We start from the raw sequence: 57671 nt of genomic DNA on the forward strand, positions 1-57671 counted from the left end.
GTCTACCATATGGGGAGCATATCATACACAAGGGTTTGAGGCGCTTTATATCAACACATTTTGTCCTATAACTCTAAAGCTTGTAATAAAGCCGCACAAAGAATAAGTCCCCGGGGAACGGGGACTTACGAAAAGGGAGTTATGAAAAAGATTAATGTCGAAATGAATGTCGGTTTCATTTGACAGTATTTATGTTAGTTGGATTTCGTGTCCAAATTGTGTTTAAGTCGATAAGCTTCCAAAAACAAATATAAACAAACTATAAAAATATCGCCCTGAAAACACCTTATCCCAGTGCCCACACAGAGAAAGCGTTGAAATGGACTCGTGACTATCACTGCCGTAATCTATTTCCGCTTGCAAGCTTTACGGCAAGCTGCGCACACAAAAAGGGTACTACAGGCATCCTGGCTCTCTATATTGTATCTTCGTCAAACTGGGATATCGTCCATTGCCCCTTCAACAGTTCTTTCCTCTTCGGAAGCTGTTTCACCTCCGGCTTATCAAAAGCTTCTTCGAGCAATCATCACACCAATCGGCGCAAGACCTCCATATACAAATTTCATTTCAACTACTGAAAAACCATATGCCTCAATAAAATCTTCAAATTGCTCTTTATTCCATTCCCGATACATTTTAAATCCTAAAAAGGACATCAACCTTTTTATAAGTTTTCTCTGCTTTCCCTCTTTCCACAGAAAAGTCGGAGCAAGCAAAGTACCATTCGGTTTCAATACCCTGTATATTTCCTTCATTGCCTGATCTGGCCTGGGCATAATATGAAGCGCACTGGCAATGACGACACAATCAAATTCTTCATCTGCAAAAGATAATAATGTTGCGTCGGCTATTTCAAATGTAAGGTTTTCGTATTCCCCACGTTTCCTCGCTTCCAGAATCATCTGTTCGGAAAAGTCTGTTCCAATCCAACTTTTCGTGTGCTTTGAAAGGCGAAACGACAATTGTCCCGAACCACAGGCAAGTTCGAGCACATTCATTTCTTTATTCAGATAAGGACGGATGTATCCGCAAACTTTATCATAAACCCCTTTATCTTTCTTCATAAAGGCAGCATACCGCTTGGCAAATTTATCCCAAAATTTTTTATTACTTTTATCATACATCGTCAGCACTCCTTTCGTCATAAATGATCATATCAGGAATTCGTCTCTTGTTGTAAGGATAAACTCTGACATGGTGGATGGATCCCGGAAGAACTGCTCCTAGACTTTTATTAATCTATCGATGCTTCTGGGGTCAAACTGAGGTATACTGACTGACATAGAGGTCTTCTTCGTGTCGCTGGTTGTGTTTGGATGCTTAACCTTAACACGTCGGGGTACCTCTTTTCTATTATTTTCAAATTCCTACAAAAACTTTACGCTAACTTATACCGGTTTGACGGTGAGTTTTTATATCGGTCAGATGATTAGGAATAAGTATAAGTTAGTGTTTATCCTTTTACAACCAGCCCTCTATATCTGCTGATAGCCGCAAAAACTTCCTGTTTTCTTGGCATTGCAAGATTACCGGGATGACCTGTATATGGTGATATGGAATCCAATCCTGATTTTTCAATATGTCTGTACATCTGATCCAGTGACTGTTCAATTGTCTTCTTTTCATCAATCACTTTATTCTTTAAAAACCCGATCATAACGGCGATACAATTTGTCTGACTTTCATCAACAAGCTGCTCCAGCCCTGAAATATCTATATTGTTCCATCCATACAAAATAGTATATTTGCCTTTGGCTTTCAGGCGATCTTCTTTACCTGACAAAGAGAATCCTTTTTTCAAAGGAACACGATGTGTTACTTTACCAAAAACATTATCTGATAAAAATTCTCTTTTATATCCGTCGGTAGACGCTATTTCCTTTGCTCTGTCGGTGACATCCTTTGGAATATACTCATCCATCATTATAACTCTGTCGGCAACATCAAAGTAATCTCCGCAACCTCCCACTATGAGTATGGTGGAAACTCCCAAATCTTTATATAAAGGTTTTACTTTATCAATAAAAGGTGTTATAGGCTCTTTTTCTCTTGCAATCAGTTTTTGCATACGACCGTCACATATCATAAAATTGGTGGCGGAAGTATCTTCATCAATCAAGATAAGTGAAGTTCCGGATTCTAAAGCTTCCATTACATTTGCCGCCTGTGATGTGCTTCCGCTGGCATTTTCCGTAGAAAATAAATGTGTATCCTTATTTCCCGGCAGATTATTTATAAAAGCACTTATATTTACTTTTTCAACATTTCTTCCATCCTCTGCACGAATCTTGACCGCATCAAAACAGGTAATCACCATTTCACGCCCGTCACCTGAAATATGATTATATACTCCGCGTTCAAGTGCTTTCAGCAGTGTTGACTTGCCATGGTAGCCTCCGCCTACAATCAATGTAATACCTTTTTCAATTCCCATCCCTGATATATGCTTTCCGCTTGGAAGATCCATATCTGTTTTAAAACTTTTTGGACTCTGAAAAGGAATCCCGTCACGCAAAGGCTTATCTGAAACACCGCTCTCACGCGGCAAAACAGATCCGTCGGCAACAAATGCAACCAAATTTCTTCGCTTTAATTCTTCCCTTATATACTCTTGATCGATCATTAAAGAAATCTGATTTTTCAATTCATTATGATCAATATTTTCATACAGTAATGCCGCATCTACAATTTTTTCAAGAGTTTGTGAAAAAATCCGATTGGCTTCTTTTCCTAAAACACGTCTACCGGCTGCCGGAAGCCCTATCTCAAATCTTACCTCAACTCTGTTATCCTTAATCAAAACGGAAGTTCTCTCCAACATCTCCTGTCCGCATCTGTCAATTACAATCATACCGCTACCACCTGTAGCATTTATTTTCCGACTGTAAATTTCAGTTTTTTTATAAAACTCCCTTGTTAAAAAATCCGAAACGGCAATAATTTTACTTTTTGAATCAAGTAATTCATCAGGAATACCTGTTACTTTCCTGTTCATAATAATCCGCACTTTTGACGGCGGTGCATACGGGTCAACTTGTACATGGTCAATGGAAAGAATATATTTCCCGAAGTTGTACTCTCCCTTTATAGATTTATATGCACCATATCCCTGACCGTTTATTGAAAATAATAACTGCTCCAGTTCCTGTCTACTTTTCAAATGTATACCTCCATATCATGTTTCCAAACATTCTAATACTTTTTTTATAAAATCCTGCTGTTGCCTAATCATTGCAAACATATTATCAAAAACCAACTTTACCATAGGCGCAACATCATTATTCATTGCTTCACACTTTTCTTTCCAGCCTTTCATAACAGATTCATATTCAATATCAAGCCTTTTAAGTTGACTTTCCAAGGCGGTATAAATCTCACCGGATGTCAGCTTATCACATAATGATATCCCGGCATATAAAGATGACGGATAAGAAAGAGAAAACTCCGTCAACGAATCATAAATTAATGTTCTCAAATATTTTTTCCCTTTTTGAGTAATACTATAAGTTACTCTCGGTCTGTATTGTGCCTGTTCCATATCCGTTACACAGATATATCCGTTCTTTTCAAGCTTTTTTAAAGCATAATAAATAGAACCTATGAGCACTCCTCCCCATCTTTTTGCATCCATTGTTTGTAACATCTGCTTTATATCATAACCTGACATAGATTCGTTATCCAGCAGCCAAAGCACCAATAAACGTATCACAAACCCACCTCCATATTCAACATTGAATATAATACAATGAATATTTTTATATGTCAATATATGACACTTCTACCTATTAAAAAAACTATTATGAATTTTTCGGTTCTACAATAAATGTTGGGGCGAATGGAAACATCTATTCGCCCCAACATTTATTGTAGAACCTTATTTGTTATGCTATAAAAGATGCTGACATACCATGGAACACCTAAATCCGCCCAAACACAGTATTAGGGCGGGCTCCCGAAGGATCCCGCCCCAACATTTGACATAGAGCCAAAAATATAAATATATACAAGAATGCCCGCCAGGCGAGCATTCTTATTGAAAAAAGAAAGGAGATAATGAAAAAGATTGCAAGACTAATTGTTCGTCATCCGAACCCAGTCATACATGGCCAGAGCACCAACCGCAACGATGAATACAACTGCAAATCCCATCAGCATACGCTCACCCCCCTAATTCCAGTGGGCCCGATTCTGCTTGTTGAACCAAATGCCCAATCCAATCACAAGAGCCGTTACCAAACTGCCAATCATTAAGGAAATCACATATGTTTCGTTCATAGGCCTTTCTCCTATTCACTTGGTGCTTTTTAGCTGTTTCTATTATAGCATCGCTTCTTAGGCAAAAAAGCGTTTTTCTGTATTTTTAGCGCTTTGCACAGTTTCCCGGGTGAATAATTGTATAACTTTTCGATTATTTCTCTGCTGTCAGAACGGTCTGCCCGAAGACACAGACATCATTGAGAATACACGCCTCACAGCGAGGAGATCTGGCCATGCAGACCGCCCTCCCATGATCCACCAGACGATGACAGAACTGGTTGGCCTCCGCGTCCGGCAGGACCTTCCAGAGCTCTTTTTCCACCTTGGCCGGTTCCTTGATATCTGTCACCAGGCCAATTCGATTGGAGAGACGGATACAGTGGGTATCTGTCACAACTGCCGGCTTTCCGAAGACATCTCCCAGAATCAGGTTGGCTGACTTTCGGCCCACGCCGGGCAGACGGAGCAGTTCTTCCATTGTGTCAGGCACCCGGTCCTGATAGACCTCATGCAGCATCGTCATACAGGCCTTGATATCTCTGGCCTTGGAGGGCCCAAGACCACAGGGATGCACGATCTTCTCGATCGCCTCCACCGGCGCCTGGCTGATCGCCTCAATCGTCGGATAGACCGCATAGAGCCCGGGGGTCACCTGATCCACCCGCTTGTCCGTGCACTGGGCTGCAAGACGCAGACTGATCAGAAGCTGCCAGGCATCCGCGAAGGTCAAGGTCGTCCTGGTATCCGGATAGATCCTCTTTAAGCGATCAATACAGGTCAAGGCCAGTTCCCTTCTTCGATCCAGATCTCTCTTCTGGGCAGGAGTCAGTCCCTTCTTATGATCCGCTTTTTTTCTCTTCCCAAGGCCCTGGCTTTTCACCTTGGTCCCCTTTTTTATCTCTTCTCCCTGTCTCTTTGCATCCTGATCTGCTCTCATATACGCTCTCTTAACAATTGTCTCTCAATTCTTGTCTGCTTCATTTGTGTCTGCTCAGCTTCCCAAATTTCCGCTCTCCACGCTTTTTCCTGTCTGATGAACTCACTCCAATCCCAGAGTTTCATCCAGGCCCAGCATAATGTTCATATTCTGCACGGCCGCACCGGAGGCTCCCTTGCCCAGGTTGTCAAAGAGAGCCGTCACAAAAGTCTGCTCCTCTCCTCCCCCGACGATCAGCTCCAGGTGATTGGTCCCGGCCAGATGATTGGCATAGATCGTATCCGGCTTCTTCTCATAGGGGCGAACCCTCACAAAGTGCTCGTTCCTGTAGTAATCTGCCAGCCGCTGGCAGACCTCTGCGGCTGACGGTCTTCCATGCAGGAGTCGGTTTTGCAGCAAAAGAGTGGATGCCATTCCCTGCACATAGTCGTCCACCACCGGCAGAAAAACCGGATCATAGATCAAACCCGTGACTGCCTTCATCTCCGGCAGATGCTTATGCCTTAAATCCAGTCCATAGAGACCGGGAGCAGACAGACTCTCATCCCTGTTCTTCGCCTCATAGGCTTCAATCATCTTCTTGCCTCCGCCGGTATAGCCGGTCAGAGAATAACAGGTCAGAGGGTAATCCGCAGGCAGAATTCCCATACGAATCAGGGGGGCTGTCCCGGCAATCAGGCCTGTGGCATGACAGCCCGGATTTGCCAGCCTCCTTGCCCCAGCAATCTTCTCTCTCTGCTCTCTCGACAGCTCCGGAAACCCATAGACCCAGCCCGGATCCGTCCTGTGCGCGGTCGATGCGTCAATCACACGCACCCTGTCGTTTTCAATCAGAGAAACCGCTTCTCTCGCCCCCTCGTCCGGAAGGCAGAGAAAAACGATGTCGGCCGCATTTAAGAGCCTGCGCCTCTCTTCCATATCATGCCGCTTGTCCTCATCGATACGAAGCAGGTCGAGGTCCTCTCTGGCCCCGATACGATCATAGATCTGCAGGCCTGTCGTTCCGCTCTGCCCATCAATATATACCTTCGTCTTCAAGCTCGTCCCTCCTTCGATATATCAACAATGGAATATCTGCTCCGCAAAGATGCTATGACCTGAAATCAAACGAATAATACTACAGATCTGAAATCCTGCGCCCGGCAGAAATCCGTTTTTTGCCTCCTCTGAATGTACTTCACTCATTTGATCTGTCCTTTTTCTCTAACTCTATTTTTACAATCGTCTTTCCTGCCTGCGGAAAATTCGATTGTGCACGTCTTTTATTCTAGCACATTTTTCTCCCGGGCTCGACTTGCAGTTTCCTCCCGGGCCTGTGCATTTTTCTCCCGGGCTCGACTTGCAGTTATTTTCCCTTCTTTTTATACTGGATACAGGAATGACCGGGAGACTGTGCTTGGAGATACCACAGTCTCTTTCCCTGTCATTTGCCATGTCGTTGAGGGAGGACCGTATGAATCGAGATCATCTGCAGAAAGCTGTTCACATCCATCTGGACAGGGTCTGGATCACGCTCAAATGGATTATCTTCGCTGTAATCTGCGGTATCATCGCGGGGATAATCGGGTCTCTTTTTGATATCGGCATTGAGCTCGCGACAGACCTGCGGGTCAGCTACCCCTGGCTGATCTACCTCCTTCCCCTGGGCGGAGCCTGCATCTTCTTCTATTATCACCTGCTTGACGGGGACAACTCCATCGGAACCAACCTGGTCATCTCTTCCATCCAGTCCGGAGATCACATCCGAAAGCGGATGATTCCCGCCATCTTTTTCTCCTCTATCTTCTCCCACCTGCTGGGAGCTTCTGTCGGACGAGAGGGGGCGGCCCTGCAGCTGGGCGGATCCATCGGTTACAATCTCGGCAAGACCTTTCGCCTGCCCAGACACAACCAGCATGTCATGATCATGTGCGGCATGTCGGCTGTCTTCTCCGCTGTCTTCGGGACCCCGGTCGCCGCCGCCATCTTCGCCATGGAGGTCGTCTCTGTCGGCATCATGCACTATGCCGCCCTGGTCCCCTGCGTTGTCGCCTCTTTCGTGGCAAGAGGCATTGCCATTTTCTTCTTCCGCATCCCAAACGCGGGCTATCCGCTGGGAAATATCCCCGAATTTACTCTCGCCAGCGCTCTTCCTGTCCTAGGCCTGGCTGTCATCGCCGGATTCGTCTCCATTCTGGAGTGCGTCAGCTTCCGCAAGGTTGAGGTCTGGTCTGAGCGCCTCCTTGCCAACCGCTATCTTCGCGCCGTCCTTCTTGGTGCAATTCTCCTGCTTTTAACCCTCCTGGTCGGCAAGCCCACCTATAATGGCCTTGGTATTGACAGCATTGCCGCCGCCGCCGCGGGAAACGCGCCGGACCTTCTCTGGTACAGCTTTCTCCTCAAGATCCTCTTCACCGCCCTCTCCCTGGCCGCGGGCTACAAGGGCGGAGAGATCGTCCCCACCCTCTTCATCGGATCTGCCCTGGGTTACGCTTTCGGCAGTCTGGTCGGCTTTTCTCCCGCCCTGTGCTCTTCCGTTGCAGTCGGAGCCCTCTTCTGCGGGGTCACCAACTCTCCCATCACCTCAATCATCCTCTGCATTGAACTCTTCGGAATCCGCGGCCTGCCCTACTATGTCCTGGCCATCGCCATTTCCTATGCCGCCTCCAGTTACTACGGTCTCTACTCCGCCCAGAAGATCGTCTACTCCAAGTACCGGAGCAACTACATCAATACAGATGCCAAATAGAATGCTTCGGGCAGATGTCAAATTGAGTGCTTAGAGCAAGCGTCTGCCGGGCAAAAGGAAACATCAGCCCCTGATCCCTATCTTACGGGACACAGGAGCTGATGCTGATTCATCAAACCTGACTGATTCAAATTGCAATACGCCGGCTAGTCTTCCTGGGCATCCTCCTCATCTTCCTCCCATAAGTCTTCTAAGGGATGAGCAAAAATCAAATAGAGAATCGCCAGAAGGCAGAAAAAGCGAATGCTTGCAGCATATTCTGAAATGAGCATTGCTCCCTCAGAACCGGATAGATCCAATCGTATGAGATAACATATTATGATCACTAGCGGACGCGACAGGAGGCATAGTCCCATAAGAATAAAAGCAATTCTATGCTGATACTTTTTCATGTCCTTCCTCCATAGTTTATTTTGCGGTTCTGTTTCCCTCTAATTCGGATGTTAGCATGTGCGAATTTTTGTGTCAACAATATGTTTTACAGGACACAGCGGCTGAACATCTCCATCTCAATTGATTGATTTACTTGACCGTCTTCATCCACAAGTTAAGAACCGCTTCCGTCGGAAGCAGGGGCAAGAGCAGATGCATCATCGTCGCGGGAAGACCGGAGCAAGACAGGGCTAAACCCTTGCGGCTGGCCCACAGAGCATCCCTGACAACCCTCCTGGCTCTTGACGACATGGGAAAGGATCGGATCACCAGATCGGAATCCGGACTCTCTGTACTCTTTGCCCCGTCAATGAACTCGGTGTCCTTAATCCAGTAGGGACAAACCGCCGTCACTGCAATGTGCCTCGGCTCCAGTTCCTTGCGCAGGGCTCTCGCGTAGGCGTAGAGGAAGGCCTTGCTTGCAGCATAGACATTGAGCCCCGGAAGGGGCAGAAAGGCGGAGGCAGAGACAATCTCCAAGATCCGGTCCCCCTCCTCCATGAAGTCCAGGGCCAGCTGACTGACGGCGACGGCCGCCTTGCAGTTGAGGTCGATCATCCTGGCCGCCTGATGACGGTCGACACTGGCATAAGACCCGATCTTTCCGAAGCCGGCACAATTAATCAGAAGACCGATCCGCACCTGGTCCGCCGCAAGCATCATCTCAAGCGCATCCAGATTCTCCTCTTTGGTCAGATCCATGGGAACTAGGCGGCAGGCCTTCTTCAGGCTCTGCGCGACCTCCCTGAGGCGGTCTTCTCGTCTGGCCAGAAGCCAGATCTCATCGATCCTCTCCTCGGATTGATCGATCTGTCTGGCAAATTCCGCCCCCAGACCGGAAGAGGCCCCTGTGATCAGAGCAATTCTCTTTGTCCTTCTCCTCATATTTTTACCCCTCCTGTCATCTCCCTTTTCTGATCTCCATTGTACCCTGAATCAGACAGGATTCAACCAAATTGTATGGAACGATTCTCTGCCTGGCGCCAGATAACTATTTTATATTTCAGATCAGATAAATTCTCTTTGTCTCAGAACCGATGCATTCTCTTTGTCTCAGATCAGCTGCATTGCCCTGGCAAGATCCATTCCCCTCTCCGCGAGGAAGACTACCCCGCAGGCTGACAGGGCCACCAGGAGCAGACTCTTCTTCCGATAGGCCATCCAGAGGGCCACGACGAATGCGAGCAGGCCTGAGATCGGCGAAGCGGTCGCTGTCAAAATAGCGGGAAAGGTCATGGACGCAAGCGCCGCGTAGGGGACATAGTAGAGAAAGGACTTGAAGAAGGGGCTTCGAATCTCCCTGGTAAAAGCCAGAATCGGAAGCGCGCGAATGGCATAGGTGACGAGGGCCATTAGTAGAATGTAGATATAGATACTGTGTCTCATCACTTTTTCCTCCCTTTTTCTCCGCCGTTCCCTGTCGAATCAGCAGGCACTTTTTCTCTGCCCTCCTCCGCAGCGTCGGCGTCGGCTTCCTCCTGGGGCAGGGGACGGATCCAGGCAAAGAGAGCAGCGGCAAAAACAGTGACGATAATGACGCTCGTCCCGGAGGAAAGCCTGGGAAGCAGCCCGGATACCAGCCCCAGTGCACCTTCCAGAAGCTCAGGCCCGTAGGCCAGAGCGGCCGAAAGACTCATGGCCGCCAGAACAAGTCCTAAAAGCGAATGATCCTTCTCCATCGGAGGAATAATAATCGCGAGAAACATGCCGTAAATAGCCACAGATAAAGCGGAGAGAATCATGGCCGGCAGAAGCTTGCCCATGACGGCGCCTGTGGCGGTTCCCAGCACCCAGCCGGGAATCGCCACCGCCATGGCTCCCAGGTGAAAGTCCGGCCTTACGTATCCGGGTCTGGTGATCGAAATCCCAAATATTTCATCCGTCACACCGAAGGACATGAGAAGGCGCTTATACAGGGGAGCGTCCGGCTCCATCCGCTGAGCCAGGGAGAAGGACATGAGCATGTAGCGCAGGTTGATGACCAGCTGGCTCAAAAGGATTTCCAGGTAACTCCCGTCTCCCAGAATAATTCCCAGACCGGCAAACTGGCCGGCCGAGGTGACATTGGTCGCCGATATGATCACCGCGTCCATTCCCCGCATTCCATCGGCGACCGCCGTCATGCCAAAGGCAAAGGACACGGCAAAATATCCTAAAGCAATGGGGATGCCATCACGCATCCCCATTCGAAAGTTCTCTCGATTCAAGGCTTCCACCTCAGTCTTCTCCCTGACCGGGACGCAGAATATCAACGACCGCCGACAACTCCGCGCTGTCCTCCACATGCTCCAGGAGGACCTCATGGTGGAAGGAGATCCCCTGATCTCCGACGGCGGTCACCTCGGACAGAGGGCTCTGAGACAGGGTCTTTCCGATCTCGACAGAGAAATATCGGCCGACCTTCTTCTTCCGATCCCAGGTCAAAAAGACGCTCTTGGCACAGGGGACGATCAGATACTTCTGCGGCATGTCAATGCGGACAATATCCAGATCCTCTCCCACGGTCAGGGCCATTGAATCAAAGTCCTCCAGGAGGTAGGGGTAGAAGCGCTCTCCCCCCTGCAGGCGATAGCAGGACTCGTAGAAGGCATCGATAGCTTTCACCCCGCCCTCCGTAAAATGCCGGATGCTATCCTGCGGATCCTCCAAAAAAGCTTTTGCCAGAAGGCCAAGGTCAACCTGCTGACGCATGAAATAGTTGAACTGGCTCTCTGTCATGGCCTGCTGATTTGTAGATCCATCAGGCTTTGTCACCGTCACTTCGATGACGATTTCCTCTTCCTCTTGCTCCTCATCTGCCCGTGTGACCTTCCCCTCCTGTATCGGCTCTCCCTTATCTGTACGGAAGTTCATGTCCTCCTCGTCGTAGCTGCTCTCGCCCCGGGAGACAGAGAGAATCTTTTCGATCAGAATCTTCTGCAAAACGATCTTCTCTGAAAAGGGATTGACAATAATCCCGGCAATCTTTGCCTGCATAGTCAACTGGCAGGCCCCCAGGAATGGCACTTTGGTCAGAGCGTCTGACTTTGGCGCCCCATCCCCGGAGGGAAGCGAATTGACGGAGGTATACAGAGGCAGCCAGAAGGCCTTCTGCTCGTCCTGCAAAAAGACCGGGTGCGCATTCCCCTCGTCGTCCACAGTCGAAGGTGAGATCATATCGATTCCCGCAAATTGATCCAGCATGGCAAGGAAGGTCTCCCTGTCGCCGCGGTCGGAAAAAGCCCGAATGATATCCAATGTCTTATGGTCGTCAATGGCCAGAGCCTTGAGACGATCCTTAATCCGAATTGCCATTTTACACTCACTTATTCTTAAAGTATTGATCGATACCCTTCGCGGCTTCCTTGCCGGCGCCCATGGCCAGAATGACGGTAGCTGCTCCGGTCACCGCGTCTCCGCCCGCGTAAACCGCTTCCTTGGTGGTTGCCCCGAACTCACCCTCCGTCACAATACAGCCGCGACGGTTGGTCTCCAGCCCCTTGGTTGTATGGGAAATGAGGGGGTTTGGAGAGGTTCCCAGAGACATAATCACCGTGTCACAGTTGATTTCATACTCAGAGCCCGGAATTTCAACGGGACGACGGCGGCCGGACTCATCCGGCTCACCCAGTTCCATTTTGATAATCCGACATCCCTTGACCCAGCCCTTTTCATCGACCAGAATTTCCGTGGGATTCTGAAGGAGGTCAAAGATGATCCCCTCTTCCTTCGCGTGGTGCACTTCCTCCGCGCGGGCCGGAAGCTCCTCCTCAGAGCGGCGATAGACCACATGCACCTCAGCGCCCAGGCGAAGGGCCGTGCGGGCCGCGTCCATGGCCACGTTGCCGCCTCCGACCACAACAACCTTTTTCCCCCGGGAAATGGGGGTATCGTAGTCATCATCGTAGGCCTTCATCAGGTTGTTGCGAGTCAAAAACTCATTGGCCGAGAAGACCCCGTTGGCCTGCTCCCCGGGAATTCCCATGAAGCGTGGAAGACCCGCGCCGGATCCGATGAATACCGCCTCAAAGCCCTCTTCTTCCATCAGCTCGTCAATGGTAACAGAACGCCCGATGACGACATTCTCCTCGATTTTGACGCCCAGTGCCTTGACGTTCTCCACCTCGTGACGAACCACCTTGTCCTTGGGCAGACGGAATTCCGGGATCCCATAGACAAGCACGCCGCCGGCCCTGTGCAGGGCCTCAAAAATCGTGACGTCATAGCCCATCTTAGCCAGATCTCCGGCACAGGTCAGACCGGCAGGGCCCGCCCCGATCACAGCGACCTTATGCCCATTGGGCTTGGAGTGATTCTCTGGCATAATCCCCCGGGCGGCGGCAGTATCCGCGGCGTAGCGCTCTAGCTTGCCAATTGCCACAGGCTGACCCTTGATGCCCCGGACACAGACGCCCTCGCACTGGGTCTCCTGGGGACAGACGCGGCCGCAGACAGCGGGCAGGGCCGAGGACAGTGAAATCGTCCGATAAGCCGCTGCAGCGTCTCCCGCCTTGATCTCCTGGATGAAAGCAGGAATATTGATACTCACAGGGCAGCCTGCCACACAGCGGGGATTCTTGCAGTTGAGGCAGCGATTAGCCTCAAGGATCGCCTCTTCTTCTGTGTAACCCAGACATACCTCTTCAAAATTCTTAGCGCGAACCGCCGGCTCCTGCTCGGCGATCGGCACTCTTACCATCATATCCTGTGCCATTATCTGTCACCTCCGCAATTGCCGCAGCCGCCGTGATGTGTCTTGCCTTCCTTAAGGGCAAGCATGGCCCTGCCCTCTGCCGTCTTATACTGCTGCTGGCGCACCATAGCCGCATCCCAGTCTACCTTGTGGCCGTCAAACTCGGGCCCGTCCACACAGGCAAACTTAACTTCATCTCCAACCAAAATACGGCAGGCCCCGCACATACCGGTTCCGTCCACCATAATGGGGTTCATGGAAACCTCCGTGTGAATGCCGAGCTCCGCAGTCAGCTTGCAGACGAATTTCATCATGATCATAGGGCCGATGGCAACGCAGTGATCGAAGCGGTCTCCCTGATCCCAGAGGGCCTGCAGCTGATTGGTTCCCATCCCGTGAAAACCGTAGGAGCCGTCATCCGTGCAGACATAGAGGTGTTCCGCGACCTCCTTCATGTTGTCCACATAGAAGAGAAGATCCTTGTTGCGGGAGCCCATGATAACGGTTGCGGGAATCCCATGCTCCTTGAGCCACTTGACCTGGGGATAAATAGGCGCCGTTCCGACGCCGCCGCAGATAAATACGATCTTCTTCTCTCTTGTCTTGTCGAGATTCCCCTCCAGACAGAGAACCGAGGGACGACCCAGAGGACCAATGAAGTCCTCAAATGCCTCTCCTGCTTCCAGAAAGGACATGCGCTCCGTCGAAGCGCCCACTGTCTGAAAGACGATGGTGATGGTCCCCTCTTCGCGGTCATAGTCGCAGATCGTCAGGGGAATGCGCTCTCCTGTCTCGTCAATCTTGGCGATGATGAACTGGCCCGGCAGGCATTTGTGTGCCACACGGGGCGCCCTGACCACCATCTCAAAGATCTTGTCGGCAAGCTTTGCCTTACTCAGGATCTGATACATAGTTTTCCTCCCAAATGATCCCCGGGTAAAATGGGGATACCTGTGCCAACAACGGCGTGCTGCCGTCAGCCATAAGGATACCATTTCAGCCCCTCATTATCTACGGATTGCGGCTGACTTTGCCCACTTTTTCGAGGACAATATGAAAAGTGTCATAAAAAGAGAGCCCGTCATTTCTCACGAACTCTCCTGATCTTCCGTTCCTTTTATTCTTCCTGATTCGCCATCGAATGAGCTTCCTGCCCGGGGCGATCATAAGATCCGGATTAAGAAAAGTAAACCAGCTCGTCCTCAGGCCTGTCTGCCGATTTAATTGAGACGGGATAGAGAACCGGACCCTTGCCGGAATACTCTTTGGCGAACTCATACCTGATTTCCGCTGTCAAATCGATCCATGACTTGTGTTGAATCTCATAAGCCTTGTCATACTTTGCTTTCATGCCCAGAAACTGAACGTCTTCAATACAGCAGGTCATGGCAAAGCGGCCGGGCACGAAGACATTTCTCCGGTTCCTGCCCTCTCCCTCCTGGGGATTATAGACCAGGGCCGTGAAATGCACCCTCTTTCCGTCATACTTGTCGGGATGGTCCATGCAGTCCATAAACCAGAGCGCGTAGTCGGCATCGGTGATCTCCAGAGGATCGGCGTTGAGATCAAAGGGAAGAGCCTCTTCTGCCTCATCCACACTGCCGTCCGCCCGCTCATAGACCAGCTGGGCCTTGCGGTTTACGGCCTTGACCGCTGCCCGAAACTTGGTCTTTGGGGTCTTGTCGTCACAGCGGTTGAAGATCACAACATCGGCATGAAAGAGCTGTTCCATGATCATAGCCCGCATATTCAGCTGGTACATCTCAAAAGTCCCCGCGTCCACTGTCGCAAGAGACTGTACGATGATCCATCCCGCGGGCAGCCGCATCTCATAGACGGGACCTGTCTCCCAGGTTCCGTTGTACTCGATAAAAACCAGATCAGGCCGGTACTGAGCATTCAATTCCACCAACTTCTCATAGGTGAAATCTTCTTCCTTCTCAATCCAGACCAGCTCCCCGCCAATTGACGCCAGCTTTGCCTCGTCATACTCCTCATCTCCATCCTCACAGGCGATCAAAAGGAGGCGGCTTCCGTTCTCCGTGAAGTTGTTCTCAAAAAGGGTCTCTCGGATCAGGCTGGTCTTTCCGGAATCCATGAATCCGCTGAAAAAATAAACGGGAATTTCTGTCGCCATATGGGCTCTCCTCTCTCAGAACACATTTCTTTGGCCTTTTTGGCCCAGACTCTTCAGATTCTTTTCTCTGCCCAAACTGTCATCTCATGCGAGACCGATCATACGAGACCGAAGACTTCCTCCAGCTTCTCTTCCCTGACATCCGTGCCGATCACAACCAGACGTCCGGTATAATCTGGCTCACCGGTCCTGATCTCATACTCCCCGTCGACCAGGTCAAAATAGAGCCAGGTACCGTCTTCACAGGGCACAATCCCCTTGGACCGGACAATGTAGCCATAGTCCTCGGTCTTTGCAAAAGCCCTCATGGCATTTTCAATCGTCTCCCGGGCGAAGACATGCGGTGTCTCCTTTCCCCAGGTCGTAAATATATCATCCGCATGATGGTGACCGTGCCCGTGGTCATGATGGCAACAGCCGTGGCTCTCCCCATGCTCGTGATCGTGGTGACAGCCATGGCCTTCCTCATGTTCATGGTCGTGATCATGATGGCAGCAAGCATGGCCCTCTCCATGCTCGTGATCGTGGTGACAGCTATGGCCTTCCTCATGTTCATGATCGTGATCATGGTGGCAGCAAGCATGGCCCTCTCCGTGCTCGTGATCATGATGATGGTGTTCTGCCTCCTCCTGCTCATGATGCAAGGATGCCAGGGCCTGTACCTCCAGGGAATCCTTACCTTCAATCGCGGACAAAAGCACCTTGCCGGTCAGCTGATCCCAGGGTGTGGTAATTACTGTAGCCTTGGGATTATGCTCCTGAATCTGTCTGGTGCAGAACTCCAGCTGCTCGGGACTGGCCTTCTGACTGCGGGAGAGAACGATCGTCGTCGCGTGCTCAATCTGGTCAATAAAGAATTCCCCGAAGGCCTTGAGCTGCTTGGAGGCCTTGAGCGCATTGATCACGGTCACCAGGGCTCCCATCTGACAATCCATGGTCTCCGCCACTTCCATGACAGATACCATAACGTCCGACAGCTTGGCCACACCGGAGGGCTCCACGAGAATCCGGTCCGGGTGATAGGTCTCAATAACTTCTCTCAGATTCGCTGTAAAGTCGCCGACCAGCGTACAGCAAACGCAACCGCCGTTAATCTCAGACACGGTGATGCCTGTCTCCTTGAGAAAACCGGAGTCGATGCCGATCTCACCGAACTCATTCTCAACAATAACGACCTTCTCATCCTTTAAGGCGTCGCCGATCAGCTTCTTCATGAAGGTCGTCTTGCCCGCTCCCAAAAATCCGGAAATAATATCAATTTTGGTCTTAGCCATTTTTCTTCCTTTCTCAGGAAGGAGAACACGCAGCGACAAGCAGGCTGTTCGCTCTCCTCTTCGTCAGCTCTCTGCGTCCGCCTATCGCGGAGTTGGCAGATAAGTTGTGCTCCATCAAGTTAGCCACCAGAACCTCTGGTGGCTAATCTATACTTCTATCCTATCACCTCTGTCAAGTGTCTTAATCTTTACATGCGCTCCGGCGCCGCAAATCCCAGGAGGTCGATGCTCTTCTCAAGGATCCTCTTTGTCAGTGAGAGCAGGGCAATCCAGGAGGACTTTTTCTCCTCATCCTCCTCAGACAGAATTTTCGTCTCGTGATAAAAACGGTTGAAGGCATTGGAGAGCTCATAGATATAGGCGCATAACTTGTGGGGCGCCAGCTCCTCATAGGCAGTCCTGAAGTTATCTCCGAAACGGGCCGCCAGCTGCATCAGATCCTTTTCGCTGGGCGAAGCCGGAGGCAGAACGCGAAGGCCCTCCAAGGAATTCTCCTCCTCATAGCGCTTTAAAATCGACTTGATGCGCACAATGGTATAGAGAATATAAGGGCCGGTGTTACCCTCCGCGGAAGTAAAGCGGTCCAGATCGAACACATAGTCCTTGGAGGCCTGGTTCGAGAGATCCCCGTATTTTAAGGCGGCCAGACCGACGATCTCCGCCGTCCTGCCGGCCTCCTCTTTCTGCATATGACCGCCCTCCAGGATCTTCTCCAGCATTTTTGCGTTGACGTCGGCGAGCAGATTCTCAAGGCGCATGACCCCGCCGTCTCTGGTCTTAAAGGGCTTTCCATCCCTGCCGTTCATGGTTCCAAAGCCCAGGAATACCAGCCCGGTCTCCGGGGGGACAATTTTCGTCTTTCTGGCCACGCGGAAGCACTGGGTAAAATGGAGCTCCTGGCGCTTATCCACCACATAGATGATCTCATCGGGCTGATAGCGTTCCTCCCGCATAACCAGGGTGGCCAGGTCTGTCGTGTTGTAGAGCGCTGAGCCATCCGACTTCAGAATCATACAGGGAGGCATCTCCTTTGTGTCTGACTCCTCCGCCACATCGACGACCAGGGCCCCCTCGGAGAGATAGGCGAATCCATCCCTCTTCATTTTCTCTACCATAGCCGGAATATAGGGCTGAGCATCGGACTCTCCCATCCAGAGATCGAAGCTGACTGACAGCTTCTCATAGTTCTTCTTTAAATCGCTGACAGAGACACGAAGAATGTGTTCCAGAAGAGCCTGATAACCCCTTCTCCCCTGCTGCAGTTCATTGGTCGCCTGCATGGCAGCGGCGTGATAGCCCTCATCCTCCTTGGACTTGCCTGAGGCGCAGGGGTAGATCTCCTCCAACTCCGAGATGGTAAATGGCGCCTCCTCAGGGTAGGCCCCCTGATAATCCGCGTCGAAGTAGACCAGGTCCGGCTTGCGCTCACGCAGCTCCGTGATAATCAGGCCCATCTGCAGACCCCAGTCTCCCAGATGAATATCCCCCAGGACCTGATTGCCCGCGAAACGGGCAATCCGCTTGACTGCCTCGCCGATGATGGCGCTGCGCAAATGTCCCACATGCAGGGGTTTCGCCACATTTGGCCCGCCATAATCGATAATAATGCTTCTGGGATTCCTCTCCTTCTCAAGGCCCAGGCGCTCCTGATCTGCCGCCATCTGATTGGCATAGTCCGCCAGAAAGTCCCCAGAAATCCTGATGTTGAGAAAGCCCGGCTTGACGGATTCTACAGACGCAAACATCTCATCGCCAGACAGGCGGTCCGCTATTTCATCCGCGATCATAAAGGGGGCCTTGTGGTAGGTTTTAGCCCCCGCCATAGCGCCGTTGCACTGGTATTCGCACAGGTCCGGTCGGTTGGATACGGTCACCCGGCCAAGCTTGCGGTCATATCCGGCCGCCTCAAAGGCGTTCGCGACCCGCTCGCTAATCAGTTCAAGAAGTTCTTGCATAGATCATCCTCACATCCACTGGTACAGGGCCCTTTCATCAGCCCCTCATCAAACGCAAAATCAGGCACAAAGCATCATGCCTGTAATCCCACAAAATCTGTTAGATTCTAGCATAACCCGCCCCTTTTGTCACAGAGCCGGGGCCTTCCCTTACTTATCTCTGTATGCCCGAGGGCACCTATTCCCCGTCTCTGTAAGCCAAAGGCATTTATTCCTTATCTCGGCAAGTCAAGTCCACCTCTTCTTCATCTCAGCCTCACGCATTCCTGCTGAAGTCATCTGTTTTAAAGATAATATTGCGATATTTCCAGAGAAGGACTTTTAAGAGCCAGCCCAGCAGGCAGACCGAGATCAGCTCTCCCGCGCCGACGGTTAAGGCCAAAAACCAGAAAGCATCTCCCAGGCCGCCGGCATACTTTAAGACCAAAGGAATGATGATGGCATTGACGATCACCGGGGGCAGGGTCGCGAGAAAGCCCTTCTTTCGAAGCAGGTAGCTGAATACCGCCGCGATCAAAGTCGCCAGACTCCCGAATACAATATCGGCCAGTCCCGCCCCGGGGACAATGATATTGGCGATCAGGCAGCCGACAAAAAGCCCCGGAACCGCCGCCGGCGTAAAGACCGGCAGGATACAGAGGGCTTCTGAAATACGAACCTGAATGGCCCCGCTGGCCAGTCCGAAGGCGGAAATAAAGACGGTTAAAACGACATAGATCGCCGCAATCATAGCCGCCTGGACGATAAACAGGGTACTGAGTTTCTTTTTGTTCATTTGTAATCTCCTTAGTTTTGTTTTACGTGTGGATGGTTTCGAACACACGGCAGGGACTATCTGTCCCACTTATTGCTCAGTGCATCGATCTGATCGGCGAACTTGCCCAGATCCTTGTTGGCCCCTCCCTCAGACCGGCGAATGACTGCCATAAGCCTCTCTCCCGCAGCCACAAGGCGACCGAAGACAGCAGAAGACGTACGCGCCTTCCCCGGGACCTTCTCCTTCCTGACATGGCTTCCGACGGCGACCTGATCTCCTGTGATCAGGTCAAAACTGTCCCCGGAATAGGGGGCATAGCTGTCATAGCCGCATGTCTCCTTGATCGCGGCGGCAAAGGCATCCGTCACCTGATCCTCTCCGTGTACGACAAAAACCCTGGACGGAGCCTCCTTAAACCCGCCAAGCCACTCCAGAAGCATGTTCCGGTCGGCGTGGCCGGAGATGCCGGGCAGCTCGCAGATCTGAGCCCTGACCTCCACTTCCTCTCCGAAGAGCTTGATGTGTCTGGCTCCATTTAAGAGGTTGTAGCCCAGGGTTCCCGGAACCTGATAGCCGACAAAGATCACGGAGGACTCCGGCCTCCAGAGATTGTGCTTCAGATGATGGCGGATCCGGCCAGCCTCACACATACCGGACGCGGAGATGATCAACTTGGGTTTCTCATCGAAATTGATGGCCTTGGACTCCTCAGAGGAGACCGCCACCCGCAGCCCCGGGAAAGCGATGGGATTGATTCCCTTCTGCACCAGCTCCAGGGCCTCCTGGTCAAAGCACTCCGAGACAGACTTGTTGAAGACATTCGTCGCCTCCACCGCCAGAGGAGAGTCCATATAGACTTCGAAATCGGTGTAAGGGGCGGGAATCAGCCCCTCCTCCTTGATCCTTCGGATATAGTAGAGCAGCTCCTGGGTTCTTCCCACGGAGAAGGCCGGAATCACGATGTTTCCGCCCCTCTTTAAGGTGTCCAGTATCACCTGGGCAAGCGGGACCGCGAAGTCCTGAGGCTTGTCGTGAACCCGGTCCCCATAGGTGGACTCTATCAACACGTAATCCGCGTCTGTCACATGCTCCGGATTCTTGATCAGCGGCCGGTCATGATTGCCGAGGTCTCCGGAAAATACGATCTTGCGCTCTATCCCATTTTCCCTGAGCCAGATCTCGATGAAAGAAGACCCCAGCAGATGTCCAGCGTCATTGAATCTGACTTGAATCCCCTCGCTGACCTCTATCTTGCGTCCATAGGCAATTCCCTCAAAGAGCTGCAGCGTCTTTTCCGCGTCCCTGCTTGTGTACATGGGCTCTACCAGCTGTCCCCCGCTTCGCTGCGCCTTGCGGTTCTTCCACTCCGCCTCCTGCTCCTGAATATGGGCAGAATCCTTGAGCATAATATTGCAGAGCTGCCTGGTCGCCTCTGTGGAAAAGATCGTTCCCCGAAAGCCGTGTACATAGAGCAGGGGCAAAAGGCCGGAATGATCGATATGGGCATGGGTCACAAAAATATAGTCCAGGTCAGACGGATTGACCGGAATCTCCTGATTCTCATAGATATCCGCCCCCTGTTCCATACCGCAGTCCACCAGGAACTTCTTATCCCCTGCCTCCACATAGTGACAGGATCCGGTCACCTCATGCGCGGCTCCAATAAATGTAATTTTCATCCTTCCCCCTCTCTGCTCCCCTTTTCGGAAGTTCCTGTCCTCTTGTCATGCCTGGTCAGATGGATTTCCACTTCCCTCTCATCCTTTTCATAAAACCGCTCCTTTTCACCTTCCTCCCGGCCGACTTGCTCCAGGTAATCAAATGCCGGCAGATAGCAATTGGCCCGCTTCCAGACCAGGCGCCCCGGGATCTTCCTCCCCTCAAAGCGGCTCTCATCCATATTGTGAAAGAGGTCCGCCATCTTGGTTCTGCGGGCCAGGGGATTGACCGCCAGTCTCTTGATATAGTCCAGATAGGGCATGCTCTTGTCATGGGTCAAAAGTTCCACCGCGTCCGCGATTTCATCTCCAAAGATCGACCGGATGTCCTCGACGGTCGCGGAAGAATCCTCTACCGTATCGTGGAGCCAGGCAACGCATTTCTCCTTGGGGTCGCGAAGAAGCGAGGCCACTGTGCGCGGATGCTCGATATAGGGCACCCCGCATTTGTCTGTCTGTCCCGCGTGGCACTTCCTGGCATAAGCCTCTGCTGCTTTGACCAGTTCCAGATCGGTCATGCTCTCACCTCGTCCAGAATCTACGTTTGCTGCTACCATTATAGCCGAAAGAAATCCCCCTGTGTTTCTCCATCGGGAATTTTCACAGGGGGTAACCGGTTTTGATCTACCAGGAAGAACCGCCGCCGCCGCCGGAGCCGCCCCCGGAGAAACCTCCGCCGGAGCCGCCCCCAAAACTTCCGCTGCCGAAATCTCCCCAGGAGGAGGAATCGGATGCCGGAAGCGTGACAGACGCGTGATAGATATCGTGATTGACCGCGTTCATCAGGCTGGAAAAATAATAGTAGTCCCAGAAGGCATCTCCCCTGTCAGCACCCGCCAGATAGGACGGAGCAGGCATGGTAATGTCCTTGAATTTGTCCATCCAAACCTTCGATACGCCCAGAACATAGGCAAAGGGGATAATGTTGTAGAAGTACTGGGGATTCTCATCCACCAGCATCTGTAGGCGATCTTTCTCAGCGGTCTGCAAAAAGGTCCGAAAACCGAGGATCCGCCCGTAGATCTCATCTCCTTTGCTCGTGCGCTTGGGCATAAAGTGCATAAAGAAGGCGATGATCAGAGTAGCCGTGATCGCGACCAGAAGTCGAAGCAAAAGTCCTCCGGTAAAATAATTAAAAAAGCCTGCCAGAGAGGATAAAAAGCTCTTCCCCGCATAGAAGATCAGAGCCAGAAATATCCAGGAGCTGGCAATGCGCCACAAAAGGGCCGGAATACTGAGTCCGCTGACCCCGCCGACACTGATGCCTCCGATCCTGACCAATCCGGCGACATGGACGGCAACAAAGCTCATAATCGCCGCGACAATCAAGCCACTGATGAAAGAGGCCAAAGTCGAAGCTCCCTCCGCGTTAAGCCCGCTGAAAATGGCCACGAAGGAAATCAGAGCCACGAATATCAGAAGGATCGCGTCGATCAAAAACTCCTGGTTCGTGTAATTCTCCTCCTTTACCTTGGAGTGCAGATTCTCCTGTCTCAGAATCGCCTCGCAGGTCTCATGAAAGCTGCCCTTTAAGTCGGAATGCTTGACCTTGCTCCCAGATTTAAAGAAGCCCTGCATGAAGAGACGCTCACTCTCGTTGCTCCCCTTGTAGTGGGATACGCGCTCAAAACTGATATTTTTCGTAAGGCCCCCGGAAAAGGGAAGGTCCCCGCCGCTTTCTCTCTTCTTATCCCGGATGGTCAGATAGCCTTCATTGGCCAGGTAGGGGATCAAAGAGGGAATATCCGACATACTGACCTTGCCGTGATAGGCCATGGCTACATCCAGACTGTTATAGCCCTCCGGCGGGTAGAACTGAACACTCTCCACAACCTTTCTGTCATTGCCAAAGATGAACCAGAAAATCACCGCCACAAAAATGCCTAAAAGGGCAAGTCCGATGACCAGAAAGAGACTATAGTCCACAGGATAGGTGTAATAGCCCTCCGGCAGAGTCATACGGACGGTAAAGCCCTGATTGCTCTTCAGCTGGCGCATCAGCTTACCCTGGACCGTATTTCCCTTGATCTGATAGAGTGTGTCTCCCGTTCGGCCGCTTCCATATCCTCCGGAGGTAAAACCAAGGCTCTTCGCCTGGTCCTCGGTGATCTCCTTTGGCATCGTAATCTGAAAGCTGACATTGCCGATCGTTGTATTCCAGCTGGTTCCGATCAGATTATAGTAGAATTCATCCGCTCCCTTCAGAGTATCCTTGCCCAGCTGATAGCGGTAGGAAATGGTATAAGTCTTGGGACCGTAGACATAGGCGCCTGCATCCCCCATCTTAATCCTGACCTTTCCATTGGACCTCTCCACACTGGACTTGACATTGGCCCGGACATCCGTCACCCTGGCCCGAAAGCTGCTTGAACTCCCGTCCTCTCTCCGATAAGTCCCCGTCGTCGGAATCGTGCGGATCAGACCATGCTTTTGACTTGTAAAATAGGCCGCGAAGGTCTCTTTGACCTCATAGGTATTATCCTCCTTCACCTGGACATCAACGTGATAGGAATCCATCACATAGCCGTCCGCCAGGCCGTCGCTGCCATCGTGACTCGGGATCAAATCCTCACTGGGAGTCAGATCCAGCTTGTCCGTATTTCCAAAGACATTGTCCGCGGCATGGGCGGGCATGCCGAACAAAAGACACGACTGCAGCAGGAGTCCGAGAGCAAGGATAACAGCGCCAAGCCCTCTTCTGCGCATTCTGTATTTCATCCCTTCTCTCCTTCTACTGTTCAAAATCATTTCCCGCATAGAGTTTGGCCGGGGGCAAATGAAGCATATCGGCGATCAGATTGCCCGGGAAGGTCTCAATTCTCTGATTGTAGCTTCTGGCGCATCCGTTGAAATAGCGAACGGCGTATTCCAGATCCTGGTCTTCCTTCTTCTTTTCTTCCTCGGTCATCCCTTTTGCCTGCTTCTCCTCATAAGCCCTGCGGACAGACTCCATGGTGGCCAGAGCCTCCTCTGTCTGCTTACGCAGGCCTGCAATCCCGTTGTAGCTGACCACATAGACCACGATCGCAGCCAGGATGATAAGACCGACGATTACAGCGATAAATGCCATTCTATTTCCTCCTCATCTCTCGCACGATAATGCACAGACGCACCATCTGCAACTCTTACACATTGCCGGAATCAGGCAGATCCCTTCTCCTGGGATTGGGGCAGTACCGTGCGCATGGTCACCCTGGGGCCGCCCTTATGTTCAATGTAATCTTCTGTAATCTCCACCTCTCCGATATCCGGATCCTTGGGGATCTCATACATGATATCCATCATGTACTCCTCGATGATGGCGCGCAGGGCTCTGGCTCCCAGCTCCTCTTCAGCCGCTTTTCTTGCGATGGCGCGGAAGGCTCCGTCTGAGAAGGTCAGCCTGACTTCATCCAGGGCCAGGAGCTTCTGATACTGCTTGATAATCGCGTTTTTCGGTTCCGTCAGAATGCGGACGAACATATCCTCGTCCAGCTGTTCAAAGGCCGTGACAATGGGAAGTCTCCCCAAAAACTCCGGAATCATGCCGAAATTGCGCAAGTCCTCACTCCGAACCTTCTCCAGGATGTGGACATCCTTACCGACATCCCCTCTGAGCTCTGATGTAAAGCCCATGGAGGAACGCTTGGAGAGCCGCTCTTTGATAATGTCCTCAAGGCCCGGAAAAGCGCCGCCCACAATAAAGAGAATATTCCTTGTATTCACGGTCGTCATGGGCACCATTGCGTTCTTGGAAGAGGCCCCCACGGGCACTTCCACTTCCGCCCCCTCTAAGAGCTTGAGCATCCCCTGCTGCACGCTCTCGCCGGAGACATCCCGTGAGTGGGTGTTCTTCTTCTTGGCCAGCTTGTCGATCTCATCGACAAAAATGATCCCCTGCTCTGCCCGGTCTACGTCGTTATCAGCGGCGGCGAGAAGCTTGGAAACCACGGACTCAATATCGTCTCCGATATAGCCGGCCTCCGTCAGGGAAGTGGCATCCGTGATTGCTAAGGGCACATCCAAAAGTCTGGCTAAGGTGCGAACCATGTAGGTCTTTCCGCTTCCGGTCGGCCCGATGATCAGAATATTGGACTTCTCGATATCAACTCCATCCAGATCCTCCGGCGTTCCCAGTTCTCTCTGATTCTCCTGCTCGGAGGCGATGCGCTTGTAGTGGTTGTAGACAGCCACGGAGATCATCTTCTTCGCCTTGTCCTGTCCCACCACATACTGGTCCAGCTGTTCCTTGATCTTATGTGGGGCGGGGATATCCTTGATATTCAGTGTGGGATAGTCGTCCTCATCCTTCTGCCCGTCGGCCCCGCTCTTCTCTCCCGGCTTCGTCCGCTTCTTGATCCTGGGCCCCTGGCCCATTCCCATCATGCCGCCATTGAAGAGGTCGCCCAGATTAAACATGCCAAAGCCGGGAAAACCGGCAAAGGGATTATTCGAATTCTGTCCGGGGTCCTGATTGGGGCTGGTCTTAACTTCCTGACCCGGGTCCTGATTGGGGTTTTCCCTGTCTTCTCCGGTATTTTGTTCCAGGCGGTCCTTAGGATCCGGAGTTTTCTCCCCGGAATTTCCTGCCGGGTTTTCATCAGACCCCCTGTCAGCGGTTTGCGCCGACTCCTGCCCCTGTGTCAACTGATCCTGTCGCAGGGGGCTTCCGTCCGGGTTGACCACATCTGACTTCAGAGCATTCCGATCGGGGCTTTTCGGATCTGTCTTCCCGGAGACGCCCGGCATCATCTGCTGCAGCAAGCCGGGATCCATGGGAAAGCCCATCCGCTCGATTGTCTCAAGGCTCTTTTGCATACAGTCGGCACAGATGGTCAGATTGCCCGGCAGATGGATCATCTTGCCGGCGACGGAAGAATTGCGGTGGCATACACTGCAGATCTCCTCATAATTGTTGTCATCAGACATATATTCCCTCTATCTCCTACAGATATTTCTTTACTCTCTCTCGTTTTCATCCCGCAGAGCGAAATGGGCCTCCGATCAATCCAACTGTCTTCATTCTGCCTCTTCATTCCCTGCCGCGTTCTCGATCACCTGGTCCATCAGGTCCCAGATATCCTCTCTTCCCTGCTTGGTCAAAGCGGAAAAGGGGATGATGATGGTATCCTCATCCGCCTTGAGCTCCTCTTTCATCTGCCTGAGCTGGCCCGGGATCTGCGATCGCTTGATCTTATCCGCCTTGGTCGCGATGACAATGGCCTGGTAGCCCATATACTGAATCCAGTCGAACATCTGCTTGTCATTGGCATTGGGCCTGTGACGAATATCCAGCAAGAGAAAGACCGCCGCCAGCTGCTCTGACGTGACCAGATACTTCTCAATCATCTTCCCCCAGGCCGCCTTCTCTTCCCTGGAGACCCTGGCAAAGCCGTAGCCGGGCAGATCAACGCAGTAGATCTGATCGTTGATCCTGTAGTAGTTGATCGTCTGCGTCTTGCCCGGCTGAGAAGAGGTCCTGGCATAGGCCTTGCGGTTCATAAGAGCATTGATCAGAGAGGACTTGCCCACATTGGATCGTCCCGCAAAAGCCACTTCCGGCAGCTGATTTTTGGGGAGAGCGGATGTAATTCCCGCCACCGTCTCCAGTTCCACACTGCGGATGACCATCATTGACTCACTTTCTGGGCCAGGAGCATGTTCTCATCCACCATCTGATCCGTGACGGTCAGCTCCTTGACAGAGTCATCGCTCGGAATCTCATACATGGAATCCATCATGACATTCTCCATGATCGACCGAAGACCTCTGGCTCCGGTCTTTCGCTCGATCGACTTCCTGGCGATTTCTCGCAGGGCCTCCTCCGTGAAGGTGAGCCTGGTGTCATCCATGGCAAAAAGAGCCTCATACTGCTTGACGAGACTGTTCTTAGGCTCTGTCAGAATGTGTATCATGTCCTCTTCTGTCAGCTGATTCAAGGCGACATTGATGGGCACGCGGCCGATGAACTCGGGGATCAGGCCGAACTTGACGAAATCCTGAGGCAGAACCTGTCTTAAGAGATCTCCGATCCTCCGATTCTTCTTGTCTACGATATTGGCTCCAAAGCCCATGGAACCGGCTTCAATCCGCTGCTCGATGATCTTCTCCAGTCCGTCGAAGGCGCCGCCGCAGATGAAGAGAATATTGGTGGTATCGATCTGGATCAGCTCCTGTTGCGGGTGCTTGCGCCCTCCCTGGGGCGGAACAGAGGCCATAGTTCCCTCGATGATCTTGAGCAGGGCCTGCTGCACTCCCTCTCCGGAGACATCCCTGGTAATGGAGACATTCTCAGATTTCTTGGTAATCTTGTCGATCTCATCAATGTAGATAATTCCAAGCTGCGCCTTCTCGACGTCATAATCGGCAGCCTGGATCAGCTTGAGAATAATATTCTCCACATCCTCGCCGACATAACCGGCCTCTGTCAGTGTGGTCGCGTCCGCGATCGCGAAGGGGACGCCAAGAGTCCGGGCCAGGGTCTGCGCGAGCAGGGTCTTTCCGGAGCCGGTGGGCCCCAGCATTAAGACATTGGACTTCTGCAGCTCAACGTCAGTTTTATCCCCCTTCATAATCCTCTTGTAGTGATTATAGACTGCCACGGAAAGGACCTTCTTGGCCTCATCCTGACCGATGACATACTCGTCTAAGAAGGCCTTTAGCTCCTTTGGCTTCTTCAGGTTAATCTCAAAGCTCTCCCTCGGCTTGGCAAAACGCCCTTCCTCGGCAAAATCCTCATCGATGATCTCCGCGCAGATATCGACGCACTCGTCGCAGATATAGGCCCCGTTCGGGCCGGCAATCAGCTTGCGCACCTCCGACTGGGTCTTTCCGCAGAAAGAGCAGCGCACCTCACCGTCTTTTTTCTTGTTTGCCATCTTGCTCCTCATTGATAAAGACATGGCAAGGGCATCCCTGACGGGCTACCCTTGCTCTTGCTTCCTGTGTTTCACTTTAGCGGTGGTCAATAATCTGATCGATAATTCCGTACTCCAGAGCCTCTTTGGCGTCCAGATAGTGGTCGCGCTCTGTATCCGCCGCAACCTGCTCATAGGTCTTTCCGGTATTGTCCGCCAGAATCTGATTCATCTTGCGCTTGGTCTTTAAAATGCTCTCTGCGGCGATTTCAATCTCCGTCGCCTGGCCCTTGGCCCCACCGGAGGGCTGATGAATCATAATCTCCGCATTAGGCAGGGCATAGCGCTTGCCCTTGGCGCCGCCCGCCAAAAGGAATGCCCCCATGGAAGCAGCCATTCCGATGCAGATGGTTGAGACATCCGGTTTGATATAGTTCATCGTGTCATAGATGGCCATCCCGCAGGTCACCACCCCTCCGGGGGAATTGATATAGAGGTGAATATCCTTATTGGGATCCTCAGACTCCAAAAAGAGCAGCTGGGCCACAATCAGGGAAGCCGTCGTCTCATTGACGTCTTCACCCAGGAAGATAATCCGGTCCTTGAGGAGTCTTGAATAGATATCATAGCTCCTCTCTCCTCTGCTGTTCTGTTCAATTACATAAGGCATTGATGCCATAGAAATCCCTCTCTTTCATAAGAGACGAAAATGCCCCCACAAGGGAGCATTTCCACCTCTGTCTGCCTGTGATGCGATTACTCCTCTTTCTCGGGCTCTTCTTTCTTGTCCTCTTCCTTCTTCTCTACTTCTCTGACATTGTCGTAAATCAGGTCAACCGCCTTCTGGATCGCCAGATCCTTCTTCATATTCTCACGCTGGGACTCATCGACCAGCTCCTTGACCTTGTCCAGCTCCATCTTGTAGCTGTCAGCCATCTTCTTGAGTTCTTCCTCGACATCCTCGTCAGAGGCGACAAGTCCCTCCGCCTTGGCCAAAGCCTCGAGAACCAGAGAGGACTGAATCCTGCTCAGAGCGTCCGGGCGGGCCTGCTCACGGAACTGGGCCATGTTCATACCGGTAAACTGCAGGTACTGCTGCATGGACAATCCCTGCTGAGCCATATTCTGAGAGAATTCATTCATCATCTGATCCAGCTGGAAGTCGACCATGGGATCCGGGATCTCCATCTCAGAAGCCTCAGCAAGCTTGGCGACAGCCTCGTCCTGCTGGGTCCGCTTTGCCTGCTCCTTCTTGCGCTCCTCCAGCTTCTTCCTGACATCCGCCTTATACTCATCGAGGCTGTCAAACTCGGAAACATCCTGGGCAAACTCGTCGTCCAGGTCCGGGAGCTCGGTCGTCTTGACCTCGTTGACCTTGACCTTGAAGCTTGCCGCCTTGCCTGCCAGACTCTTCTCCTGGTAATTCTCAGGGAAGGTGACATTGACCTCGAGCTCATCTCCGGCGCTATGGCCGATCAGCTGATCCTCAAAATTGTCAATGAAGGAACCAGAACCGATCTTGAGATCGTAGTTCTCTCCCTTGCCCCCGTCAAATGCCTGTCCGTCGACAAAACCCTCAAAGTTGATGTTGGCTGTGTCACCCTTTTCAATGGCGCGATCTACGGTGACGGTACGGGAGTTCTTATTGCGCTCCAAATCAATCTCCGTATTCACTTCATCATCCGTGACGTCCGTATCGATCTTGGTCACTTCGATTCCCTTGTAGTCGGCCAGCTTTACCTCCGGCTTCACGGCGACCTCGGCCGTAAAGATGAAGTTCTTGCCCTTCTCAAGCTGCTCAATATTGATCTTTGGCTGTGAGGCGATCTCTAAACCGCACTCGTCATATGCCCTGGGATATTCCTTTGAGAGCAGGTCGTTGGCGGCATCGTCATAGAAGACCTGGGGTCCGTACATCTTCTCAACCAGCTGTCTGGGCACCTTGCCCTTGCGGAAACCGGGAACGGAAATCGACTTCTTCTGCTTCTGATATGCTCTCTCAAGAGCCTTCTCAAGCTCAGCCGCGTCGACCTCGACGGTCAGCTTCGCCATATTCTTCTCTAAATTTTCAACCTTAACGCTCATTTCCTGCTCCTCCTTGTCAGCCGCCGAAGCGCACGACGGGACACGTGTATTCCACTGTTTCCTCAGCACCTATCGCGAATCCGCGTATAAGTGCACAAACAAATGGGATTATAGCATAGGCCTTTCCTCTTCTGCAAACCCTCTGGACTGAATCACACGCACGACAGAATCGACGTATTTCCGGCAGGTCTCCTCATTTACGGCCTCAACCATAACCCTTACCAAAGGCTCTGTTCCCGAAGCTCTGACCAGGATTCTCCCATCGTCTCCCAGAGCCTGCTCTGCCGCTCTGACAGCGGCCAGGACCTCTTCATCCTTCTGGGCGGCCTCCTTGTCCGTCACACGGACATTCTCCAGAACCTGGGGATACATGACGCAGTCCCCCGCCAGTTCTTTCAGGCTCTTGCCCTGCTCAATACAGGCCTCCATAATCTTTAAGGCCGTCAGGATACCATCGCCGGTCGTCGCGTGCCGGCTGAAGATAATGTGGCCGGACTGCTCCCCGCCCAGGGAGAAGTGATTGGCAGACATATTCTCATAGACATAGCGGTCTCCGACAGCCGTCTTCTCGTAGCGGATCCCGGCCCGGTCCAATGCCTTGTAGAGTCCCAGATTCGACATGACAGTGGTCACAATGGTGTTCTTGTGCAGCTGTCCGCGCTCATTTAAGAATCTGCCGCAGACATACATGATCTGATCGCCGTTGACCAGACAACCGTTCTCGTCGACAGCCAGACAGCGGTCCGCGTCCCCGTCGAAGGCAAAGCCGACCTCGCAGCCCTCGGCGATCACATAGTGCTGCAGGGCCTCGATATGCGTCGAACCGCACCCGTCATTGATATTGGTCCCGTTCGGCGTATTGTTGATCACATGGGTATCGGCTCCCAGAGCATCAAAGACAGATTTCGCCACACTGGAGGCGGACCCGTTGGAGCAGTCAATCGCGATCCTGCGGCCCCTGAAGGATCTGGTCTCCGTCGCGATCAAATAGCCCATATAGCGGTTTCGGCCGGCGGCGAAATCGACGGTGCGGCCGATTTTGGTCCCGGTGGCCAGGGGGAGTTCTCCCATCTTCCCGTCCAAATAGGCCTCAATCTTCTCAATGATATCATCGGACAGCTTCTCTCCCGCCCCGTTGATGACCTTGATCCCATTGTCATAGTAGGGGTTGTGCGAAGCGGAAATCATGACTCCGCAGTCAAAGTCCTCTGTCCTCGCCTCGTAGGAGACAGAGGGCGTCGTCGTGACATGCATCAGATAGCAGTCCGCTCCCGTCGAGGTGATGCCTGCTGCCAGAGCGTACTCGAACATATAGGAGGACCGCCGGGTATCCTTGCCCATGACAATGCGGGTCTCCTCGCCCTCCTTCTTATTCCTGCTGTAATACCAGCCCAGAAACTTGCCGACGCGAAACGCGGCGTCAGCCGTCAGCACTACATTGGCCTCACCCCGATATCCGTCCGTTCCGAAATACTTGCCCATAAATCTACCTCACGCAAAAGAAAATCAATTTCTGATCATCGCCGGGCGGTCGGCATATCCTCTTCTCGCCGACCCCACATAAAGGCGAAGGCTATTATAACATTTCCTATACGCCTGCCATAGCCGCGCCGCCCTTTGAGCTCCTGGAGGCCAGATACTGGATCAGGACACAGACCGCTATGACCACGATGCCGATGATGTCCGTCAGCGCCCTGGGATCGATCAGCATAAGGCCTCCGAGGGCAAAGAGAACGCGGACGACAGGATTTATTTTTGCCAGAAGATACCCCTCGAAGGCAGAAGCGACGCCGAAGATCCCGATCAGGGAGGTCACCGTTATCTGAATAATCGTCGGCACCGTCGTATTGATCAGAAGCAGGGCCGGGTTATAGCAGAAGACATAGGGCACGATAAAGATGGCAATGGCCAGTCTCGAGGCGTTGAATGCCGTTTTCATGGGATTGGACCTGGCGATGGCGGATCCCGCGTAGGCTGCCAGCGCGACCGGGGGCGTAATATCCGCGACAATACCAAAATAGAACACAAAGAAGTGGGCCGCCAGAGTCGGCACCCCCATGCGGATTAAAATAGGCGCCGTGGTCGCCGCCATGATGGCGTAATTGGCAGTCGTCGGCACCCCCATGCCCAAAACAATGCAGACAAGCATGGTCAAGAGCAGGGCGATGATCAGGCGGTTTCCCGCCAGCCCCACAATACCGTTTACAAGTTCATTTGCCAATCCGGTCATGGTGATAATGCCGGAAATAATGCCGGCCACGCCGCAGGCTGCTCCCACCGTAATGGAGGACTGGCCGCCTGCCATAAGGGCATCGACGATCTTGCCCGGCGTAATCCGATTGTCCTTGTGAAAGAGAGAGACCAGGATCGACAGCAGGATACAGATGGCCGCCGCTTTCTGCATGGTCATCACATTGGCGGATACCCAGTAGACCAGCATGACCAGGGGGAGAAGCAGATAGATCTTCTTAAAGAGCTCCTTCGCCCTTGGCAGGTTCTCAGGCTCTTCTCCCTTGAGGCCCAGCCGCTTGGCCTCCAGGTGCACGGTGATGAAAATCCCTGCGAAATAGAGAAAAGCCGGAATAATGGCCCGGCTGATGATATCAGAGTAAGGGATCCCAACAAAATCCGCCATCAGAAAGGCCGCCGCTCCCATAATCGGCGGCATGATCTGGCCTCCCGTCGAGGAAGCCGCCTCAACGGCCCCCGCGAACTCGGGGCGATAGCCGGTCTTTTTCATCATAGGAATAGTGACAGACCCGGTCGTCACGGTATTTCCTACCGAAGAACCGGATACCATGCCGCAGAGGGCGGAGGAGATAACCGCCACCTTGGCGGGGCCTCCCGAGAAGCGACCGGCTATGGAGTTTGCCAGGTCGATAAAGAAGCCCGAAATCCCTGTTCTCTCCAAAAAGGCGCCAAAGATGATAAAGATCACAATGTACTTAGACGCGACATTGACGGGCGTCGCGAAAATCCCCTCTTTCGTGTAGAAGAGATTGCGGATCAGGTAGCGGACACGACCAAAGAAGTCCGGATTGGTCAGACCATAAAAAGCTGCGTAGAGGATAAAAAAACCGGCCACTAAAAGGATGGGAATCCCGACACAGCGACGGGTCACCTCGATCAAAGCGGCAACAGCGACAATCCCTACCAGAATCTGAAGAACTGTGAAATGCGTTCCCTGGAGGACGATGCTCTTTGCGTTAAACGTGAAGTAGAGGTAGGAACCGGTCCCCAGAATGGTGAAAATCAGGTCATACCAGGGCATGTGATTCTCTCTCTGCTCTCCTCTTTTGGCCGGATAGACCAGGAAGCCCATCATGATGATCAGGGCCATAAAGGATGTCAGACGAATCTCCTCTAAAAATGTCGCAAACAAAGTCACATAAATGCAAAAAAGGGAAAAGCCCACCATAACACACTTGATAACCAGACCGGGCCTGCCGGTCCAGATGCGGGTGTTGGACTCTCGGTCATACTTCTTCATCACGGCGTCGACTTCCGCGGACGACACCGTCTGATTCATATCGCTCATCGGGACTCCTCTCTCACTCTTCTGACTTCACAATGACGCCGTGTTCCGCGTAGTACTTAGCTGCTCCCACGTGGAAGGGAATATCGATCCCCTGCGTTGCCGATGACACGGACAGTTCCTTGCCCTTGGCATTCTCCCTGGCGATGTCCTGGCTGTGGTCAAAAATGGCTGCCGTCAGCTTGTAGACTGTATTCAGGTCCAGATTCTTTGAGACAAGAACCGTGGCCTTGATGGTCACCGTCTCGATCGGATCATTCTGCTTGGGATAGGTCCCGGCGGGCAGGGTCTGCGCGGCATAGAACTTGTTATCCGCCAGCAGACGGTCGCGGGTCGTTCCGTTAATCGGGACGATCTTTACCCCATTGGTTGTGGCCAGCTCGGTAATTGCCGTAACAGGAGCGCCAGCCACAATAAAAGCGGCGTCGATCTTGCCATCCTTTAAGGACTCCTTGGAATCCTCGAAGGACTGGTACTGGGGGCGAATCTCATCCAGGGAGATATCCGCCGCCTTCAGGACGTCTACGGCGTTGAAATAGACGCCGGAGCCGGTCGCGCCGATTGAGACGCTCTTGCCCTTTAAGTCAGAGACTGACTGGATCTTGTCGTCCATGGTAATGATCTGAACCGTCTCATTGTAGAGGGCCCCGAGGACGCGGAAGTCCCGGTTGGCGCCGGAGGACTCAAAGAGGCGGGTTCCATTCCAGGCATAGGTCATGACATCGGACTGGGCAAAGCCGAGCTGGTAGTCCCCATCAGAAATAGACTCAATATTGACCTTGGAGGCGCCGGTGGATACCGCCGTCACCTTAACTCCGGCAAAATTGGTCATATACTGAGATAAAACGCCTCCAAAGCTATAGTAGGTACCGGCGGTTCCGCCGGTTCCGAACATGAGGCGGTTCTGGCTGCCGCAGGACGCCAGAAAAAGCGCCGCAGCCAGTCCCATGGCAAGCAGGCAGCCCGCGCGCGATCTCTTCTTCCTTGTCATACTCTCTCCTCTTCTTCATGTCAATCCGTGGCTTCTTCACGTCAATCCACGGCTTCTTCATAGCAATCCATGGCAATCAAATGTCCGCTCCGCGCACAGAAGATTTTTCCCTCTTCTTTCGGACGCAAAGCCCCTGTCATGAGGAAAACTTTGACTTCAGCCAATCCAGGCCGTCTGACAGGCGCTCTCTCCATGCTTCAAGACCAAGAGCGGCGCCCTGTCCCCCTGTCGTCCTCTCCTGATTTTGTTCCGGGTTCTCCCAGAACAAACCCTTCCCCGAGAGCAGCTCCTCCCGGTGTTCCTGAATCAGAGGCAAAAGATCCTCTCCCTGATAGCGATCCCTCTCCTGATCCCTCGCAAATCCCCAGAGCAAAAAGGGCATGGGATCTACATCCGCGGGAATGCGCCCCTGCCGGATCCAGTCAGAAGCCATCTGGCGCAGCTTATTGCAGGCCGCTGTCAGATGTCTGCCCACAAGCTCCTCCGAAATCCCCATCGCCGCGGCGATCTCCTCCGGACTCATCGACAGCTCATAGTAGAAAAATCCGGCGAGAGATTCGGGCAGATTCATAATACGCAAGGCCGTCACAAGGCGGTTTCCGGCCCTCTCGTAGGGATTGTTCCTGTCATCCTCCCTGCTCTGTGGCAGGCAAACCGAGGACAGAAGCTCCCTCTTGGCATAGCCCTGGCTCACGGTCTCTTTCTGCGCGAAAATTTTGCGGTAATCCTCCTCGTGTACCTGAGCCAGCATGGTCATTCCGCTCGCGGCCACGATACGGTCCATCAGCTCCCCGGGGCCAACCCCCTCGCTGAGCATGGAGAGATACTGCTGGGCTCTGGCATAAGAAATCAGCAGAAGATCCAGCGTCAGCCGCTCATCCCTCATCAGGTAGGCGGCGGTATAATAGGCTCGGTCAATGGTCATCGAATACAGATCCGAGAGACTCTGCACCATATGAAAGCGCTCCCTTTCAAAAACATGCACACAATAACTTCTCTATTTTAGCACAGAAAAATTCCTCTCCTGAAAAAGATTTTCTGTCCTGCCAGGCCCGGACCTGTCAGCCGCATTCTCTCCTCTTTCCCCCCTCAGTTCTGGAAGCTTCCTGTGCTGATCTTCGGCACAGTAAAGCCCCTGGAGAAATAGTCTCCGTCCGACAGCTGATAGCTCCCGTCGGGATGACTGCTCCCATCCCTGTAATCGATTTCGATCCCAGGCTGCACATTGTAACAGAAGACGCAGAAGCTGACGCTCCTGCCGGCGTCTGAGACAGAGTAAGCCTCCATGAGCACGCCTCTGGCGACAAGCTCATTTTCCCTGAAAACGGGAGTCACCCGGTAGAGAAGGGAATTCCCTGTCCTCTTGACATAGGAAGCCGCCAGGTCCTCGAAGGGTTCCATCCCGCTCACATTCATATAGCGGGTTCCTGTGATCAGATTCTTGGGATTGGCGTTTTGGCCGGTCAGCTGATAACCGATCAAATGACAGCGATTGTAGAGATAGCGGTCTTTGATAATATCAGCGTATTTAATGGTATGCCAGCCGCTTGGCTTGACAGCTCCGATCTCCCCTCTCCTGGCTGTGGGCATGAGCTGCGGATTGATCTTTGCCCAGGCCACCCCACAGCGTCCCATAGAATCAAGCTCAGAATAGGACTGGCCCGAAAGACCGTCTGTTTCCTCCCTGCTGAAGTAGGGCCGATTCCTGTGCATGACGGCAAAAGCGGACCCCTCATAGGCGGGAATGTCCGCCGGATCAAACTGGTCCCTGCTCTCCTCTTCGCCTGTGCCTGATTGACCTGACGAATCCTTCGTCTGTCCCTGCCGGCCGTCTTCCTCCCTCGAAATCTGGCTGCTGCTTTCCCTCTCGGATTGACCGGCCCTCAGCGCGGTTGAACCGCAGCCATTCAGGCCGACCAAACCGGCCAGCGCCAGTCCGATCAGAAGTCCCCATCGCTTACTTCTTCCGCCAATCATGAACAAGCTCCCCTTTGAATCGCTTTTCTTAGAATCGTTTTTTCTCTGAACTGCTCTTTTTCTCTGAACTGCTCTTCGAATCGCTTTTCTCTCTGAATTACTTTTGACAGTATTACCTTTTCGACAGCGCTCCTTTTCAAAGATGAGCGCAAGAGAAGAGTGTGCGCGGCCCGTCAGCGAAAGGAATCGAAAACACGGATCAATTTCTCCTCTAACTCGTCAAAGTCTCTCTCCTGAAAGATCAGAGGCGGCAGCATTCGGATGACATCCCTGCCTGCCGTCAGAATGACCAGCCCCTCCTCTAAGGCCCTGGCCGCCACCTGCCCCGGTTCTAAGGTCGTCACAAGCCCGCGCATAAAGCCAATGCCCCGATAGGAGCTGATGAAGTCATAGCGATCTGCCATGCCCTGGAGTATTGCCTCGAAATACGGTGACAGGGCTGTCACATGCTCCGGGATTCTCCGCTGTCGCATCAGACGGATCGAGGCGGTCACTGCCGCGCATGCCAGGGGATTTCCTCCATAGGTAGTCCCGTGGTCTCCGGGGACCAGAGACGTCTGAGCCAAGTCCTGGCTGACACAAAAAGCTCCCACTGGCAGGCCGAGTCCCAGGGCCTTGGCCGTGGTCAGAATATCCGGGCGGATTCCATAGTCCTGATAGGCGAACATTCGCCCGCTGCGCCCCATACCGCACTGAATCTCATCGACGATCATCAGAATGCCGCGCTCATCACAAATCCGGCGGATCCCGCGCAGGAATTCCCTGCTGGCCGGGATGATCCCTCCTTCTCCCTGCACGGTCTCCAGGATAATGGCGCAGACCCCTTCCTCCAGCTGATTCTTAACGGACTCCAGATTGTTAAATTCAGCATAGCAGACCCCATCCATCAGGGGATAAAAGGGGGTGCGATAATGTTCTGTTCCTGTGACAGATAAGGCTCCAACCGTTCTGCCATGGAAGCTGTGCTTCATGGCTATGATTTTCTGACCGGCCTTCGGGTTTTTCAGATAAGCATGCTTTTTGGCAGTTTTTAAGGCTCCCTCGATTGCCTCGGCGCCGGAGTTGGTGAAAAAGACCCGGTCCATACCGGTCACCTGAGTCACTGCCTCTGAGGCGGCCGCGAGCTGGGGCGTATAATAGAGATTGGAGCTGTGAATCAGCCGTTCCAGCTGCTCGTGCAGAATACAGTTGTATTCCGGATCACCATATCCCAGAGCCATGACCCCGATCCCGGAGCCCGCGTCCAGGTATTTCTTCCCGTCCGTATCATAGAGGTATACCCCCTGCCCGTGGTCAAAGACGACGGGAAAGCGATTGTAGACATGAAAGAGGTTCTCTTCTGCCCTTTTGATGTATTCCTCCTGCTTCATACCGGTCCTCTCCTTATATTTTGTCAGCTGATACGGCATCATCAGAGAGCATGGCCGTGCCAACTCCCTTGTCGGTAAAGATCTCAAGAAGGAGGCAGTGGGCCAGTCGGCCATCCAGAATATGAACCCTGTTGACCCCGTTCTCAACCGCCTCAATACAATTGTTTATCTTGGGCAGCATCCCGCCTGTAATACAGCCGTCCTTCATCAGCTTGCGGGCCTCAGAGACGGTCAGTTCTGAGATCAGCGTCCTGGGATCATTCGAGTCCTGATAGACTCCTTCGATGTCAGTCAAAAAGGCCAGCTTCTCTGCCTGAAGCTCCCTGGCAATCGCGCAGGCAGCCGTATCCGCGTTGATATTATAGGTATCATAGTGATCGTCATACCCGATCGGGCAGACAATCGGAAGGAAATCCTTCTGCAGCAGATCCAGCAGGATCTTCGGGTGAACCTCCTTGACCTCTCCCACATAGCCGATATCCTGCCCCTTGGACAATTTCTTTGTCACCTTGAGCAGACCGCCGTCCTTGCCGGAGATTCCAACGGCGTGAACTCCCTGCTCCTCAACCATACGGACCAGTGACTTGTTGACGCGATTTAAGACCATCTCTGCGATCTCCATGGTTGGCTCATCCGTCACACGCAGACCGTTGATGAAGCTCGGCTTCATGCCGACCTTGCCGACCCAGCTGCTGATCTCCTTGCCTCCTCCATGGACAATGACAGGCTTAAATCCGACCAGCTTCAAGAGAACCACATCCTGGATGACGTCCTTTTTCAGCTCCTCATCCAGCATGGCGCTGCCGCCGTATTTAATCACAATCACCTTGCGGTTAAAGCGCTGAATATAGGGAATTGCCTCGATCAATGTCGCGGCCTTGTCCTGAATCTCTTCGATCTTCTTGTCTGAAATCGTGCCGTTTTCCATCTGTGCCTCTCTCCTCGAATCATCTCTTGCAGGTCCTATGATCGGTAGTCCGCGTTAATGGTTACATAGTCATGAGTCAGATCACAGCCCCAGGCCGTGGCCTCATGGTCTCCCTGTTTCATGTCGCAAATCGCCGTTATTTTTGGGGCGGTCAATATCTCTGTCGCTTTTGCCTCGCTGTAATCAAGGGCGAGACCGTCCTTGACCAGCTGGATTTTTCCCTTTTCAGACGAGAAATAGAGGTCTACCCGATCCGGATCGAAGTCCACGCCGGAATATCCCAGAGCGCAGAGTATGCGGCCCCAATTGGCGTCATGACCATAGATGGCCGCCTTGGTCAGAGAAGAGGTCACCACCGACTTGGCCAGAATTCTGGCCTCCGCGTCAGAGCGGGCATTTCTCACCTTGACCTCAAAGAGGCAGCTCGCCCCCTCTCCGTCCGCGGCCATCTGCCGGGCCAGAGAGCCGCAGACCGCTGACAGGGCCTTGACAAACGCCTCATAGTCCTCATTTTTCCTGTCAATTCTTCGGTTGTCTGCCTGTCCATTGGCGAGAAGCAGACATGTGTCATTGGTCGAAGTATCTCCATCCACGCTGATCATGTTGAACGTATCCGGCACAACCGTTGCCAGGGCCTGCTGCAGAAGGCTCTGCTCTATGGCGCAGTCGCTTGTGATAAAACAGAGCATGGTGCACATATCCGGATGGATCATCCCGCTGCCCTTGACCATACCGCCAATGGTCACCCTTTTCCCATCTAAAGTCAGCGTCACCGCCGCCTCCTTGGGAGAAGTGTCTGTTGTCATAATGGCTCTGGCTGCCCGATGACCGGCCACAGGGCCGGACTGAAGGTCAGAAGCCATAGCCCCGATTCCTGCGCAGATCCGATCCAGGGGCAGATCCATCCCGATCACGCCGGTAGAAGCCAGCAGAACCTCCTCCGGCGCAAGTCCGAGGGCCCTGGCGGCACAATCTGCTGTCTTCCCGCAGACCCCAAGCCCCCGCTGACCCGTGCAGGCATTGGCGATTCCCGCATTTACGACAATGGCGCGGGCTGTTCCCTTCTCCCTGACAATCCGCCTGTCCCAGAGAACCGGCGCTGCCTTGACCACATTCCTGGTAAAGACACCCGCAGCCGCGCAGGAGCTGTCAGAGACCAGCAGAGCCATATCTGCTCTCTCCTGGTACTTGATCCCCGCGGCAGTATGTCCGACGCGAAAGCCACTGGCAGCGGCAACGCCGCCCTCGATCACCTGATACATTGGCACCTCCTCTCCTGCCCTCTGACAAAACAAAGCTCTATGTCAGACCCGACTGCCCGTTAAAGCGGGTGATATTCTCCCCGTTCAGGATAAACTCATAGGAATGAATATCTTCCCTTCGACTCCAGCCCTCTTCCCGCCAGAAGGCATTGCCCAGTTCGTTGGATTGAAAGGCAATCAGAGTCACCTTATTGATGTGCTCCCTGCGCAGAGCCAGCATGGCGGCTGTCACCATGGCCCCGCCGATTCCTCTCTTGCGGCAGCTGTCAGCGACACAGACGTGATAGAAGCTTCCCTCTCTTCCATCGTGTCCGCACAGGACCGTTCCCACAATTCTCCCATCCGCCTCCGCCACAATGGAAGTCGTCGGATTCCGGCGGATAAAGCGGGCAATCCCCTCTCTGGAATCATCGATGCTTCGCAGACCGAGCCCACGGATGCTCTTCCAGAGAGCAAGAACCCGATCATAATCCTCTTCCCTCATGGTGCGAATTGTGTAATTGATCTTCGCTTCCATATTCTATCCTATTCACTCATACCATACGTTCATGTCGACATTCCCCTTGCCCTCCTGGATTCCGGGCACATGACCAGTGGAGCTATACTGCCAGAGATTGAAGCTGCCCGTGTAGTTGGTGTAGGTGTTGTAGTGAGCCAGCCAGACAGGTTCATGCAGCTGATCCGGGTGCAGCTGCTCATAGAAGAAGGACTTGCTGGCATAAATGCCCGACCGGTAGCCCTCCTGCTCCACTCTGCGGTAAAAGGCCAGGGCTGCCGCTGTAGCTGTGTCCTTGGAGATGTGCGCCAGGGCCAGACGGCCGCTGGTCGTCGTATAGTATTCATAGTCCATGAAGACCGGCAGGTCTAAGGACACGCCTGACTTCTTCACGACGTCGACTGCGTACCTGGCCTCTTCTTCGCCCTCTCTCTCATTGAGAGCCTGAGAATAGAAGTAAACGCCGACCTTGATCCCGGCCGCCTTGGCCTCGCGCAGATTTTCAAGGGCATAGGGATCGCCGCCCAGAGCGCCGCTCTCGACTCCCCGGTATCCCACGCGGATAATAGCGAACTCGACTCCGGCCTTCTTTACCTCTTTCCAGTCGATCTTGCCATTGTGCTTTGAGACATCGATTCCCAGGTGCTTTTTGGCATTGGCAAACCTGTCCTGATGCTTTAATTTCTTAAACTCATCATAGGCGATGGAATTGCGGTTTACATCTTCATTGTCCCAGACGACGTCGGAGAGGACGAAGCTCTGCCCCTTGTTTTGATTCCAGGACCACTGCTGGACATTCGCTCCGCTGTAAGCACGGCCTTCAGGAACGTCCAGGGCCTTCGAGGACGCCATATTGATAAAGGTATAGGATCCTCCCTCCATCTCGTGGATAATCCACTTCTGTGCCAGGGAATCGTTGCTCGCGTACTGCTGGACATTGGCCCCGTTCGCGTGGCTGGCGGCCGCGACCTCTAAGACCTTCCCGGAATGCACATTCGTCAGCGTGTAGTAACCGCGCGGATCATACTGAACCTTAAAGCGCTGGGCATCCGTGTTGTTGATGGCGTAGAGACCCGCATTGGCTCCGCTCTCCATAGAGGCCCCGCTGATGTCGACCACCTGTCCCGGATTGTTATAGGCATGAAAGCGATAAGTGGATCCATCCGCCAGGCTCCTGGCATCTGTCTTCTCCAGGCGAAATATCTGAGCCCTGCTGCCGTTCCAGTCGCAGACCTGCAGATTGCCTCCATTCCTCGTGTCCGCCGCGAAGAGATCCAGGACAGCGGCGCGGTTATGAGCGGCCAAAAGCCAGACGCGTCCGTTTCCTGCATCCGCCAGATAAAAGCGCTGATTAACACTGTCGTCATTTTCCCTGAGGAAGACATTGGCTCCGCTCTGTCCTCCTCCGTCATAGGTGACCACCTTGCCGGACTGGGCCGATGTGATCCGATAGCTTCCGTCCGCATTTTTGCTGAAGATGAAGCGCTGTGCCCTGCTTCCATTCCCATCGTAGATCTGCAGGTTGCAGCCATCCTCCATGCTTCCCCCTGGCAGATCCGCGACCTTGCGGTCGTTGACGGCAGAATGCATTTCATAGACCCCGTCCTCTGCGTCGGCGACTTTTGGCGCGTCAATCAGGGTGAATTTCTGATGCATGCCCCCGCTGTAATCCCAGAGCTGAACATTGGTTCCGTTTGCTGTCTTCCGCTCCGCCAGATCTAAAACCTTGTTGGACAGGGCGGAGATAATACGGTAATAGCCATCGACAGTGACATCCACCTTCCAGCGCTGGGCCAGGCTGTCGTTGCTGTCATAGAGCTGGACATTGGCCCCGTTTTCACGGCTGGCTCCGGATACATCCAAAACCCTCCCGGTTGTCGCGCTATAGATCGTGTAGGTTCCATCCCCATGATACATAAAGGTGTAGCGCTGAGCCGCCGAGTCATTGCGGTCATAGAGGCTGACATTTGCTCCCTGTCTGCCGTCCGCGGATGGAATGTCCAGAACCTTTTTCTCATTCATGGCGGAAGCGATCAGATAGGTTCCGTTGTCCAGAAACTGATGAGGAGCGACTCCATTGCTCTGCGAATCCGCCGTCCGACGCAGATAAAACGTCTGCACGCCGGCCGCGCCCAGGCGATTCAGCTGCACATTGCTTCCGTTCGCCAGCGAAGTCCCCCTTATGGTCAGGTATTTGCCGGAAAGCTTTGAGACAAAACGGTAGAGTCCCCCGCCCAGGAATTCCGCCTTCCAGAGCTGCGCGTCGCTGCCATTGTCGTCATAGATCTGAACATTGGCCCCCTCCTCCCTGGAGGCGGAAGCGACATCCAGCACCCGCTCCGTCAGCTCCGTATAGATGCTGTAGCAGCCATTTCCCCGGTAGACAAATCGATACTGCTGGGCCTTGGTATTATTCTTGTCATAGACCTGCACATTGGTCCCCTTGTCGGCATTGCCCGCCGGAAGATCAAGAACCTTGCTGTGGTCGCCAGACGCGGCAATATAGTAGCTTCCATTCTCAAGGACCTGACCGGGAGCCTTCTCTGAGACGGCCGTCAGACGGAATTTCTGGGCGCTGCTCCCGTTGTGCTGATATACCTGTACATTGGTCCCGTTTTTGGTCTTGCCGCCGGCAAGATTCAAAAAGAGCCCAGACCCTACATTAAGCATCTGATAGAAGCCATCCGACGTCTTCTTGAGAATCCACCGCTGGGCGTCTGTCTCATTTCTCTCATACACATCGACATTGGAGCCATTCTCCCTGCCGGCATACTGAACCTCTAAAAGACGTCCGCTCAACACGGATCGGATGGTATAGTAACCCTCCGGATGATAGGTCAGGAGAAAGCGCTGGGCCTCGCTCCCATTCTTCCGATACAACTGCACATTTGCCCCATTGTCCCGGTTGCCTCCGGCGATGTCAAGAACCTGGTCCTTGTCGACGGCTGACGCGATTACATATTCCCCGTTGCCGATAACATAGCCCTTGTTGGGCACGGGATAGGTATCTTGAGCCTTACCCGACACAGCGGAAGCGCTTGCGTACAGGGCATTGGCCGACCGCGCGAGCCTCTTTTGGCCGACTTTATCCTCTGCCGAGCCCTTTTTGTCAGCTTTATCCTCTGCCGCCTGCGCAGAATTGCTCTGACCTTCTTCGGTCCCGGTCGATTCCCCGGTTGCTTTGGTCTCTGATTTCGCCTCTGATTTGTCCTCTGCTTTCGCGCTCTCCTCTTTTATTTCAGAATCCGCGCCCTCTTTGGCGAGCGAACTTACTTCCTCATCCTTCGACGTCTTCTTTTCCTCGATCAGCTGGCTGGAATACGTTGCGGACGCGTCAAGCAGGAGCTGATTCTTCCCGGCCGCCTTCTCGGACTGCTGCCCTGCGTCGGTCCTCTTTCCTCCCTGTGCCCCGGTCTGCTGATCAGCGTCGTCTATCTTTTCGCTCTGCTGATCAAGGCTGGCCACGCTCACCTTCTCTTCTTTTACTTCCGCGGCGTCGACCTCATGTCCCGCGCTCAAACCAATCAGACCGACAGCAAAAGTCGCCGCCATTACCTTTGTTGTTGTCTTCACTCTTTCTCCCTGATTAGAAATACTTCAAAAATCAACTTCTCGTATTATAGAGGATGAAAGCTCTGCCTGTCCTCCTCTATCCTGCACAAAATCATCCCACTCTATGAAGATCCTATGAATTTTTATTCCGGGGCTCTTCAGGCCTGCTTATCTTACACCTGTCTCTGCCCTCTTTACAAGTTCTCTCTGCATATTCTTGCATTTTCACCAAATTTTTCTATCCGTATTTCTTCTTGTCATTTCATGAATTCGTCATTTTACGCTCAAAATATGTATTTTTATTCTTAAAATATGTATATTTTTACACTTGCTTGATCCGCTGATTTTCCTGTATATTTAGTTCAGTTCAAAAGAAAAAGCTGTCAAGAAAGGACATGTATCATGGCGAAAGACAAGGTTGTTCTCGCGTACTCCGGCGGTCTGGATACGACCGCAATCATCCCCTGGCTCAAGGAGAACTACGGCTACGAGGTCATCTGCTGCTGCGTTGACTGCGGTCAGGGAGAAGAGCTGGACGGACTGGAAGAGAGAGCCCGCTACTGCGGCGCGTCCAAGCTCTATATTGAGGATATCACCGACTCCTTCGCTGAGGACTACATCATCCCCTGCGTTATGGCCGACGCGGTCTATGAGAATAAATATCTTCTGGGTACCTCCATGGCGCGCCCCGGCATCGCCAAAAAACTGGTTGAGATCGCCCGCAAGGAGGACGCCGTCGCCATCTGTCATGGCGCCACCGGCAAGGGCAACGATCAGATCCGCTTTGAGCTCTCCATCAAGGCTCTGGCCCCTGACATCGAGATCATTGCCCCCTGGCGTGATGACAAGTGGACCCTGGAGTCCCGTCAGGACGAGATCGACTATTGCAAGGCCCACGGCATTGACCTCCCCTTTGACGTTGACGAGTCCTACAGCCGCGACCGCAATCTCTGGCATATCTCTCACGAGGGGCTGGAGCTGGAGGATCCTTCTCTGGAGCCGGATTACAAGCACCTTCTGGTTCTGTCCAAGACCCCTCAGGAGGCTCCCGATGAAGCGGAGGAAGTGACTATGACCTTCGAGGCCGGCGTTCCCACCTCTGTCAATGGAAGGCAGATGAAAGCGGCCGACATCATTCGTGAGCTCAACCGTCTGGGCGGCAAGCACGGCATCGGCATCATTGACATCGTGGAAAACCGGGTGGTCGGCATGAAATCCCGCGGCGTCTATGAGACTCCCGGCGGCACCATTCTGATGGAAGCTCACCGCCAGCTCGAGGAGCTCTGCATCGACCGCGCCACCATGGAGGAAAAGAAGAATATCGGCAACAAGCTGGCTCAGGTCGTCTACGAGGGCAAGTGGTTCACTCCTCTCTCCGAGGCCCTGCGCGCCTTCGTACTCTCCACCCAGACCTATGTGACCGGCCAGGTCAAGTTCAGGCTCTACAAGGGCAATATCATCAAGGCCGGTACGACTTCCCCCTACTCCCTCTACTCTGAGTCACTGGCCTCCTTCACCACCGGCGACCAGTATGACCACCATGACGCCCAGGGCTTCATCACCCTCTTCGGCCTCCCCCTGAAGGTTCGCGCCCAGATGCTCGAGCATGTGGAGAAGAAGGCCAAGTCCAAGTAAAAGAGGGCCAGGTCCAGGTAAAAGCGCTTAACCTTTTATGAGGAGCATGGTATAAGTGACTCTGCTTCTATTTGCTCGGAGGGCGAGTTGTTCAGAGAAACAACAGCCTTCGTATGTGATCAGGTTTGAACCGCACCGGGCTTTTTTATATAATATACGTGTGCGGGCGCAGGTTCTGCGCCTGTATTCATCACAGGGGAGGTTGTTATGTGAATACCTCATAGGGGGCATCAATGGATACTTTTTCTCTGACGATCTGTGATGACGATAAAATAACTCACGAAGTTGTTGCGAAATATCTGCTCAAATTTTATAAAAAGAGAAATGTCGAGCTGCAGCTGCAGCATTTTTATAATGCCAAAACACTTCTCTCTCATGCCGAGGATCAGCAGACGGTCCTGATGGATATTGATATGCCCGAAACAGACGGTATTGCGGCATCTGAAAAACTGACCCTGCTCAATCCAAATGTGAATATTATCATGCTGACTTCAAAGCGAGAGCGTTTCAAGGACGCTTTCCGGATTGGGGCCACCCGTTTCGTCACCAAACCCATCGAACTCTCTGAGCTGTATGAGGCTGTAGAGAGCGCGCGCAAAAAACAGAGGACCTTCCCCGACCTGCTTGTAGAAGTAAACGGCCGCCAGTGGAAGATCAATCAAAAAAAGCTCTATATGGCTGAGGCATACCGCAATAAGACAATCCTGTATCTGAAAGACCGAAATATCTCTGTCAATCTCACCTTAAAAAATCTGGAAGCCAGGTTATGCCCTGACTTATTTCTCAGGGTACATAAGAGCTTTCTGGTTAATATGACGCATGTCGCCGATATTCAGGATCGGGTGATCACCTTAAGCAACGGCATACGGGCCATGGTATCCTTTCGCAGAGAAACGGACGTCAAAAAGAAGCTCTTTGAGAATGAAGCATACTGGGGGTAACTGATGCAATATGTGGAGTCGGGAGCAATATTGCTATTGACTGTTTTTGAATATCTGTCCTTCTTTTACACCTTCTTTGAGAAACGAAGGTTCCGCAAAAAAACAATAAGAGATCTTCCAGTCACTGCCGCCCTGCTGGTTTCCTTTTTTCTGGCCATAACGCGCTGCCATCGCCTTTCTCAGCTTCTGATCGCCGGAATGATCCTGGGTGCCTTCTGCATTTATTTCTTCCTGATCATTGATTTTAAGACCTTTTTTCAGCTCTTTATCGTCGCCTTCCCAATTTTGGAGATTGCCGGCTCACTCATCCGGTACATATGTAATATCGTCGGCGTGCGGGATGATATCGGAAAGACCCTTCTGACTCTGGCGATCATCGTATCGATGATATGGGGACTTTATGTTGCAAAGCTTAAACAGATGCTTCCGAACAGCTTTATCCTCCCCCTGAAATTCAACTGCATCTATGCCATGCTCCTGTTTGTGATTACTGTCCTCTACTCTTTTTTCACCTCATTTATCGAGAAAAATTATACGGGGCACATATTGTGGCTGGGGCAGATTCTGCTGGTCCTTGGCGGCATCATCATCCTGTACTCCTCATTTTTTATCATCTACTATATCAACGCGAAGAGGCGGTCCGATTACGAGCGCTTCGTGACCGAAAAATACATTGAGCAGCAGCGCATCTACTTTGAGCAGCTGCTGGAAAAAGAGAAGGAAACCCGCCAGTATCGGCATGACACCATCGCTCAGCTGGTGCAGATACAGTATTACCTTGAACATCAGGAAATCCATACCGCGAGGTCATTTACCAGGGAAATGCTGGATGAGATCACAAATATCAGCCGGCAAAATATCGATATCGGCAATGAAATAGTCAACACCATGCTCAACTACTATCTTGCCCCATTGAAAGCGCGAAAATACAAAATCAACATCAAGGGCTTTATGAAAGAGGAGCTTCAAGTCAGCGGCCGCGACCTCTGCATCATCGTGTCAAACCTCCTGAAAAACGCGGTTGAAGCAGTCGAGGTCATGAATCCGGACGAGGGCTTCATAGATATCGAAATATACTCCAGACAGACGACCTGGTATATGAAGGTCATAAACAGCACAAGCAATCAGCAGATCAGCGCGACGACCAAGGCCGATACCGAAAACCACGGCTTCGGACTCTCAAACATCCGCAGATCGGTCGAAAAATATGAGGGGCTTTTTCACACCAATATCAAGGACGGTGTGTTCACAGCAGAGGTATGGCTGAGGGCATAAGCACAAGTATGACTGAGAGCCTGATGCGGTCAGACGTTTAGCACGATTTTTTAACGTTCGCCTTTTCTCAAGAGAAAAAAAGATCCCCTCTCTGTAAAATAAAAGCGTAACAGGAAATACGCATATTTAGGTAAGGAGGGATCATCATGTTTTTAAGCTGTCTTATTGATGTTATTTTGGGACTCTTGCACTGATTACTTTTGAATGTAACGTTATTGAGCAATACCATTGAGCATTCCACACACCGCGTACTGAAGAGTACGCGGTGCTTTTCATTCTTTGACAGGCGCGGGCGATTGTTCCCTTTCTCTGACGCAGGCTCACTGACATTTTTTACCTGTTAAACATCACTCTTTCACTGTTAAACATCTTCGCCAGCCCCATTGTCATAAGAATCACACAGACAATATTGCTGATCGTCGCCACTACACAGTTGACCGCGCAAAAGTCCTTTGCGAAGATCGCGGTCAGACACTGCACGCTGTTAAAAAGAGGAATCACATACATTGCTGTTGTCGTCTCCGTGTATGGAATAAACATTCCCGAAAAGCCAATCATGATAACCGCAAATGTCAGGGGCGCGATGCTTGTGCTCGCCTCCCTGATCGATCTCGCGTTTGCTGAAATCAGGCAGGTTATGGCAATCATGACAAGAATGGTCGAGAGAACAACAAGCAGAAGGAAAAAATAATCCCTCCCCCCGTACATGGACGCCTTTACCTGATCACTGCCAAAGATCTTCGGCATGGACAAAATGATTGCCAGGCAGCTGAAGAGCCCGCTTGCCATAGCCAGAATGCCAAGTGACAGGATCTTTCCTATGGCGAGATCCGACCGCTTCACCGGCGTTACAAGCAAGGTTGTAATCGTTCCCCGCTCTTTTTCTCCGGCAATCGAATCCGGCGCCAGAGACATACACACGCTGAACAGGATTGTCATAATCAGCATCGGCAAAAGACCCGAAAGCGTCTTCGCGATGCCGTTCTCATCACTTGCCAGATCATATTGGCCTCCCCCGGCATTGATATCCAGAGCATTGAAAAGGGAGGACTCATAGCTGTTAAAATAAGACTGCAGATATGCGTAGGCCGCCTTGCTCTTGTCATTGCCCGAATTATAGTAGATGCTGATCTCTTCCGCTTTTGTTGGCCGCCCTTCCTTTATCGCCTTCATGCTGCTGTCAAACGTATCTGAGAAAACAACTGCCGCGTCTAATTTTTCGCTCCTGACCTGAGATTGATACTCCTTTAACTGACCGGCCTCTCCCACGCTTTCCATCTCAACATTTTTCAGGCTTTTTAGTGTGGACAGGCTCTCCGGCAGATGGTACACAGCGACATGGTAGCTTGTCTCCTCCTTTTTCTCGCTGCCATTGATATAAGCTCCCAGTAAGCTGTACATCAGAAAGATCATAATCCCCGGCATGAATACGGATACAAACAAGAGCCTCTTATCCGTGACAAAACGGGTCAGTTCCTTTTTAATAATCGCATTGATATTCTTAAGTCTCATCGCCCACCTCATTTAAATAAATTTCAAAAAAGACCTCCTCCAGACTCTTTTCCCTGGTCAGACTCTCCAGAGTCCCCTCTCTGACCAGCCTTCCCTTCATGATAAAGCCGACCCGGTCGGCCAGCTTTTCTACCAGGTCAAAAATATGCGTTGAAATAATAATGGTCTTCCCACGAGCCTTTTCTTCCCGCAGAAAATCCATAACTGTTCGCGCGGTAATCACATCTAATCCGTTTGTCGGCTCATCAAAAATAATAATTTCCGGATCGTGAACCAGAGAGATTGCGATGGAGACCTTCTGCTTCATTCCGGTAGACAAATCGGCGACCTTACTCTCCGCGAATCGACTGATCCCAAATCGCTCAAAGAGCTTATTCTTTCTCTCATCTCTTGTTTTCGCGGGCACATGATTCAATTCCGAGAAAAAATCAAAGAGATAATTCGGAGTGAAATAATCCTCTAATTTCAGTTCAGATGTGAGAAAACCGATCTGTGCGCGCACCGCCTCCGGCTCCTTTTCGACACTGCTTCCATTGATACTGCAGTCTCCCCTGTCCGCTTTTATCAGCGCGGACAGAATGCGCAGGCTGGTTGTTTTGCCCGCGCCATTGGGTCCCAGCAGGGCATAGATTTCTCCCCGGTTCGCCTTAAAGCTCAAACCTGACAGGGCGATTTTTTCCCTGCTTTTGCTTCGATCCAGCCGCTGCTGCTTCCGCGAAATCCTGTATTTCTTTTCTAAATCCTGTGCTACAACGATAGCTTCCATACGAATATTCCCTTCTCTTTTGGTCAGCCCTTTCTGCCGTATTTGGCGAAGACAATGATAATCATGATTACCACTAAAACCGCGCTCGCGATTAACACCTTTGTATTCCTCAAGAGCAAATTCACCAGCACAATCAACACAAGCAAAAAAGCAAGCAATCCCTGATTCACCTTTCATCCTCCTTATCAAACTCTTATTTCTTAAACTCTTATTTTGCCAGATAGCCTCCGTCAACCGCCAGAGCCTGTCCTGTGATCATAGACGCCCTGTCGCTCACGAAAAACAAAACCGCATTGGCAACATCTTCAGCCGTCGCGTATCTTCTCAGTGGTATTTCCCGCATATAAGTCCTGTACCTGCCGGATTGCATCAGCATCTGCTCATTTTTTTCTGTGAGCACAAAAGTGGGAAGCACACTGTTAACCCGTATTCCATACTCCGCCCACTCCAGGCACAGGGCGCGCGTTAAATTAATTAATCCCGCCTTGCTGGCGCAATAGGGGGCGCGCTGCAGATTCGCGACCTCTCCGTGCTGAGACGCGATATTTACAATGGCTCCTCCTTTCCCCTCCATCATCAGTTTCCCGATACACTGGCTCATAAAAAATGCCCCCTTTAAATTCACCCCTAAGATATGATCCCAGTTTTCCTCAGTGACATCTCTGGCGTATCCCAGGTAGTTAATTCCCGCATTATTGACCAGAATTTCCGGAACCAGCCCTCTCTCGCTTATTTTTCTTCCGAGAGAACGAATCTCTTCAACTTTGCTAATGTCACAGGAGAGAAAAATATATCGATCGCCAAATTCACGGCCTACCCTCTCTATGAAGGCCTCCTCTTCTCGAACCGCCTTGTCTAAGTCTGTCCCTATGACCAGGGCTCCTTCTCTTAAAAACATCCGGGTCATTGTCTGCCCAATCGCGCCGAGCGCGCCGGTGATTACGCTCACCTTCTTCTCCAATAACATGGTTCGCCCCCTTATCCGATGCTCCCAATCACCTTGTCGAGCGCTCTGACAGCTCTGGCTATCTCCTCTTTCGTGAGCTCGTAGGCTGGCATCAGCATCAGCCCGGCAGTCCTGCCGGGACATTGAAAGATATACAGGAGCATTCCCTGCCGCAGCGCAAAGGACTCCAGCAGATTGAGTTCATCCATGGATACCGGCTTTCCCTCATTATCCACCAGATCAATCGCAATCATAAGCCCCTGTATCCTGATCTCTCTGACATGGGGCTGACCTTGTCTTAAGACCTCTAATAATTTCCTCCATTGATCCGATTGCCGGTTAATTGTTCTGATCATCTTCTCATCAATCAGCCGAAGGGTCTCGCACCCGATCGCGCAGGCAATCGGATTTCCGTTCTGTGTCGAAAAATGATTGATATACTCCTTCTTTGACGCGTACGCGTCTGCTATTCTCCTGTTGATCAGCACGGCCCCCATTGGCATAATCCCATTCGTGACCGCCTTCGAAAGACATAGAAGATCCGGTTTTACAGAAAACTTCTCAGACGCGAATTTACAGCCGGTTCGGCCGAATCCTGTAGCGACCTCATCCGCAATCAGGACAACCCCATATCGCCTGACCAGATCAAAGAGCCTTGTCTGATACCAGTCCGGCAGGCTGATAATCCCGCCCGATCCCATAACCGGCTCCAGGAGGACTGCGGCGACATCTTGCTCCCGAAAATTTTTCTCCAGGTCCTTCAGATACTCTTCTCTCTCTTTCTCTTCCTTCTCAGCGCCATTGATTCCCGGGAAAAACGGCGTTCGTAAGAATCGGACTCCTTCCATCAGCGGAGCGTATTCCACCGTCTCCTTTACCATACCGCTGACAGACATAGCCGCACAGGTCGTTCCGTGATAGGACATGTCAAAGGACAATATCACCTTCCTTTCCGGCTGCCCGCTGATATGCATATATTTTCGGGCGATTTTCACTGCGCACTCCACCGCCTCAGAACCTGAGCAGGCATAGACCAGCCTGACAAATCCCCCGCCCGCGTAATCAATCATTTCATCCGCGAACTGGTCTGTTTTGGGCGATGACGCGCTGATCAGGTTGACATAGTGCAGGGTATGGCACTGCTCCGCAATGATCCTCTCATATTGCCGCAGGCCATAGCCCAGGGGCACATTCCACAGTCCGCTGTTCAAATCAAGGTATCTCCGCCCGTTTTCATCCAGGACATAGCTTCCCTCTCCTCTTTGGATGAGAATACTCTGGCTCTGTTTGTTCACATTGGACAAAGGATAGATCACACTGTTTTTTGCCATACTCATCCTCCTAACATATGCAGATCCTGCAGCTTTGAAATCACCTGTCGATACGCTGCCTGAATTGACCTCCGCTCCTCCTCGGTCGCGTATCCGAAGGCCCTGGCGCACGCCTCGATATCACAGCCTCTCGCCGCGATTTCACTCAATCGGAAGAAATTCTCATTGACCCGAAAGACCTTTGCCTTTCGAATCGAAAAGAGAATGTACTCCCTCTCTCCTGTTCTTTTCTCCATCAGAAAGCTGTCCTCATCCAGGATAAACTCTTTCGATTGACACAGATCCTTTCGATTCAGAGGAGTAACCACTCTGATATCATCCTCCGGCCTTAAGATCCTGGAATTGAAAATAAACTTCAGAGCCAGCAATGACTTATACAGATAAGAAAACCTCATCTCGTCTGTCATCAGCTTGCAAAACTCCTCCTGCGACAAGAATTCCGGAAGGGCGATGCATTTGCTGCAGCTTTCCCGGCTCCCGCAGTTTACGCAGTCCCTGTGATTCGCCGCCGCGGACTTGTCCCGCTTGATTCTGACGGATAAGCGAAAGAAGGGCTCCCCTGCCGTCCCGGCGCAATAGTCAGAAGTCAGACAGGGATACAGGCCGCTTCTTTTCACCCGCAGCCGCTGCATGGAATCCACCGAGCAATTGCTCGCATTACAGAAGCGGCACATGTCAATCATATCCGGCTTCCACATTCTGTTTTGCCTGACCAGGCCTGTCCTCGCGTATTCCCTCATATCCGCGAGAAAGGCATCAAAATCTTCTCTTCTGTAGATTCCCACATACGTGTTCATCTCAGCACTGTCCGGCGGCTCCCGATATTGGGCGTATCCGGTAAAAAGAAATCTCTTTTCACTCTCCCCGCCGTTCATCACGAGTCGACTGCAGCCCTCCTCGCTGATGATCTGTGTTGCGTTTGACGCGAGAAAACCGGTACGACTGACCCGGTTGAAATCCATACTGCCCGCCCCTCTGACAAAGAGATTGTGGTTCATACCGACGTAACCCGCGATTCCCTTCAAAAGATCCTCTGAGATATCTTCCATACAGATATGTTTTGTGACCATATTTTCTCTCTGTGCCGACGGATAAAGACCCGTCAGGAAAAATCTGGTCCCTCTCCAAAGCGCGGAGTCATCATATTCCCTGTCCAGGCTTTCGATCGGATACATGTGTATCTCCAGGTCCTCGCATTCTGTGGATAAAATCACAGAAAAGTCCTTGACATAGCGGATATTGGACGGATTCACCAGGATGCCGACATGATTCATGTCATAGGCCCGAATTTCTTCAACCAGCTCATACACATTGGGTAAAAGCCCTATTTCCAGTACCTGTGCACGATAGCTGTCCCGCAATTTCTCCCGGACCTCTTCTGTGTGGCGGTCTTTTCTGAGAGCGTAAAGACCATTTTCCTCCCTCACAAAATTAATAAGCAGCATTCTCTCCAATGTAATTCCTCGCTTTACTGTAATATCTGACACAAAAACTGCCCTCTCCGGCAAGAACGACGATCCATAATAGGATTCGGCCGATCTGCATGCCAGTGTCTGACAGCTTCAGTAATTCCAGGCAGGTCATCACGGCCCTGGCGAACAGATACCAGAGGCAGACGCTATAAGCCAGACAGGCAGCCCCATACAGGGCCAGAAGGCTCTTCTTCTTCTCTTGCAGCATGGAATAGGACCCATGTCTCAAGAGAAAGAGCATCGCGAGCGAGACCGATTTATCATACAAATAGTTGATCCCACTGATGTTTCGAATCAGCCAGTAACCGTCAAATTTAGCGAATGGAATCAGGTTTACGATGAAACTGCCCAGGTTGAAGGCTCCAAACATGAGCAGGCAGGACATAAGCCTCTCCGCTTTGGCAAAGGCCGGAATCAAACAGAGGGAGAGGAAAAAAAGCTCCAGATTCATCAGGACACCTGCCAGGGAGGTGACGATCCCATGCATTTTCTTAGAGCTCCGATAGATATCGCTCACATCGGAATAAAATGCCGGAAAGCCAAAGTAAAGCTTCAGCCCAAAGCGCCCGTACATTCCCGTAAATTTCCAACAGGCTGCGAGATGGCCTGTCTCATGAAAAATTCCGCTGATCAGATAAATCAGATACATCGCAATCATCGCAGACCATCGCGTCTCTGTAACGACTGTGGTGACCGCGCGCAGATAGACCGGATAAAAGAGCTTAACCATGGACAGCATCGCGACAAGAGAAAGAAAAAGCAGCGCCAGTCCGCCTTTTGAAATAAAGCCCGCCCAAAAGCCGATCCATTTTTTACAGATCCTGCTGTTCCCAAAGCTCACAATCGAACAGTCAAACACATTCCTCTTTTCTCTTCTGACATCAACGCTTTTTCCGATGAAACCAAACTGCTCAAACTTGGACTGCAAAAAGCGCTTTTCCTCCGGACGAAGAGAGGGCATCTCCTCTCCCGCCGGAACCGGAATCACTTCTTCCCCAATCAGATCATAGAGAAACCGCGTTTCCCTGCTGCCCAGTTTTACATACTTTCCCGTCCCGCAGTTCTTCACCATGAAACAGTCGTCCAACAAAGTAAAATCAAGCTTCTTATTTTTACTCAGCATATCCCCAGAGCCCTTATCTCTTCATTGCCCCTCTTGCGGCTTTTCTCCTGACTGCGGACATACTTCTCAGTCAATTCCAGAAGCATCTGATAGCTTCTTGTTCTGTAATCCCTGTCATAGCCGCGATACTGTTTTACCAGCGCCTGCTTCGCGTCCTTGAAATAATCATCCAGGCGATTCACATACCGCTCGTCATATAGTTTTCGAAGACAGCTGATTACCTCTCTGTGGTTCATCACGTAAACCATTCCCTCCAGATATGACCTGACCGCCCTGAAATAGGTCATATCGCCCTCAGAGATTTCTCTGTCCTCCAGAATTCGCAGGATCAGCTCCAAAAGCTGAAGGGCTCTCTCATAATCCTCCTCGTATACATAGAGCATGGCCTTGAAATAGAGGAGATCGACACCATACTTTGAACCTGTGCACGATTCCTCAAGATGATATCCCGCGAAATCCGTCAGCGTGTTGCTCTGCAGAGCATGCTGGTAATAGCTGATATCACTGATCAGATAGGGGACATTCTTCTCGTTGATCAGCTCGGGATGATAGACCAGCTTCTGCACGTGATAGCGCGTATTATCCGCCTCAAAATCATTTTTTGTCGCCACATTCATCTCTGAAAATCCCGGCACAATGATGTGATAGCTCGGAAAGCCAAGATAAGACGCGTCGTGAATGAGAAGATCATATCCCTCCTGTCTTATGATATTGACAGCGTAGGAAAGCATTTCCTGATTATCGGCTCCTGTAAAATCCCTTGGCTTTACAAAGGGATAGTCATAGTCCTCTCCAAACAGTTGATAGGGATAGGCGGCATCCCCTGTTTTAAAGCTGTTCTGCAGGTTATTGACATTGCTCACATTGCTGTTGCTGAACAGGAGATAGGATTTCTTTGAAAATGTTTTCAGGTCAATCCCCTGGGTTGCCTCTGTAAAAAGACGTTCCATCGCGATGTGATAATCAGGATGCGATCCCATTTTCACACCGAACCAACCGCTGTTTTTATCCGCGATCACCAAAACGCACACCGGATACCTGCCGCCCAGAGAACCGTCCTTGATGTAGATATTAAAGTTCCTGTTCCTTTTTACCGTCTGGTACATCCTGTAAATATCTTCATATTTTCTGATGTAGGATTCGGGAATGTCCGGGAGACACAGCTGTTTCATAATCAGTTCCTTTTGGACGCGCCTCTCGAAAATTTCTGACAGCCCCTGCACCAGAGCCTCCTCGATCGTGTTTCCCGCGCACATTCCATTGCTCCCATAGAACATGTTCTGCATGAAATACGGAATATACACGTCCTTTTTTTCACAGACAGAAAAATAGGGTACACAGAGAAAATCTCTTGTGCGATGCACATTATAATCAAGCTTCTGATATCTTCTGAGCAATTCTGACTTATCGCACTGCCGCTCGTCGTCTGTTCTCGTTTGAAAAAAGGACCTGAGAAAGGCGTTTTCCTCCCGGACAAGCTCCTCCGCGGACAGGAAGCTCTCATCCGTGAAAATGTAATGGTCATTTTCCTTCTCGTGGAGAACATTGTTAAAAGTCGCGTTCGCTGCCATCTTGTTATTTTGAAGGCGCTCTATAAATTCAGCATAGGCACTCGCTCTCGCGAATTCCCTCGACATCCCCTTCCCGTTACTGCCTGCGGATGAATCCTTAAGAGAGAGTCTCAGAGAGCAGGTGTTGATCTCCTGATTCTCCAGAACCGATTCCTGGGTCTCTATCTTGAGCTCAGACAAAATACCCCGGATCCGCTGAATTGTCGTATCCGGCGTGGTATCCTTGTGTTTGGACGCGCTCAATTCTCTTAAATTTTGGTCTTGACTCATTCTCCATTCCCCCTTCCTCTCATGTAGCGGATAATCCTTTTTTTGCCATTCCACACCAACATTTCCACGGCGGTAAACAGCAGGAGCAAGACGCTTACCACTGTAATAACCGTCGTAAACTGAACCAGCAGGTCTCCGGGATGATTCATTGGTTCATGACGCGCGACCGTCTGATTGAAGTAATTCATCCCAATGCAAAATAAAGAGAAGACATTGGCGCAGAGCAGGGCGGACCTTTCCTCTTCACTGATGAGGGCTGAGGCGATGAGCGCATAGAGAAGCGTCAGGGCCAGCGCGGCTCCGCCCGTATGCAAAAAGATGCTTCCAATCCAGTAAATGAAAACCAAAATCAAAAGATTGCGAAAAATATCTCCCCTTCCTCTTGCGCTCTTGGCTTCATAGAGGTCTGTCGTTATCACGTTTTTGATATTGGAGATATTCTCTGACTCTATGATTCGGTTCTTATAATTCAAATTTCCATATCCTGTCAGGAGCTTAAAGACCTCCTCCGACAGGCCCGCTGCCATTTCCATCAGCTCAAAGCTCAGTGACGGGGCAATGCCGCCGACTTTTTCCATGTCCGGATCAATATAGAAAAAATCACTGAATCTCGCTGTTCCCCTTCCCAGATAGGTCGGGCCGAGAAGCTGCCTAGTTCCGTTCATAATTCCGCACACATAAGGACAGTTTAATTTCTCACAGGCCTCATCCAGCCACCTGGATATATATATCGGCGAGTCAAAGGACTTGACAACCACATCCGGTCTTGTATTGACAAGCAGGTCCTCCAGGGCTTCTTTACAATCCACCCTTTGATGGATCGGATAGATTTTTGTATTCGGATTTATTTTTTTCAGCTTGTTCCCAAGGACTTCTTCCTTTGATTTTCCGATATCGCCCGTGTCGTACAAAAGCTGACGGTTCAAATTG

48 protein-coding genes (1 of these 48 running past the window's edge) are annotated in these 57671 nt (G+C 51.8%); 4 read left to right on the forward strand and 44 right to left on the reverse strand.

What is annotated here, in order from left to right:
- Positions 1-503: 503 nt before the first annotated feature.
- The 5 genes from HMPREF1508_RS06340 to argC form a co-directional block, all read right to left on the reverse strand.
- Entirely contained in the window at positions 504-1124 is a 621-nt protein-coding gene (locus HMPREF1508_RS06340) for a class I SAM-dependent methyltransferase (RefSeq protein ID WP_044960478.1), read from the reverse strand.
- 329 nt (positions 1125-1453) lie between these two features.
- Positions 1454-3160 (reverse strand): ABC-ATPase domain-containing protein, encoded by a 1707-nt coding sequence (locus HMPREF1508_RS06345; RefSeq protein WP_006906919.1) that lies wholly within the window; start codon positions 3158-3160, stop codon positions 1454-1456.
- Positions 3161-3175: 15 nt separating this feature from the next.
- Complete coding sequence (locus tag HMPREF1508_RS06350) at positions 3176-3709, reverse strand: PadR family transcriptional regulator (RefSeq protein WP_330360275.1); 534 nt, start codon at positions 3707-3709, stop codon at positions 3176-3178.
- Between the two features lie 699 nt (positions 3710-4408).
- Positions 4409-5194: an endonuclease III domain-containing protein gene (locus HMPREF1508_RS06355; protein WP_084640271.1), complete on the reverse strand. Its 786-nt coding sequence runs from the start codon at positions 5192-5194 to the stop codon at positions 4409-4411.
- 102 nt (positions 5195-5296) lie between these two features.
- Entirely contained in the window at positions 5297-6232 is a 936-nt protein-coding gene (gene argC / locus HMPREF1508_RS06360) for an N-acetyl-gamma-glutamyl-phosphate reductase (RefSeq protein ID WP_044960483.1), read from the reverse strand.
- Between the two features lie 415 nt (positions 6233-6647).
- On the opposite strand from argC, the gene HMPREF1508_RS06365 reads away from it, so the two are divergent.
- On the forward strand, positions 6648-7922 hold the full coding sequence (locus HMPREF1508_RS06365) for a chloride channel protein (RefSeq protein WP_044960485.1): 1275 nt from the start codon (positions 6648-6650) through the stop codon (positions 7920-7922).
- Positions 7923-8068: 146 nt separating this feature from the next.
- Here the strand turns inward: HMPREF1508_RS06365 and HMPREF1508_RS10215 are convergent, their stop codons facing one another.
- The 30 genes from HMPREF1508_RS10215 to HMPREF1508_RS06510 form a co-directional block, all read right to left on the reverse strand.
- Positions 8069-8314, reverse strand: coding sequence for a hypothetical protein (locus HMPREF1508_RS10215; protein ID WP_156923195.1), 246 nt, complete (start codon positions 8312-8314; stop codon positions 8069-8071).
- Between the two features lie 130 nt (positions 8315-8444).
- On the reverse strand, positions 8445-9239 hold the full coding sequence (locus HMPREF1508_RS06370) for an SDR family NAD(P)-dependent oxidoreductase (protein WP_006905382.1): 795 nt from the start codon (positions 9237-9239) through the stop codon (positions 8445-8447).
- A 168-nt stretch (positions 9240-9407) separates the two neighbouring features.
- Complete coding sequence (locus HMPREF1508_RS06375) at positions 9408-9740, reverse strand: AzlD domain-containing protein (protein WP_044960488.1); 333 nt, start codon at positions 9738-9740, stop codon at positions 9408-9410.
- Positions 9740-10540: an AzlC family ABC transporter permease gene (locus HMPREF1508_RS06380; RefSeq protein ID WP_044960587.1), complete on the reverse strand. Its 801-nt coding sequence runs from the start codon at positions 10538-10540 to the stop codon at positions 9740-9742. Before HMPREF1508_RS06380 ends, HMPREF1508_RS06375 begins: the two co-directional genes overlap by 1 nt.
- Positions 10541-10571: 31 nt before the next feature.
- On the reverse strand, positions 10572-11648 hold the full coding sequence (locus HMPREF1508_RS06385) for an SseB family protein (RefSeq protein ID WP_006905385.1): 1077 nt from the start codon (positions 11646-11648) through the stop codon (positions 10572-10574).
- 7 nt (positions 11649-11655) lie between these two features.
- Positions 11656-13047: an NADPH-dependent glutamate synthase gene (gene gltA / locus HMPREF1508_RS06390; RefSeq protein WP_044960491.1), complete on the reverse strand. Its 1392-nt coding sequence runs from the start codon at positions 13045-13047 to the stop codon at positions 11656-11658.
- Positions 13047-13937, reverse strand: coding sequence for a sulfide/dihydroorotate dehydrogenase-like FAD/NAD-binding protein (locus HMPREF1508_RS06395; RefSeq protein WP_044960493.1), 891 nt, complete (start codon positions 13935-13937; stop codon positions 13047-13049). The genes gltA and HMPREF1508_RS06395 overlap by 1 nt, the downstream gene beginning before the upstream one ends.
- Positions 13938-14203: 266 nt before the next feature.
- Entirely contained in the window at positions 14204-15163 is a 960-nt protein-coding gene (locus HMPREF1508_RS06400; protein WP_044960495.1) for a TIGR03943 family putative permease subunit, read from the reverse strand.
- A gap of 98 nt (positions 15164-15261) precedes the next feature.
- Positions 15262-16437 (reverse strand): CobW family GTP-binding protein, encoded by a 1176-nt coding sequence (locus tag HMPREF1508_RS06405; RefSeq protein ID WP_044960498.1) that lies wholly within the window; start codon positions 16435-16437, stop codon positions 15262-15264.
- Positions 16438-16625: 188 nt separating this feature from the next.
- Entirely contained in the window at positions 16626-18392 is a 1767-nt protein-coding gene (gene argS, locus HMPREF1508_RS06410; protein ID WP_044960501.1) for an arginine--tRNA ligase, read from the reverse strand.
- A gap of 256 nt (positions 18393-18648) precedes the next feature.
- The gene (locus HMPREF1508_RS06415; RefSeq protein ID WP_044960503.1) at positions 18649-19167 is read right to left on the reverse strand and encodes a QueT transporter family protein; all 519 of its coding nucleotides are present in this window, start codon (positions 19165-19167) and stop codon (positions 18649-18651) included.
- 56 nt (positions 19168-19223) lie between these two features.
- Complete coding sequence (locus HMPREF1508_RS06420) at positions 19224-20828, reverse strand: MBL fold metallo-hydrolase RNA specificity domain-containing protein (RefSeq protein ID WP_044960505.1); 1605 nt, start codon at positions 20826-20828, stop codon at positions 19224-19226.
- A complete protein-coding gene (locus tag HMPREF1508_RS09700) occupies positions 20825-21385 on the reverse strand; it encodes an HD domain-containing protein (RefSeq protein ID WP_049906918.1) in 561 nt (186 codons plus the stop codon). The genes HMPREF1508_RS06420 and HMPREF1508_RS09700 overlap by 4 nt, the downstream gene beginning before the upstream one ends.
- Before the next feature lie 106 nt (positions 21386-21491).
- On the reverse strand, positions 21492-23585 hold the full coding sequence (locus HMPREF1508_RS06430) for a DUF2207 domain-containing protein (RefSeq protein ID WP_044960507.1): 2094 nt from the start codon (positions 23583-23585) through the stop codon (positions 21492-21494).
- A gap of 13 nt (positions 23586-23598) precedes the next feature.
- A complete protein-coding gene (locus HMPREF1508_RS06435; RefSeq protein ID WP_044960509.1) occupies positions 23599-23937 on the reverse strand; it encodes a LemA family protein in 339 nt (112 codons plus the stop codon).
- A gap of 71 nt (positions 23938-24008) precedes the next feature.
- Positions 24009-25775 (reverse strand): ATP-dependent Clp protease ATP-binding subunit ClpX, encoded by a 1767-nt coding sequence (clpX, locus tag HMPREF1508_RS09970; protein WP_084640274.1) that lies wholly within the window; start codon positions 25773-25775, stop codon positions 24009-24011.
- A gap of 90 nt (positions 25776-25865) precedes the next feature.
- Positions 25866-26477 carry a ribosome biogenesis GTP-binding protein YihA/YsxC gene (gene yihA / locus HMPREF1508_RS06445; protein ID WP_044960594.1) on the reverse strand — a complete coding sequence of 204 codons (612 nt, stop codon included), beginning with the start codon at positions 26475-26477 and terminating at the stop codon, positions 25866-25868.
- Positions 26477-27724 (reverse strand): ATP-dependent Clp protease ATP-binding subunit ClpX, encoded by a 1248-nt coding sequence (gene clpX, locus HMPREF1508_RS06450; protein ID WP_044960513.1) that lies wholly within the window; start codon positions 27722-27724, stop codon positions 26477-26479. Before clpX (HMPREF1508_RS06450) ends, yihA begins: the two co-directional genes overlap by 1 nt.
- A 76-nt stretch (positions 27725-27800) precedes the next feature.
- Entirely contained in the window at positions 27801-28382 is a 582-nt protein-coding gene (gene clpP, locus HMPREF1508_RS06455) for an ATP-dependent Clp endopeptidase proteolytic subunit ClpP (protein WP_044960515.1), read from the reverse strand.
- Positions 28383-28459: 77 nt separating this feature from the next.
- Positions 28460-29788 carry a trigger factor gene (tig, locus tag HMPREF1508_RS06460; protein WP_044960517.1) on the reverse strand — a complete coding sequence of 443 codons (1329 nt, stop codon included), beginning with the start codon at positions 29786-29788 and terminating at the stop codon, positions 28460-28462.
- A gap of 108 nt (positions 29789-29896) precedes the next feature.
- Positions 29897-31270 (reverse strand): phosphoglucosamine mutase, encoded by a 1374-nt coding sequence (gene glmM / locus HMPREF1508_RS06465; protein WP_044960519.1) that lies wholly within the window; start codon positions 31268-31270, stop codon positions 29897-29899.
- Between the two features lie 106 nt (positions 31271-31376).
- A complete protein-coding gene (locus HMPREF1508_RS06470; protein WP_044960521.1) occupies positions 31377-33326 on the reverse strand; it encodes a TRAP transporter permease in 1950 nt (649 codons plus the stop codon).
- Between the two features lie 13 nt (positions 33327-33339).
- Entirely contained in the window at positions 33340-34314 is a 975-nt protein-coding gene (locus HMPREF1508_RS06475) for a TAXI family TRAP transporter solute-binding subunit (protein WP_044960524.1), read from the reverse strand.
- 136 nt (positions 34315-34450) lie between these two features.
- Entirely contained in the window at positions 34451-35299 is an 849-nt protein-coding gene (locus HMPREF1508_RS06480; protein ID WP_044960527.1) for a sigma-70 family RNA polymerase sigma factor, read from the reverse strand.
- 104 nt (positions 35300-35403) lie between these two features.
- A complete protein-coding gene (locus HMPREF1508_RS06485) occupies positions 35404-36291 on the reverse strand; it encodes a DNA/RNA non-specific endonuclease (RefSeq protein ID WP_049906919.1) in 888 nt (295 codons plus the stop codon).
- A 173-nt stretch (positions 36292-36464) separates the two neighbouring features.
- A complete protein-coding gene (locus HMPREF1508_RS06490; protein ID WP_044960530.1) occupies positions 36465-37661 on the reverse strand; it encodes an aspartate aminotransferase family protein in 1197 nt (398 codons plus the stop codon).
- A gap of 13 nt (positions 37662-37674) precedes the next feature.
- Positions 37675-38589 (reverse strand): acetylglutamate kinase, encoded by a 915-nt coding sequence (gene argB, locus HMPREF1508_RS06495; protein ID WP_006905409.1) that lies wholly within the window; start codon positions 38587-38589, stop codon positions 37675-37677.
- Positions 38590-38624: 35 nt separating this feature from the next.
- The gene (gene argJ, locus HMPREF1508_RS06500; RefSeq protein WP_044960533.1) at positions 38625-39851 is read right to left on the reverse strand and encodes a bifunctional glutamate N-acetyltransferase/amino-acid acetyltransferase ArgJ; all 1227 of its coding nucleotides are present in this window, start codon (positions 39849-39851) and stop codon (positions 38625-38627) included.
- A 37-nt stretch (positions 39852-39888) separates the two neighbouring features.
- Positions 39889-40368, reverse strand: a complete 480-nt coding sequence (locus tag HMPREF1508_RS06505) for a GNAT family N-acetyltransferase (RefSeq protein WP_044960534.1) — start codon at positions 40366-40368, stop codon at positions 39889-39891.
- 12 nt (positions 40369-40380) lie between these two features.
- Positions 40381-43920 carry an RICIN domain-containing protein gene (locus HMPREF1508_RS06510; RefSeq protein WP_044960535.1) on the reverse strand — a complete coding sequence of 1180 codons (3540 nt, stop codon included), beginning with the start codon at positions 43918-43920 and terminating at the stop codon, positions 40381-40383.
- Between the two features lie 381 nt (positions 43921-44301).
- Here HMPREF1508_RS06510 and HMPREF1508_RS06515 point away from each other — a divergent pair, with 381 nt between their 5' ends.
- From HMPREF1508_RS06515 to HMPREF1508_RS06525, 3 genes are all read left to right on the forward strand, one after another.
- Positions 44302-45534: an argininosuccinate synthase gene (locus HMPREF1508_RS06515; protein WP_044960536.1), complete on the forward strand. Its 1233-nt coding sequence runs from the start codon at positions 44302-44304 to the stop codon at positions 45532-45534.
- Positions 45535-45767: 233 nt separating this feature from the next.
- Complete coding sequence (locus tag HMPREF1508_RS06520) at positions 45768-46475, forward strand: LytR/AlgR family response regulator transcription factor (RefSeq protein WP_044960537.1); 708 nt, start codon at positions 45768-45770, stop codon at positions 46473-46475.
- Positions 46476-46511: 36 nt separating this feature from the next.
- On the forward strand, positions 46512-47750 hold the full coding sequence (locus HMPREF1508_RS06525) for a GHKL domain-containing protein (RefSeq protein WP_044960538.1): 1239 nt from the start codon (positions 46512-46514) through the stop codon (positions 47748-47750).
- 333 nt (positions 47751-48083) lie between these two features.
- Here the strand turns inward: HMPREF1508_RS06525 and HMPREF1508_RS06530 are convergent, their stop codons facing one another.
- The 9 genes in view from HMPREF1508_RS06530 to HMPREF1508_RS09705 are tightly spaced (at most 38 nt apart) and all read right to left on the reverse strand, a layout consistent with a single transcriptional unit that may run on beyond the window.
- Positions 48084-49262, reverse strand: a complete 1179-nt coding sequence (locus HMPREF1508_RS06530; protein WP_044960539.1) for an ABC transporter permease — start codon at positions 49260-49262, stop codon at positions 48084-48086.
- Positions 49252-50028: an ABC transporter ATP-binding protein gene (locus HMPREF1508_RS06535; RefSeq protein WP_084640276.1), complete on the reverse strand. Its 777-nt coding sequence runs from the start codon at positions 50026-50028 to the stop codon at positions 49252-49254. Before HMPREF1508_RS06535 ends, HMPREF1508_RS06530 begins: the two co-directional genes overlap by 11 nt.
- 23 nt (positions 50029-50051) lie before the next feature.
- Positions 50052-50198, reverse strand: coding sequence for a hypothetical protein (locus HMPREF1508_RS10225; protein WP_156923198.1), 147 nt, complete (start codon positions 50196-50198; stop codon positions 50052-50054).
- Between the two features lie 38 nt (positions 50199-50236).
- Complete coding sequence (locus HMPREF1508_RS06540) at positions 50237-50995, reverse strand: SDR family NAD(P)-dependent oxidoreductase (RefSeq protein WP_044960540.1); 759 nt, start codon at positions 50993-50995, stop codon at positions 50237-50239.
- Between the two features lie 11 nt (positions 50996-51006).
- Positions 51007-52305 (reverse strand): aminotransferase family protein, encoded by a 1299-nt coding sequence (locus HMPREF1508_RS06545; protein WP_044960543.1) that lies wholly within the window; start codon positions 52303-52305, stop codon positions 51007-51009.
- Between the two features lie 2 nt (positions 52306-52307).
- Entirely contained in the window at positions 52308-53750 is a 1443-nt protein-coding gene (locus HMPREF1508_RS06550; protein WP_044960545.1) for a hypothetical protein, read from the reverse strand.
- Complete coding sequence (locus tag HMPREF1508_RS06555; protein ID WP_044960548.1) at positions 53737-54900, reverse strand: M50 family metallopeptidase; 1164 nt, start codon at positions 54898-54900, stop codon at positions 53737-53739. The genes HMPREF1508_RS06550 and HMPREF1508_RS06555 overlap by 14 nt, the downstream gene beginning before the upstream one ends.
- Positions 54894-56741, reverse strand: a complete 1848-nt coding sequence (locus tag HMPREF1508_RS06560; RefSeq protein WP_044960550.1) for a YcaO-like family protein — start codon at positions 56739-56741, stop codon at positions 54894-54896. Before HMPREF1508_RS06560 ends, HMPREF1508_RS06555 begins: the two co-directional genes overlap by 7 nt.
- A protein-coding gene (locus HMPREF1508_RS09705) for a HesA/MoeB/ThiF family protein (protein ID WP_049906920.1) crosses the window boundary here: on the reverse strand, positions 56738-57671 show its 3' portion. 407 nt of this gene lie beyond the right edge of the window; 934 of the gene's 1341 nt are visible here — the last part of the coding sequence; the start codon falls outside the window, past its right edge — the gene reads right to left on this strand; the stop codon is at positions 56738-56740. The genes HMPREF1508_RS06560 and HMPREF1508_RS09705 overlap by 4 nt, the downstream gene beginning before the upstream one ends.

It is taken from the genome of Shuttleworthella sp. MSX8B, from assembly GCF_000524295.1.
Lineage (GTDB): Bacteria > Bacillota > Clostridia > Lachnospirales > Lachnospiraceae > Shuttleworthia > Shuttleworthia satelles.

Bases quoted from the DNA above. Each gene is read 5' to 3' on its own strand.
- HMPREF1508_RS06560 (WP_044960550.1), bottom strand. From the start codon at position 56,741: ATGAGTCAAGACCAAAATTTAAGAGAATTGAGCGCGTCCAAACACAAG.
- HMPREF1508_RS06520 (WP_044960537.1), top strand. From the start codon at position 45,768: ATGGATACTTTTTCTCTGACGATCTGTGATGACGATAAAATAACTCAC.
- clpX (WP_084640274.1), bottom strand. From the start codon at position 25,775: ATGTCTGATGACAACAATTATGAGGAGATCTGCAGTGTATGCCACCGC.
- HMPREF1508_RS10215 (WP_156923195.1), bottom strand. From the start codon at position 8,314: ATGAAAAAGTATCAGCATAGAATTGCTTTTATTCTTATGGGACTATGC.
- HMPREF1508_RS06505 (WP_044960534.1), bottom strand. From the start codon at position 40,368: ATGGAAGCGAAGATCAATTACACAATTCGCACCATGAGGGAAGAGGAT.
- HMPREF1508_RS06485 (WP_049906919.1), bottom strand. From the start codon at position 36,291: ATGATTGGCGGAAGAAGTAAGCGATGGGGACTTCTGATCGGACTGGCG.
- HMPREF1508_RS06405 (WP_044960498.1), bottom strand. From the start codon at position 16,437: ATGGCTAAGACCAAAATTGATATTATTTCCGGATTTTTGGGAGCGGGC.
- glmM (WP_044960519.1), bottom strand. From the start codon at position 31,270: ATGGGCAAGTATTTCGGAACGGACGGATATCGGGGTGAGGCCAATGTA.
- yihA (WP_044960594.1), bottom strand. From the start codon at position 26,477: ATGGTCATCCGCAGTGTGGAACTGGAGACGGTGGCGGGAATTACATCC.
- clpX (WP_044960513.1), bottom strand. From the start codon at position 27,724: ATGGCAAACAAGAAAAAAGACGGTGAGGTGCGCTGCTCTTTCTGCGGA.
- argJ (WP_044960533.1), bottom strand. From the start codon at position 39,851: ATGTATCAGGTGATCGAGGGCGGCGTTGCCGCTGCCAGTGGCTTTCGC.
- HMPREF1508_RS06340 (WP_044960478.1), bottom strand. From the start codon at position 1,124: ATGTATGATAAAAGTAATAAAAAATTTTGGGATAAATTTGCCAAGCGG.
- argS (WP_044960501.1), bottom strand. From the start codon at position 18,392: ATGCAAGAACTTCTTGAACTGATTAGCGAGCGGGTCGCGAACGCCTTT.
- gltA (WP_044960491.1), bottom strand. From the start codon at position 13,047: ATGGCACAGGATATGATGGTAAGAGTGCCGATCGCCGAGCAGGAGCCG.
- HMPREF1508_RS06395 (WP_044960493.1), bottom strand. From the start codon at position 13,937: ATGTATCAGATCCTGAGTAAGGCAAAGCTTGCCGACAAGATCTTTGAG.
- HMPREF1508_RS06375 (WP_044960488.1), bottom strand. From the start codon at position 9,740: ATGAGACACAGTATCTATATCTACATTCTACTAATGGCCCTCGTCACC.
- HMPREF1508_RS06400 (WP_044960495.1), bottom strand. From the start codon at position 15,163: ATGGCGACAGAAATTCCCGTTTATTTTTTCAGCGGATTCATGGATTCC.
- HMPREF1508_RS06555 (WP_044960548.1), bottom strand. From the start codon at position 54,900: ATGCTGAGTAAAAATAAGAAGCTTGATTTTACTTTGTTGGACGACTGT.
- HMPREF1508_RS09700 (WP_049906918.1), bottom strand. From the start codon at position 21,385: ATGACCGATCTGGAACTGGTCAAAGCAGCAGAGGCTTATGCCAGGAAG.
- HMPREF1508_RS06415 (WP_044960503.1), bottom strand. From the start codon at position 19,167: ATGAACAAAAAGAAACTCAGTACCCTGTTTATCGTCCAGGCGGCTATG.
- clpP (WP_044960515.1), bottom strand. From the start codon at position 28,382: ATGGCATCAATGCCTTATGTAATTGAACAGAACAGCAGAGGAGAGAGG.
- HMPREF1508_RS06475 (WP_044960524.1), bottom strand. From the start codon at position 34,314: ATGACAAGGAAGAAGAGATCGCGCGCGGGCTGCCTGCTTGCCATGGGA.
- HMPREF1508_RS06430 (WP_044960507.1), bottom strand. From the start codon at position 23,585: ATGAAATACAGAATGCGCAGAAGAGGGCTTGGCGCTGTTATCCTTGCT.
- HMPREF1508_RS06420 (WP_044960505.1), bottom strand. From the start codon at position 20,828: ATGAAAATTACATTTATTGGAGCCGCGCATGAGGTGACCGGATCCTGT.
- HMPREF1508_RS06435 (WP_044960509.1), bottom strand. From the start codon at position 23,937: ATGGCATTTATCGCTGTAATCGTCGGTCTTATCATCCTGGCTGCGATC.
- HMPREF1508_RS06550 (WP_044960545.1), bottom strand. From the start codon at position 53,750: ATGCTGCTTATTAATTTTGTGAGGGAGGAAAATGGTCTTTACGCTCTC.
- HMPREF1508_RS06365 (WP_044960485.1), top strand. From the start codon at position 6,648: ATGAATCGAGATCATCTGCAGAAAGCTGTTCACATCCATCTGGACAGG.
- HMPREF1508_RS06540 (WP_044960540.1), bottom strand. From the start codon at position 50,995: ATGTTATTGGAGAAGAAGGTGAGCGTAATCACCGGCGCGCTCGGCGCG.
- HMPREF1508_RS06515 (WP_044960536.1), top strand. From the start codon at position 44,302: ATGGCGAAAGACAAGGTTGTTCTCGCGTACTCCGGCGGTCTGGATACG.
- HMPREF1508_RS06385 (WP_006905385.1), bottom strand. From the start codon at position 11,648: ATGGCAATTCGGATTAAGGATCGTCTCAAGGCTCTGGCCATTGACGAC.
- HMPREF1508_RS06355 (WP_084640271.1), bottom strand. From the start codon at position 5,194: ATGAGAGCAGATCAGGATGCAAAGAGACAGGGAGAAGAGATAAAAAAG.
- HMPREF1508_RS06380 (WP_044960587.1), bottom strand. From the start codon at position 10,540: ATGGGGATGCGTGATGGCATCCCCATTGCTTTAGGATATTTTGCCGTG.
- HMPREF1508_RS06370 (WP_006905382.1), bottom strand. From the start codon at position 9,239: ATGAGGAGAAGGACAAAGAGAATTGCTCTGATCACAGGGGCCTCTTCC.
- HMPREF1508_RS06545 (WP_044960543.1), bottom strand. From the start codon at position 52,305: ATGGCAAAAAACAGTGTGATCTATCCTTTGTCCAATGTGAACAAACAG.
- argB (WP_006905409.1), bottom strand. From the start codon at position 38,589: ATGGAAAACGGCACGATTTCAGACAAGAAGATCGAAGAGATTCAGGAC.
- HMPREF1508_RS06470 (WP_044960521.1), bottom strand. From the start codon at position 33,326: ATGAGCGATATGAATCAGACGGTGTCGTCCGCGGAAGTCGACGCCGTG.
- HMPREF1508_RS06490 (WP_044960530.1), bottom strand. From the start codon at position 37,661: ATGAAGCAGGAGGAATACATCAAAAGGGCAGAAGAGAACCTCTTTCAT.
- HMPREF1508_RS06535 (WP_084640276.1), bottom strand. From the start codon at position 50,028: ATGGAAGCTATCGTTGTAGCACAGGATTTAGAAAAGAAATACAGGATT.
- HMPREF1508_RS06530 (WP_044960539.1), bottom strand. From the start codon at position 49,262: ATGAGACTTAAGAATATCAATGCGATTATTAAAAAGGAACTGACCCGT.
- tig (WP_044960517.1), bottom strand. From the start codon at position 29,788: ATGAGCGTTAAGGTTGAAAATTTAGAGAAGAATATGGCGAAGCTGACC.